We start from the raw sequence: 57671 nt of genomic DNA, 5'->3' as shown, positions 1-57671 counted from the left end.
TCTTAAGTTTTTCTTTTTTCTTAAAATTTCCAGGGCATCCTCGTCAAAATCAGGAGCCATTACGATTTCAAGGAATGTTTTGTTTAATTCTTCAGCCGTTGCAGCATCAATTTTAAAGTTGGCAGCTACGATTCCACCGAAGATTGAAACAGGATCACATTCGAACGTTTTTTTATAGGTTTCTAAGGCTGTAGTTCCGATTGCCACTCCACAAGGTGTAGAATGTTTTACGGCACAACATGCCATTTCTTCTTTAAATTCCGTCACCACTTTCCAGCAAAGATCCATATCACGAAGGTTGTTGAATGACAATTCTTTACCTCCCAACTGTTCGAAATCTTTCATCGCACCGTTTTCAAAAGTTGAAACGTAGTACGCTGCAGTCTGGTGTGGATTTTCTCCGTATCTTAAGTCTGAAACTTTCTTATATGAAGCGCTTAAATAAGTCGGGTAATCTTCTTCTAAAAGCATTCTTGAGATCGCCGCATCGTAAGCTGAAGTCAGGTTAAATACTTTTCCGGCTAATTTTTTACGGGTTTCGATGAAAGTGTCACCGTTTTGTTCCATTTCGGATTTTACTTTTTTGTAATCTTCAACGTCAGTAATAACCGTTACAGAATCGAAATTTTTTGCAGCAGAACGAAGCATTGAAGGACCTCCGATGTCGATAAATTCTACTTTTTCGTGTAATGAAATGTCTTTGTTTACATTTTCAAAAAACGGATACAAATTCACAATCACCATGTCGATTAAACCGATATTGTGCTCCTGAACGGTTTTCATGTGCTCTTCGTTTGAACGGACAGCCAATAAACCACCGTGAACTTTCGGGTGTAAAGTTTTCACTCTTCCATCTAACATTTCAGGAAAATCGGTTACCTCATCGATTTGAATCGGATTTAAACCAGCGTCTTTCAAATGTTTGAATGTACCTCCGGTAGAGATCAATTCATAATTTTGAGATTCTAAAAACTGTGCGAATTCAGTTAATCCGCTTTTGTCAGAAACACTGATCAAAACTCTCTTGCTCATAGATTTTTCATTTTTTTCGAAGTCGAAACCGCAGTTTCAATTGCGGTTTTTCCTTCATTTTACTTTTTCACCCACCAAATAACTGGATTTCACCCTATCTTTTGGTAAGCCGTCCCGTTGGGACTTTTCAACTTTACTTTTTACAGTTATTTCAAACTGTAGACCGGTTCTTTCACCTCCGGTCTTACTTTTACTTAGATTATTTTGAAATAATTTTTGTTTATCTAAGTGTGTCTTTTTTATTTAATATAACAATGTATCTGCCTGCTTACCTCATTTTCACTCCGTAAAATAGGATTGCATCCTATCCTCTATTAAGCCGTCCCGTTGGGACTTTTTGAAATTTTACTTAGATTTTCTAAATTTTAATATTTTTTCGGTCCAAGTGCGTCTTTTTATCTTATTGTGAAATGCTTCGACAAACTCAGCAAGACATCTCTAATACTAAATATTTAAATTCTGTTTGTCATGCTGAAAGCATCTCTATTATGTTTGGATTCCTACGGAATGACAAACTCGGTGGCTGTTAGTTGCCTAATACTTTATTAATTGCTGTTGGAAAAATTTCATATTCAATTTTATGAACTTTTTCTGCTAACGTTTCGGGAGTGTCGTTTTCTGTGACTTCGAATGATTTTTGGAGGATTGCTTCTCCTTCGTCAATTCCTACGGTTACGAAATGAACGGTTGCTCCGCTTTCTTTTTCTTTAGCTTCAATCACCGCATTGTGAACATGGTGCCCCCACATTCCTTTTCCACCATATTTTGGAAGTAATGCCGGGTGAATGTTGATGATTTTTCCTGCCCAGTTTTCCACGAACTCAGGTTTGAGGATGGATAAAAATCCTGCCAATACGATTAAATCTGTATTTTCCGGGATGATTTTACCCAATTCGCTGCTGAAATTTTTTCCTCTCGGGATCAGTGCGGTTTCTATGTTGTGGTTTTTTGCTCTTTCGAGTCCGTAACATTCTCTGTCGGCAACAACTAAAGATACTTCTGCATTCTGGATTTCTCCGCTGCCGATGGTATCGATAATTCTCTGAAGATTGGTTCCGGAACCTGAAACGAGGATAACTAAGTTTTTCATTAATTTAGATAATAGATTTCAGATACTAGATTTCAGACTAAAAGTCTGTCGTCTGATATATAAAATCTGATGTCTTTTTAGAATTTCAAATCAATTTTTTCAGCACCTTCCGTGATTTCTCCGATTTCGTAAGCGTCATCTAAAAGGTGAAGCACTTTTTCAGCGTGATCAGGATCTACGACAACGATCATTCCGACACCCATGTTGAAGGTTCCGAACATTTCTTCGCGGGCGATGTTTCCTCTTTTTTCAAGTTCTAACATTACCGTTGGAATCTGAATTTTTGAAGCATCGATTGTAGCGCATAATCCGTCACCGATGATTCTTGGTATGTTTTCGTATAAACCGCCTCCTGTGATGTGGGCAATTCCTGAAACTTCAACCTCTTCAATCACCTTGTGAATGTCTTTATAATATAATCTTGTAGGAACCAAAAGTGTTTCGTACAAAGGTTTTCCTTCAAATTCTTCTTCGAAATTCGGGAATATTTTTCTTACCAGAGAGAATCCGTTTGAATGGAAACCTGAACTTGGTAAAGCGATAATTTTATCTCCCGTTTTGATTTTTGAACCGTCAATGATCTGGTCTTTCTCTACGATTCCTACGCAGAAACCTGCAACATCGTAATCTCCCGGCTGATACATTCCCGGCATTTCGGCAGTTTCACCACCAATCAGTGCACAGTTGTTGTCTTTACAGGCTTTCACCATTCCTAAGACGATCTCCGCAGCAATTTCTGAATCCAGTTTTCCGCAAGCTAAATAATCAAGGAAAAATAGTGGTTTTGCACCGTGACACAGGATATCATTAGCACACATTGCGAAACAGTCTACGCCGATAGAATCGTATCTTTTTGAGTCTAAAGCAACTTTAAGTTTAGTTCCTACTCCATCAGTTCCTGAAACCAAAACAGGGTTTTTGTAACCACCGATTTCGTAGAAAGCACCGAAGCTTCCCAAATGGTTCAATACATTGGAATTGTGAGTTTCGCCCACCGCCTTTTTGATCTTATCAACGGTTTTGTAACCTTCTTCTTTGTCTACTCCTGCAGATTTGTAAGTGTTGCTCATATTTTTAATGTAACAGTGTATCAATTTAACAATCTAACAAATGAATCGTTTATGCTAAAGTGGGACGTATTAATTTTTATTATATTAATTCAAATTTCGAAAACAAAAAAGCCGACAATCTTGGTAGATTATCGGCCGTTATATTATCTCAGAATTTCAGAGTCCACAACATTCCCTTTTTTGGAGAAACATTCTTTGAAAGTGGTCTGAATTTTCATTACTTTTTCTTTTTGCAAAGATATTAATTTTAAGTTAATATTCAAATGCTATTTTTCTAAGATTGTTTCAACTGCAGAAATCTTGCTTACTTTCTCGCGTAACTCACTGTCTTTTTCTTCATTAGAAATTTTCTGAGCTTCTTTATCGAAATTATCATTAAAGAAAGGCAGCGTAAAAGTATCTACGATATTTCCGCCGTGTAAAGGAAAACGCTTTTCAGCAGCCTCCAAAACTCCCAAACCGCCTCTTCCACCCGGAGCTGTCGCCATCAGCAACATTGGTTTTTCGTTCCATACTGCTCTCTGTTTTATTCTTGACGTCCAGTCGAACACGTTTTTGAAAGCCGTTGAATAGGTTCCGTTATGCTCTGATAGAGAAACCAAAAGCAGATCTGCGCTGTCAATTTTTGAAGCAAGATCAAGCGCCTGCTGTGGAACTCCGCTTTCTACTTCTCTCTGGTGTTTGTAGATGGGCATTTCAAAATCGTTCATGTCTACGATTTCTATTTCTGCGTTTTCGAATAAAGTGGTAGCGTAGGTTACGAGTAGTCTGTTGATTGATGTGTCGGAATTGCTTCCTGCGATGGCTAGGATTTTCATTTATTTAAATTATTTTTTTATTGAGGGTTTTGCGGATATTTGTTGAACCACTTCGTGGTTCATTTTCATTGGTTGTTATGTACCCATGGGTTTCACCCACGGCTATTGATATTGAACCACTCCGTGGTTTGTTATTACTGATTGTCTGTTTTATGGTATCAATCACCAAAGTTGTTCACAATCAATCTCGTTTTGGTTTGCTTGGTTGAAAATTATATAAAAAAGATTTATTCGCCAAAATCTCTTTAGTCAGGTAAATTTTATGGTGCAAAATTAGTGTTTATTTTAAATATGCCGGTAAATCCATTGGAACTTCCATCAGAAGAATTTCGGTGTCTTCTACCGCTTCGATGTTGAAACTTTGAGTGTCCCAGATTCCCAAGCCGTCTTTTTCGTTTAAGATTCTGTCGCCTACTTTTGCGCTGCCTTTTAAAATAAATGCATAAACGCCGTTTCCTTTTTTGTTGATGGTGTAGTTTTTACCGTTCCCTTTGGTGAAATTGGCTAAATTAAACCACGCATCCTGATGAATCCAAACGCCGTCATCATTTTTGTTCGGAGATAAAATCTGCTGGAAACAATTGATTTTCTCTCCGTCTTTAATGCTTTTCTGATCGTATCTCGGTTCTACATTTTCTTCTCTTGGAAAAACCCAAATCTGTAAGAATTTCACGGCTTCATCTTTATTCTGATTATATTCGCTGTGCATTACACCTGTTCCTGCGCTCATCACCTGAATTTCTCCTTTTCTGATTACCGCAGTTGTTCCCATGGAATCTTTATGCTCCAGGTTTCCTTCCAACGGAATTGAGATGATCTCCATGTTTTTGTGAGGGTGCGTTCCGAAACCCATTCCCTGAGAAACGGTGTCGTCATTTAAAACTCTCAACACTCCGAAGTTTGATCTTTCTCTATTCTGATAGCCTGCAAAACTGAAGGTGTGGTAAGAATTTAACCAACCGTGATCTGCGTGACCTCTTGAATCTGCTTTGTGATATACTGTTTTCATAATTTATAAGTAATTAGTAAAGATTAATAAGTAATGATGATGTTTAAATTTATTAAAGCAAAATTCGTTAAAAATTTATCTAGGAATGTTGATGTAAGGTAAGAAGTGATTTTATGTGAATTGTGAATGGTCAGTTTTCTTCGAAGTGAATTTTCAGAGACGGAATTATTTTGTGAATTATAGGTTTTGGATAAAGCCAATGTCAGATTTGAAATAAAAAAGCGGACTAAAGTCCGCTCTTATTGATATTTTTATCTAAAGTTTTCATTTAAATCAAATACTTAATCCAAATTTTTCAATCTTGAATACTAAATATAAAATTTTCAATCTTGAATATTGAATTTAAATATTAAATCCTGTTCCTGAATTACGAATTTCAAATCTCAAATTCCAAATCTCAAATTCAAAAATGTACCTGCTGAATTTCCTCTTCGATTTCCTGAGGATTTGCGTCATCCGATTTGATGAAAATCATTGTTAAGACTGCGCCGAGAAGCATACAGATTCCGCCAACGACAACATAGCCCATCGCATAATTTCCAAAGGCACCTTTTACAATCGGGCCACCAAAGACACCGTTGATGATTTGAGGTATCACGATGAAAAAATTAAAAATCCCCATAAAAACACCCATTTTTCTTTGTGGAATTGCATCAATCAGCATCGCATAAGGCATTGCCAAAATACTTGCCCATGCGAAGCCAAGCCCGATCATCGAAATCCACAGAAGTGAAGTATCTTTAATAAAATACATTGAAATTAATCCCAAACCTCCACAAAGCAACGCTAATGCATGAGTTTGCTTTTTACCTATCCATTTTGCAATCGGCGTTAAAAGAAATGCAAACGGAATTGCCCAGAGATTGTACATACCAAATAATTTACCTGTAAGATCACCGGCTTTGTTGAATTCAACAGAATGCGTGTCTTCGGGAGACAATCCGAAATGATGCGTGGCTAAAGCACTTGTGGTGAAAACCCACATGGTAAACAGTGCAAACCAAGAGAAAAACTGAACAATTCCCAACTTTTTCATTAAGGTTGGAATTTTCGCAAAGTCACTGAAAATATCTGATAGTTTTGACGGCTGTTCTACCACTTCTTTTCCGCCTTCAAATTCAGCAAATTCTTTTGGTGAATATTCTTTTGTTGTAACTATCGTGTAAATGATGGTCAGTAAAAGAATTCCCGCACCGCAGTAAAATGCATAAATAACATTATCGGCAACAAAGCCTTCTTTAGCCACATTTGAAACACCTAATTTGGTCAGCCAGTCCGGTAAATAAGATCCGATTACCGCACCGATTCCAATCAAAATTGTCTGTACTGAAAATCCTAAAGTTCCCTGATGTTTTGGAAGCATATCTCCAACCAAAGCGCGGAAAGGTTCCATTGCTATATTGATTGAAGCATCCATCATTGCCAGAAAAATAACGGCTAAAAGTAAAACATTTGCAGCCATCATTTGCGTTGCTGAAGCAGCATTGGGAAGCAAAACCAAACCGATTGCACAAAGAATCGCACCGATTAAAAAATAAGGTTTTCTTCTTCCAAGTGGACTCCAAGTATTGTCGCCCATATGACCAATAATTGGTTGAACAATCAAACCAGTAATGGGTGCAACCAGCCAAAACCACGAAAGCTCATGTACATCTGCACCAAAATTTCCCAGAATTCTACTTGCATTTCCGTTTTGAAGCCCAAAAGCCATTTGAATTCCTAAAAAACCCATGCTCATATTGATGATCTGAGCCATAGAAAGATTTGGTTTTACTTTTTTAGACATTGTGTTTTTTTATTTTTTTATTTTTAATTTTTCAATGAGAGCATCTTCTATTGGAGTTTTCTCCACTACTACTTTATCTATAATTTCATTCGGAACGGTTACAGAAAGTACATATTGTTTTACTTTCCAAACTCCGTTGATTTTTTCTAAAACTCCGGAACCACGGCAGATTTTCATTTGGGTATCTAATAATTCATCAAACCAAGCCAGTTTTCCATCTTTGCTGAAGTAAATGTTTCTTTTTAATGATGTGAAATTCCAGGTTTTCTTTTTATCGAAATGTGGTTTTGCCCAGATCATGAATTCTTTTTTGTTCCAGACTTCAGTAGCATCTGTTCCAATGAAGGTTGATTCTTCAGCGAAAAAATCAAAATAAGTTTTGTAATCTGCTTTTGCAGCGGCAACATTGAAAGCATCGAGCATTTTCCCGATTTCTGTTTTTTCCTTTTCAAATTTCGACTGAGCTGAAATTGTTGTAAAGCTCAATACTAATAAGATTAAAGTGAAGAATATTGTAGTTTTTTTCATATTTAAATTTGATCTTTTAAAATTTTATTTTTAACGCAAAGAGCGCAAAGTTTTTCTTTCTACTACTAAACTTTTTTAAGTTCGCAAAGGCGTTTCACTCAGCAAAGTTCAAAAAGAGAAGTTTGAAACTTGTTCTATTTACTTTAATTCAATGATCATCGAAGTTTTTGCAGGTATCATCAAGCTGTTTTTTAAAGAAATTTCTTTATCAGAAATCGCTTCTTTTCCTTTTGAAACACCCGCCAAAGATTCTGCGAAATGTTTTAAATCTAATGTTTCCTCTTTTTCACTGTTGTTCAGAATCACCATTACGTTTTCTTTTTCGTTGTATCTAAAGTACACAAAAACATTATTCTGAGGAACGAAATTTTTAGTTTTCCCGGTATGAATGACGTCTTTTCCTTTTCTCCAGTTTAATAATTTCTGGGTAAATTGATAAAATTCTTTCTGCTCTGGTGTTTGAGTTAAAGGATTTAAAGCATTTTGCTGATCAGATTTCCAGCCACCTGGAAAATCTCTTCGTATATCTGCATCGCCTCCCTTATTTTTATCACCTCTCATTCCGACTTCGGAACCGTAATAAATTTGAGGAATTCCTCGCACGGTTGAAATTAATGTTAAACCTAATTTGTAGGCTTTAGGATCATTATTAAAAATTTCATTCCATCTTTCGGTATCGTGATTTTCAAAGAATACCATGACGTTATTGATGTCCGGATAAAGGAAATCGTTGGTAAAACTGTTGTAGATCCTGTTCATCCCATTATTCCAGCCTTCTTTTTCTTTGATGGCTTTCGGAAGTTCATCGTACAGCATAAAATCCATTACAGAGGGAAGATATGAATTGTAATTTGCCGCTTCACCAGTTTTCGAATCTTTCTGCCAAGCTGAAATGTGACCTGCAGTATTCAACCAGGTCTCTCCAACAATATTGAATTTCGGATATTCGTCGGTGATCGCTTTTGCCCATTTTGCCATAGCTTCTTTATCATTGTAGGGATAAGTATCGACACGCAAACCACCTAATTCGGCATATTCAATCCACCAAATTGCATTTTGTGTTAAATATTTTAAAACCAAAGGATTTTTTTGATTGATGTCGGGCATTGTGGTATCAAACCATCCGTCCAGAGCCACTTTTTTGTCAATTTCCGATGCATTGGTGTCAAACTGAGTGGTTGTTTTATAGTTGGATCTTTTAAAACCATTTTTTTCCTCACTAAACAGATGGATCCAGTCTTTTGTTGGTAAATCTTTGATGAGCCAATGAGAAATTCCCCAGTGATTGGTCACGTAATCCATCACCAATTTCATATTTCTTTTATTTAATTTTTGAGAAAGTTCTTTGTATTCTTCATTGGTTCCGTAGCGACCGTCGATTTTATATAAATCAGTCTGAGCATAACCGTGATAGGAATACACTTTTTCGTTGTCTTCGTTTACAGGTGTTAACCAAACTGAAGTTGCGCCGAGATTTTGAATATAATCAAGATTATTGATAATTCCTCGTAAATCTCCTCCGTGACGTCCGTTTGGAAGTGTTCTGTTTGCTTTTTCAGTTAAATCCGGTTTTGAATCGTTTTTCTCGTCGCCGTTTGCAAAACGATCAGGCATGATGAGATACATTACATCTTTTGAGGTAAAAGATTCTCTGTTTGCAGAATTCGGATCTCTTTGTTTCAGTTCGTAAGTGTAAGAACCAATATTTTTTTTACCGTTTTTAATATTGATTTTAAACTTCGGAACATTGATTTCGTTTGTGTTAATTGTCACAAAAACGTAATTCGGATTTTCGACTTTCTGAATATCTTTAATCTGAACTCCGTCTGAAAGTTCTACTTCACCTTTAGCAATATCTTTTCCATAAACTAAAATCTGAAGTTCAGGATTTTTCATTCCTTTCCACCAAAAGGCGGGTTCTACTTTCTGAATTTGAGCAAACGCTATCGAAGCGGCCGAAAAAGCAAAAATCGTGTATATTTTTTTCATTTTTTTTAAAATTAGCGTGCAATTATTATTACACATCAAAACGTTTTGTAATAATTATTTCTGAAAATAAAATTCTTAAATTTAAAGATAATCAAATATATTTTTCACACCTCAACATCCTTCATTCTTTTTGCAATTTTATTTGCGAGCCAACTTACATAGAAAAGCTGAAAACTATGATAAATCATGACAGGAAGTAGAAAAAGTACTTTCTTATCATTAGGAATTCCTAAAACCAGCAGGAAAAGACTTCCGTGAACGAGAGATTTTTTTGAACCGCAAAATGTTGTAGTAATGATATCTTTTGGTTTAAATTTTAATTTTGTTGCAATGAATTTCAAGAGATAATAAACTGTGAAAAATAAAAACACAACACTTAACGCCAATACAAGAAAAACAATTGACGGAACAGAAACAAAAATATTTTCTATAAATGCCGTTGAGAAGCTTTCATAAACAATTAAAAGAATAATCAGTCTATCGAATTCTGCGATGATGTTTGAATATTTTGTCACCCATTTTTTCAGAAAAGGATTTAATAAAACTCCCAGAACAATCGGAAGTAAAACTTTGATTAAAAGCTGCTGAATAATTTCACTCTGATTTCCGGTTTCTGAGTTTGAATTCAGGAAAAAGCTCATCAAAAGCGGAGTCATCACAATCCCGATCAGTCCAGAAATGGAAGCGTTGAAAATTGCTGAAGTTACATTCCCTTTTGCAATAGAAACCATTACCACGGAAGATGAAACCGTTGAAGGCAGACTTGCCAGAAAAAATACTGAAAGCCAAATGTTATAATACTCCGAATCTTTGATAAAAGGATAAAAAACCAAAACCAATAACGGGAAAATGATAAATGTTCCTGACTGTATCAGAAGATGCAATTTCCAATTGGAAACGTCTTTTACAACTTCTTTCAAGTTTAATTTTAATCCGTACAGAAGGAAAATCCCGGCTATTCCCCAATCGATAAAACCGGCTAGATTAAAATACTGTTTATAAGATTCGTGAAAAGGAATTAGTTTTGCCATCAAGACCATTACGATCAACAGGAGCAGAAAAATATTCTGCTTGTTGAATACCGTCGCCATCAACTTCATCGGTAAGAATTTTAAAAATTCAATTTACAAAAAAAAACTTTGTCAGAGCTTTTAAACCCTGACAAAGTTTTATAAATAGGCAGTCTTTCCTAGCCCTGATCGAAACGGCATCCTTTTTTGTTTTTGGGCTGAAAGCCCGAGAACAAAAAAGATATAGTGGAGAGCGGGAAATAGCTCCTGAAAAACAGACTCAATCTCGTATCTCAAACTTAAATTACTATTTCACAGGTTTGATCGTGATGGCAAAACCACCACTTCGTACCATTTTGAAAGGAATTTTCGACTTGCTTGTAATCTGCTTTTTGTAGATATTGTAGCTTTGAGGATTATCGATATAATCAGCATCTTTTCCATCTTCATAGATTGTTGCTTCATATTTTTTGCCTTTGTCTAAGAAAGAGAAATCTACGGTGTACTCGCGTTTGTTTTCGTCGGTAATTCCGCCAACAAACCAGTTTTCTGTACCTTTTGCTTTTCTTGCCGTAACAACGTAATCTCCCGGTTCAGCAGATAAAATTTTTGTATCGTCCCAATCTGCTGCTACATCTTTGATAAACTGGAAAGCATCCATATGCTTTTTGTAGTTTTCAGGTAAATCTGCAGCCATCTGAAGCGGCATGTACATCGTTACATAAAGAGCCAGCTGTTTTGCTAAAGTAGTTTTCACAAAACGCTTATCTCCAGGGAAATAGTAATCTAATTTTGTCTGGAAAATTCCCGGTGTGTAATCCATAGAACCTCCCATCCACCTTGTAAACGGAAGAATCGTCTGATGATCAGGATTGTTTCCTCCAAAAGCTTCGTACTCTGTTCCACGAGCTGCTTCAGCAGAAATGTAGTTTGGATAAGTACGGCTTTCACCTGTAGGACGAACCGATTCGTGGGAGTTAACCATTACTTTGTACTCATTGGCTTTTTCCACAATTCTGTAATAATGATTGATCATCCATTGTGAATAATGGTGCTCTCCTCTTGGAATCACATCACCTACATAACCTGTTTTCACAGCGTCATAACCATATTTATTCATCAACTGGAATGCTTTATCAGACCATCTTTCATAGTTCGTTGCAGAACCTGAAGTTTCGTGGTGCATAATCAACTTAATTCCTTTAGAATGAGCATATTCGTTTAACATTTTGATATCAAAATCCGGATATGGAGTAATGAAATCAAAAACATATTCTTTTGAGCGACCGAACCAATCTTCCCAACCAATATTCCAGCCTTCAATTAAGAGTGCCTGAAAACCATTCTCAGAAGCAAAGTCGATATAATCTTTCACTTTTGTATTGTTGGCCCCATGATTTCCGTTGGGTTTCAGTTTTGCAAAATCAGTTTCCCCAAGACGCACATTAGATTCGGGTTGTCCGTATGCCCACTGAGATTTTCCTATGATCATTTCCCACCAAACTCCCATGTACTTTGTAGGGTGAATGTAAGATGTGTCGGTATATTTTGTAGGCTCGTTAAGATTAAAAATCATTTTTGAAGCCATTACATCTTCAGCTTTCGGAGCTACAATAATGGTTCTCCAAGGTGTCACCATCGGAGTCTGCATATATCCTTTTGCGCCTTGTCTGTCGGCTGTAAGATGGGTTTTGAATTTAAAATTCTGAGCATCTACCTCAAGGTGAGAAGCCGGATAATCCAAAACCGCCGCTTCCGCAACATTGATATATAAAGGTTCTTTTCCTTCTACTTTCAGCATCAGTGGAGACTGAACTGCATTTTTGATTAAAGTCTGAGAAGCATTGGCATCTGCAGCTTTTGCCCATCTTCCAGGAATTTCAGAAACTTTGGTTTCCTGATATTGATATTCTTGAGAATCGTAGTCTGCAACCATCCACCATGCTTTCATGTCTGAAGGAAAATCGATTTCAGAATCTTCTTCACGGATTACGAAATAGTTCAGATTTTTCTGCTGAGGAAATTCATATCTGAATCCTAACCCGTCATTAAACAATCTGAATTTAACAATGATGCTTCTGTCAGTACTTGCCTGATTCAGCGTAACCGCCAATTCATTATAATTATTGATATAATTTTTCTTTTCACCTAAAACCGGCTGCCAGGTTTCGTTTTTTGAATCTGTTTTTTCCGCTGTTTTTGTAAATCCGCTGTTTAAATCGAATTTAGCATCTTCAGGTTTTGCAATTTCTGAAGCAAATTTAATAGAAGAATCTTTAAAAATTCTCAATCCCAATTTTGAATCTTCAACTACTGTTTTCCCGTTAAATTTTAGATTGTAATAAGGAACGCCCTGCTTCAACTGGAAATCCATTTCAAATTTTCCGTCCGGCGATTTTATAGACTGTGCATCAGCAACTCCAAACATCATTGAGAGCAAAAATGCTCCGATTGTCATTTTCTTCATGTTAGATTTATTATAAACTTTAAAAATAAAAAAACTGCTGCTGTAAAGCAACAGTTTTGCTGTTAAATTAATGTAATTTGATACATATAATTTTATAATTTGTTTTTTAATTCACTGGTATAACTGAAAAATCTCCAGTCATATCATTAAAATAAACATTATAATTGAAAGTTGTTGCAACAGGAATATTTCCACCTCCTACTGCTGCTGTTCCAAAATACTGTTGAGCCACCCCCCAGTTCGTAGTCCAAGCATGATTTGCTCTGAACTTTAATTCTCCGGAACTAAGCATAACATTTTTTTTCACCCATACATGAGGATCAAAAGTTGATTGCTGCATATCAACATCAGTATTCCAATCTCCTGAGGCTGTGCCTATCATTGATATGGACGTATATGTAGTGGTAGGTGCTGCAACAGATGTAAATGTATAAGTTAATGCCGTAGTATTTATTGTTAACTTATAATATCCTGAACCAACAACTGTAATATTTCCAGAACCACCGCTTGTACTTAATAATCCTGCAGAAGATCCCAATCCGTACTGAGGATCCCAAACTCCAGGTGTTTTAATCATTTTAAAACCTCCTTGAGCAAAGAAACCAGTGTATGTATATATACCAGGAGTAGCAGATTTAAGTAGCGGGTAAATTTTGGCATTTGAAGCGGTATTATCCCAAGCTCCTGCTGTAGCATCACCAATCAAATACAAATCAGTATAGGTGTAAACCGGACCTAAAATAAAAGGAGTAACTTTTAAAGAAATAACATTAGAATAGTGTGTTCTTGTTGATATTGCAGACTTTAATCTTATTTCAATATCTGTAGCTGTTACAGTAGTTGCACCAAGAGCAAGAACCATATTGTTCAGATCATTAACTGTCATACTGTATTTTTTTTCTCCAGCCGATAGACTTATAGTTTTTGGAGATGAAAAATTAGTCCCTTTTAATGCAAACTCTAACTGATTTGTCAACTGAATGCTTACACCATAATCTGAATTTATCCAGTTAAATAAAACAGCTTCATTTGATGCATCAGTATTTAATAAAACAACTGCTGATTTATTAGATGATAATACAGGAGTTGTACCTTCACCTAAAACAGGCATATCATCATCTTTTTCGCAAGAAGATAGCAAAAATCCTATCAACACGATACTAAATATTTTTAATAAATTTTTCATTTTAAATTACGTTTTTAAAATTAATAACCTGGATTTTGAATTAAATTAGGATTTGCAACAATATCCTTTGCTGGGATTGGATAAAGATTTCTAAAACTTTCTACTGCTTTACCTGCTTTAACTCCACCTTTCCAAGCCCAAAGATATGTTCCTGTTGTGAATTTTCCGTATCTTATAAGGTCAGTTCTTCTCGTCAATTCCCATCCCAATTCTCTACCTCTTTCGTCAAGAATATAATCTGTTGTAATTGAAGTTGCGGGCGCAGCTCCAGCTCTTGTTCTTAGAGCATTTACATACCCTAAAGCTGTGACAGGATCACCGCCCGAGCCTCCTCTGAGAACTGCTTCAGCATACATTAGGTACACATCCGCTAATCTAAACATTGGTATATCTGCATCACAGAAATTCCCTGAATTATCTGATCCTGCAGTTCCTGTACTTGTTAAATTTTTGTATTTTACGAAAGCATAACCATCATTAAAACTTCCTAGATCATTAATTTCAAGGTTTTGTCCGCTTGTATAAAAATTTCTTCTTTGATCATTATTATCATTGAACAATCCTACATAAGAAGAAGTTGTTCTAAGACCACTCCATCCACCATTGATACCAAATTGATTCGCAGGCATCGTACCACCTACTGCAGCATGAACCAAATAGGTTGTTCCTCCTGATGTTTGAGTTCTCTGACCGTCAAAATTGACCGTGAAAATTGATTCAGGATTATTTTTATCATTGTCTGCTAAAAATAAATCTCCGTATTTTCCTTTCAATCCATAACCTGCAGAAATTACTTTTTTAGAATATGTAATACAATCTGTATAATGATTGGTATTATTATAAACTTGTGAGTTCAGATATAATCTTGCCAACAATGCCCAAACTGCTGCCTGATCTGCTCTACCATACTGATTAGCTTTAGGAGCTTTTAATAATTGTTCACAAGCTAAAAGTTCAGATTCAACATAATTAAATAATTCGGCTCTCGTAGTTCTTGGAGGAGGAGTTGTGGAACCTGGAAGATAATTGTTTTCAGTTACAAAAGGAACATTTCCAAATAAATCTAAGGCATGGTAATATGCTAATGCACGTAAATATCTGGCTTCAGCGTGCATATATTTAGCTTCTGTAAGATTTGCACCAGTAATATTATTCGATGCCAATTTTTCATCAGTTGTATTCCTGATAAATTCATTACAGAATGCAATTTCAGTATAAAGTCTGTAATACATACCGCTTACAAATTCATTAGAAGAATCCCAAGTCATCTTATGTATTGTCTGTAAAGTACCATCGTTCCATGCAATTACAGCTTCATCAGTAGGAAGACATTGTAATGTGTGCAAAATTCTTGTGTATTGAGAAAAGTTTCCATCAATACCTCCAACATCAGAATTTCCACCATTACTTTCCTGACCGCCATTTGCAAAACCACCATATACTTTTGCTAAAGCTGAAGGATAATTTGCAAAGTCCTGAAATACACTAAGGGACGTAACGTCAGTGATAGGAACTTGTTCTAGATCATCAACACAAGAGATTGATGAGAAAAGAGCTGAAGCAGCAAAAACAGCAGCTATTATTTTGATTTTATATTTATTTTTCTTCATGATAATTTAAAATTGAAAGTTAAAACCTAATGAATATACCTTTGGCATTTGATAATAACCATTATCAATATTTCCAAAAATTTCCGGATCAATACCTGAATATTTTGTAATTACAAAAACATTCTGCAATAATGCATATACTCTTAAGTTGCCCTTTGAGTTAAAAATACCTTTAAAGTTGTACCCAGCATTAATGTTATCCAATCTAAAGAAAGAAGCATCTTCTATATAAATATCAGAAAACAATTGTGGGGTTGCGAATTGATATTGTCCCGCTGTAGAATATACGTTTTGTAAATATTCGTTAGTAGAAGCAGACTGTAAGGAAGAGTTTGAAGATGCATTATTGTAAACATAATTTCCTAAAACTGCTCTTGCGCTAAATCCTATATCAAAATTTTTGTGAGTAAATTTCGTATTAAAGCCTAAAATAGCATCAGGTTGTGTAGAATGGCTGTAATATTTATCTGAAGCAGAAATCTGACCGTCATTATTTCTATCTACATACACGCCTTCTAAAGGCTTTCCACTTGCATCATACACTTGTTGATAGACATAAAAAGAGTAAGGTTGGTAACCTACTGCGTGTGCCTGAATTGTATTACCGACACCTCCTGAAATAGCACCAATCTGAACATTATAAGTATCATTTGCACCATTAATTAATTTGGTAACTTCAGAATTATAATGTGTTATGTTAGCTGAAACTTCCCATCTTGTATTTTCTGTTTTTACAGGAACAACTGTTAGTGATGCTTCTATTCCTTTTACTCTCATATCACCAACATTTAAATTATTAAAGTTGCTCAAATCTCCTGCAGCAATTGGTACATTTCCAAGTAAATCTTTTACTTTTTTATCAAAAACATCTACAGAGCCAAATATTCTGTTATTCGCAAATCCGAAGTCTAATCCTAAATTTGTAGTTTCTGTAGTTTCCCATGTAAGTAACGGATTGTAGATTTGTGGACGATACATGAAATAATATTGATTGCCAAATTGATACTGCGCACCACCTTGACTTATGCCATATGCTGCAAAAGCAGGATAATTACCACCAATCTCCTGATTCCCGGTCTGTCCCCATCCTGCTCTCAATTTTAAAGTACTAATTCCTGAATCTTTTAAAAAATTCTCTTCATTAATTTTCCATGCACCTGAAACTCCTATAAAATCTCCCCATACATTATCTTTGGTTCCATTAAAGAATTTTGACGATCCATCTCTTCTTATAGATGCTGAAATGATATATTTGTTATTAAATGTAAAAATACCCCTTCCGAAAAATGATAGTAAAACTTGTTTCGAAGCAAAATCAGATCCAATAGTAGGAGCATTTTTACCAGTAAAAGTTGGAGCAAATGGAACCGAATTCTCAAAACTTTGGTAAGAATATCCAGCTGTCAAATCAACGTTAGTATTAATAGCTGTAATATTTTTCACGTAATTAAAATACGTTTCCAATAATTTATTTTTTTTCTCCTGAGAATATTCTCTGAAGCTACCTCCGTTTGCAAAACCAGATTTATACAACTCACTAACTCTAGTTGCACCATTACCTTTGGAATAATCATATCCCGCATTGATATTAAAGTGCAAATCTGGTAAAAAATGAAATTTATAATCTGCCTGAATATTTCCCAAAAATCTCCAGACTGAAGAGACATCTCTTGTACCTTCTAATTGCCCTAAAGGGTTGGCGTTAGCATTTACGTTCAAACCTCCATTCAAAAGCCATTCGTAATAACCTCCATAATTTGAATTTCCTGAATAAACAGGTTGTGTTGGGTCAAAATATGTGGCACTTCCGATCACGCCACCCGCAGGAAACTGATTGTCTGTAAAAGTACCCTTAGCATTTACATTAAAAGACAAATGATTATCAAAGTACTTTGGGCTCAAATTTAAACCTACTGAAGTTCTTCTGAAAGAGTTTGTTTTTACAATACCATTTTGCTCGTTGTAACCAACTGATAAACGGTAAGGTAGATTCTTAACCCCTCCAGATAAAGATAGATTATTATCTGTTCCCCACGCTTGTTGATAAATTAAATCTTGCCAATTGGTATCAGAATTTCCTAATTTAGCCTTATAAGGATCTGTCGCATATTGATTTACAAAGGCACGGAACTCATCAGCTCCCAAAACATCTACATTTCCCATTTTTGTAGAAACTGATGCGAGGGTAGAAAAGTTTATTTTAAATTTTCCTGTTGTACCTTTTTTTGTTGTGATCAAAATAACCCCATTAGAAGCTCTGTTTCCATAAATTGCAGTAGAAGAAGCATCCTTTAAAATATCAAACGTTTCAATATCATTCGGATTGATTAATGATAACGGATCTGATGCTCCCGAAATACCGTTAAAATCTTGTGGAACTCCATCAATAACAATCAAAGGTGCCTGAGAACCATTTAATGTACCGATTCCTCTAATTCTTATAGAGCTTCCCGCACCTGGCGCACCACTGTTTGTTGTTATTTGAACTCCGGGAGTTTTACCCTGAATTAACTGTGCAGGACTTGTAGCTCCTCCATTAAAATCTTTAGATGAAACCGAAGTAATAGAACCTGTAAGATCCTCTTTCTTCTGCTTTCCATACCCGATCAATACAACTTCCTCGATTTTTTTCTCCTTAGTTGTAGAGTCTTGTGTCTGCGCGTGCATCATGGAGCTTGCCAATAAAAATGCAGGTGCAATTTTTAATACGGTTGTAAAATTTTTCACAAATATTATTTTTATATAGTTTCTTTTGTTTGATAAAAACTGCCAAAGCAGTCTTGCAATTTAAAAAAAAATTACAATTATCATAAAATTATATAATATTAAGTTAATATTTTGTAAATTAATCCATTGTTTCATGTTAGTACATTGAAAAACAATTGTTTATATTAAATTATTCATTACATAATATAGGGTTAACATATAGTAAAAAATTAAACGTTTGTTTAACAAGATATCTGGATATTTATCTCATTTTTGTAATTTTCACATTAAGATTTTGCATGAAAGTGTTTTTGGCAAATAATCTTTATCTTTGCAGACTTAAAACTATACTATAAATGTCAAACAAAAAGATGATTACGGCGGCATTGCCATACGCAAACGGACCGGTTCATATTGGGCATTTGGCGGGGGTTTATATTCCTGCAGATGTTTATGCAAGATTTCAGAGAAGATTGGGAAAAGATGTTGCTTTTATCTGCGGATCAGATGAGCACGGAATTCCTATTACCATAAGAGCTAAAAAAGAAGGAGTTACACCACAGGATATCGTTGATAAGTATCACGAAATTATCAAAAAATCTTTCTCAGATTTAGGAATTTCATTTGATGAATATTCGAGAACGACATCTGCTAATCATCGTGAAACTAGTCAGGACTTCTTTAAAGTGCTTTACGAAAAAGGAAAATTTACCGAAGAAGTTTCTGAACAATATTTTGATGAACAGGCAAACGAATTTTTAGCCGACCGATATATCGTAGGAACCTGCCCGAATTGTGGTAATGAAAATGCTTATGGTGATCAGTGTGAGAGATGCGGGACTACCCTTTCTCCGTCTGAACTGATCAACCCAAAATCAATGTTGAGCGGAAATGTTCCTATTAAAAAAGATACAAAAAACTGGTATTTACCTTTAAATGAATATGAAGATTTCTTAAACGAATGGATTGTTGAGGGGCATAAAGACGACTGGAAACCCAATGTTTACGGACAGGTAAAATCTTGGTTAAATGACGGATTAAAACCTCGTGCAATGACTAGAGATCTGAACTGGGGCGTTCCCGTTCCGCTTCCGAATGCAGAAGGAAAAGTTTTGTATGTTTGGTTTGATGCACCGATCGGATATATTTCTTTCACCAAAGAATGGGCAGAAAAAAACGGGAAAGACTGGAAAGATTACTGGCAAAGCGAAGAATCTGATCTGGTTCACTTTATCGGAAAAGATAATATTGTATTCCATTGTATTATTTTCCCCGCAATGATGAAAGCTCACGGAGATTTTATTATGCCTAAAAATGTTCCTGCTTTTGAATTTTTAAATTTAGAGAACGATAAAATTTCAACTTCAAGAAACTGGGCAGTTTGGGCACACGAATATGTTGAAGAATTTCCGGGACAGCAGGATGTTTTGCGTTACGCACTGCTTTCTTCCGCTCCGGAAACAAAAGATAACAACTTTACATGGAAAGATTTTCAGACGAAAAACAATTCTGAATTGGTTGGGATTTTTGGAAACTTCATTAACAGAGTTGCTGTTTTAATTCATAAATATTATGCTGGAATTATTCCTGCAGGAAATGAAGATGCTGATGAACTCAACGAAATTACAAAGGCAGCAACAGAAGTTGAAACCTTTTTAGAAAACTACGAATTCAGAAATGCTTTGACTTCAATGATGAATTTAGCAAGATTCGGAAATCAATATTTACAAATTGAAGAACCTTGGAAAACCATTAAGGACAATCCTGAGAAGGCGGCAAATTCACTTTTCATCGCTGCACAAATTGCAGTTGGTTTAGCACAAATTTGTGAACCTTTTTTACCATTCAGTGCAGAAAAATTACAGAAGATGTTTAATGTTTCACAATTAAATTGGAGCGACATTAAAAATGAAAAAATCTTAATTAAAACTGGACATCAGATCAACGAATCATCTCTTCTTTTCTCAAAAATTGAAGACGATGTGATTGATTTTCAAATCCAGAAATTAGAAAACACCAAGCAAAGCAATAAAAAAACAAACCCTAAAGCCAACCCAATGAAAGACGAAATACAGTTTGATGATTTTACAAAAATCGACTTAAGAACAGCAACCATTTTAACTGCTGAAAAGGTTGAAAAAGCAGATAAATTATTAAAACTGACTGTTGACACAGGTGTTGATGTAAGAACGGTTGTTTCAGGAATAGCAGAAAGCTTTACGGCTGAAGAAGTAATCGGAAAGCAAGTGATGATTTTATTAAATCTTGCTCCGAGAAAAATCAGAGGTATTGAATCTCAGGGAATGTTGTTATTGACAACTAAAGCTGATGGGAAATTATCTTTTGTAACGCCTGATGAAGCGGTGGAAAACGGAATTGAAATCGGATAATTTCTGAATCTTAAATATATCAATGGGCATTTTCTGATGCCCATTTTTGTTGAATAATGGTTAAGAAAAGTATTTTAAAAAAGCTCTCACATAAGAAACTTTTTTTAAAACATTGAGAATAGCTTCGTTACTTTAAATATTCAAATACATTTTCAATTCTAAGGGGAACAAGTAAATTTTTCTAACTGAAAATCAATTAAATAGATAAACCGAAACAAAATATTTCGGTTTATCTATTGCAATGTCGACTTTTTTTTATACTTTTACAAAGATTTATGAGCAAAAGACTTGTCATCTCATGCTCTAGATAAATCATTATTTGTTTTTCCTTCTGCAAATGTATAACTAAATTTATAACTGACAAAACATTTTTTTAAATTTTCGTAAACTTTTTACGTTAGTCTACTGACTAACATTTTTTTTAATTTAAATATAATAAAAATTAGTTATGATTTCAAATTTACATAATTTCTCTTTTATTTTTGGTTTAGAGAATAAACAAAACCAACTAAATTTTGTAGATATAAACTTATTGAAAAAAGATAATTTATTATTTATAGACCCAAGACTTATAGCTCATAATAATGATAAAATCTCCATTACAATGGACAAATATTTGAGAAAATATTGGAGTGCACTAATTCATGAAATAAAGACAGGAACCATTAGTAATACATTTAAGCTAATGAGAGGATTAGCTGAACCGAAAGAAACACACCTTGGTTTTTCAGAAAAAAAACAAAGTGGCAATTCTATGGGAGATAAATTGAAACCGAAGTTTATTAAAGAGTTAATAACCTTAATTAATACTAAAAATGGCCATTTAACAAATCTTGAGGATATTGAATTTTTTATAGATAAGGTTGGTGAAGATAGAATTTCTGACATAACGACAAAAATCGTCAAACAAGTTTTAATTGACTTTACTATCAGTGAATGTAAAAAATACAATATTGAAACTAAATCAGTTATGCAAAAAGATATTTGGAATTACGAGACTGGCGAATGGGAAAAAAAATCAGTAGAATTACCAATTTTTGATAATAAACCAGTTATTCTAATTCCAAAAAATATTGTGAGATTAAAAGGCGGCTCTAAAAATATTGTCTCTTGCTTTTATAGATTTGCTATTAGAGAATATGTTCTTAATGATAATAGCATTCTACAAAAAATACCTCCAACAGGTAAAGATGGTAAACATTTGATTAAAGATGTTAAAAATCAATTTCCTAATTCAAAAGAAATATTAAATTCATGGAATAATCAGTTTCCAAAATTAATGGTTGATTTTAAGTCCGACTATTTACATGAGAAAATCATCTGTTTAACTGACGAACAAATAGAAATGATAGTTTATGACATAAATTATCAAAATGTAGGCTAACTATATTTTAACAAGGGTTATACAGATAGTATAACCCTTGTTTCTTTAGTCAATTTAGCCAGATAACAATCCTCATCCTTCAAAATCATTTCAATTTTAAAACCATTATTTACTGCGGCATTTTGCAAAGTATTAAAATCAAGATACAGCCATTTGATCGGGTCTTCAGACTCATCTTTATAATGTACTATATAATCTAATTCGCCATAATATCCATTTGCCGGAATCAAAACTCCGCCATCTTCATCAACATCAAACATATACAAAATATCAGTGCTGTCGATCAGGATCTGTCCGTTTTTATTTATTAATGAATGAAGTTTTTTGAGGTAAATATCAATCACATTAAGGCTCTGAAAAATTCCTGTTCCGTTCATTAACAGAAGAATTGTATCAAAAGTTTCTCCAGAAAATTCAAGCATATTCTGAGCAACTGCTTTCTTAATTCCTCTTAATTGGCAAACTTCAATTGATTTAGGAGAAATATCCAAAGCAGTAACATCCAAATTTCTTTCATTCTGAAGATATAATGAATGCGAACCTGCTCCTGCTCCTATATCGAGAACTTTCCCCTGAGCTAATTTCAAAGCTTTTTGTTCGATTTTATTCATCTCCTCAAAATCTCTGAAAAGATAGTCTACCGGAAGCTCATCAAGTTCGGAAATAGAAGTTTCAGTCTGCAGATCTTCTGTATTTCCGTTGTGAAAATAATCCCAGATTGCGCGTCCCATTAAGTCTTTCATGCTGAATTTTATTGAGGGCAAAGATAATCTTTAAGAATTAATTGAATTTTGAAAATAATTAATATGTGAATTGCAGTATTTTATTTAAATTCAATTATAAATTATCTAACGATGAAAAGTTCATTATTAATCATAATTTTTGCTTGTATACTTTATGGCTGTACAAATGAATCTCCAAATTTTGATAAATTAATATATAAGACAACGGGTTGTTTCGGAACTTTCCCTACTTACTATCTTGAAATTAATAATGATAAATCTTTTAAATTGTATGCTGAAACTGTTTATAAAAAAGAAACATCAATTTTCGATTTTGAATTAGATTCTGCAAAAATGGGATATTTTATAGGACAATTAGATGAATTAACTTTTCAGAATTTAACAAAAAAGATCCGTAGAGTTTCAAAACCAAATTACACATATTATAATAATTATTCAATTACCGACACTCCTACAATAACATTAATCATTCAACGAGGTGGTGATAAAACTTGTTATGAAACATCTAACCCTACAAATGATTTTCAAAACAATATTGTTAATTTCTTCAATAAGATTTGCTCTGGAAATTATGAAAAAGGTGAAAAATTTAAAACTGATTATAAATATGACTGTTATTAAAATAATGTTTTTCCAAATCGACACAATCCATATTTTCTATTTTTAAAAACACTCCATTCCTACAAAAATTCCCTAACTTGTATTTTCTAAAAACGAGATTCATCTCATGACAGATAAACAATTTAATTTTCAACAGGGTTTTACATTCAGCAAACACATTCCGGAAGAAATATCGCATTTCGACAGGGTTTTTGATGTGTTCAAAGATTTGCTGACCCACACTTCCGGCGATATTGAGGAAGCTTTTGAGTGGCTCGATATGCTCGATAAAGAGTATGACATTTTCACCGACGAATATACGCTTGCAGATTTTGAAGAAGACCTCAAAAAGCGAGGCTACATCAAAAAAGAAGACGATTCCGAAGATGGAAATACTGGAACAGGAAAAGGCAAAAACATCCTGACCGCCAAACTTGAAGCAGCTTTGCGTGAATATGCTTTAGACCAGATTTTTGGTAAGCTTAAAAAAAGCGGAATCGGAAATCACCGAACCAACAAATCCGGAGTCGGTGATGAACGTGATGGTGATAACAGAAATTTCCAGTACGGCGACGATTTATCAAGTGTAAACATGACTGAAAGTCTGAAAAATGCTCAGATCAACAACGGAATTGCAGATCTTCGTATGACCGAAGATGACCTGATCGTAGAAGAAACCAAGCACAAAGCTCAGATGAGCACGGTTTTGATGATAGACATCAGTCACTCGATGATCTTGTACGGTGAAGACAGAATCACTCCTGCCAAAAAAGTGGCGATGGCTTTGGTGGAATTGATTAAGCGAAAATATCCAAAAGATTCTATCGACATCATCGTTTTCGGAAACGAAGCGTGGCCGATAAAAATTAAAGACCTTCCCTATTTGCAGGTTGGTCCGTATCACACCAACACGGTTGCTGGATTGGAATTGGCGATGGATATTCTTCGTAGAAAAAGAAATACCAACAAGCAGATTTTTATGATCACCGACGGAAAACCGAGCTGTCTGAAACTGCCCAATGGTGAATATTACATGAACAGCGTAGGACTCGACCAAAGAATCGTGACCGAATGTCTCAACAAAGCGACTCAGGCAAGGAAATTGAAAATTCCAATCACTACATTTATGATTGCGCAAGATCCTTATCTTCGTCAGTTTGTGAATGCTTTCACCGCACAAAATAAAGGAAAAGCTTTTCTCACAGGACTTTCAGGTTTGGGACAGATGATTTTTGAGGATTATGAGAAAAACAGAATTAAGAGGATTTAGGAAGAGCCAAGGCAAAAGTTTAATTTAATAATAATTTGGGCAGCTTTTGACTACGTCGAATAGCAATTTATTTTTTTATGGCAGCTATTTCCGCCTTCCACTCCCGCTTTTTTGCTCGTCGTGCCTCCTCACAAAAAGAGCTCCGTTCAAGTCGGGCTGCGAGATTCGTGTTCCAAACACAATTAGAATTAAAAAATCCCTTTGCTGAGTGAAACGCCTTTGCGGACTTAGAATAAAATAGTTAGTAGTAAAAAAACCTTTGCGCACCTTGCGTTAAAATATTTTACTCAAAGCTCAAACTTTCAATTAAAAATTACATTATTAAAAGAAATGAAAAACGATACAACATTTAAAGAATTAAAACAATCAGGATATACCGATAAAACCATCAATCAGGAAATTCAGGCAAATTTAATTGCAAAAATCAAAGCAAAAGAACCTGTATTTGAGGGACTTTGGGGTTATGAAGATTCTGTAGTTCCACAGTTGAAAAAAGCAATTTTGGCAGGACATCACATCAATTTATTAGGTTTGCGTGGACAGGCAAAAACGAGAATCGCAAGAAGCATGGTCAATCTTTTGGATGAATATATGCCGATTGTAAAAGGTTCTGAAATCAATGACAGTCCGTTTCAGCCGATTTCAAAATTTGCAAGAGATCTGATCGAAGAATTAGGCGACGAAACTCCAATTTCGTGGGTTCACCGTTCAAACCGTTTCTTTGAAAAACTGGCAACTCCCGATGTAAATGTTGCCGATTTGATTGGAGACATCGATCCCATAAAAGCTGCAACATTAAAACTTCCCTACTCCGATGAAAGAGTTTTGCACTATGGAATGATTCCAAGAGCAAACCGTTCAATTTTTGTGTTGAATGAATTACCTGATTTACAGGCAAGAATTCAGGTTTCTCTGTTTAATATTTTACAGGAAGGTGATATTCAGATTCGAGGATTTCAATTAAGAATGCCTTTGGATATCCAATTTGTGTTTACCGCAAACCCTGAAGATTACACCAACCGTGGGAGCATCGTGACACCTTTGAAAGACAGAATCGGGTCACAGATCTTTACGCATTATCCAAAAACAATTGCCTTAGCAAAACAGATTACCGAGCAGGAAGCGCAGGTTTCAACGGAAGATAAAGCACAGATTCAAATTCCTGATTTAGCGAAAAACCTTTTAGAAGAAGTAGCTTTCGCAGCACGTGACAGCGAATATGTAGATGCAAAAAGTGGCGTCAGTGCGAGACTGACGATCAGTGCTATGGAAAACCTAGTTGCCGCAGCGAAATTACGTTTAATAGAAACAGATGCATCAAAAACCACCGTTCGTTTGCTGGATTTTATGTCGATCATTCCATCGATTACCGGGAAAATTGAATTGGTGTATGAAGGCGAACAGGAAGGTGCAGATTATGTTGCGAAAATATTGATCGATAAAGCCGTAATAGTACAGTTTGAAAGTATTTTCCCACGAATTTCTAAACTAGAAAAAGAAGGTATTAAAACTCCTTACACCGATTTAATTAAATGGTTCAACAAAAATCATTTGGAGCTGAACTACACCGATACCGACGAAGAATTCTACAGCAAACTCAACAGCATTACGCCTCTGACAACCGTTATTGAAGAAAATGCTTCTGAGTTGAATGAAGAAGATCAAAACTTCTGCAAAGAATTGGTTTTATGGGCATTGACCATCAGCAAAAAATTAGATAAGTCTGAAAATTCTAATGCTTATACTTTTGATTCTACGGATATTGGGCAGTATTTGAGGAATTAGAATAGGTGTCATTTTAAAATAATTAATCCCCTGAATTGCTTCAGGGGATTTTTGTTTGATATCAATCATACTCTTTTTTGGGAAGAACGGCACAGATTCTCATCGAATATTGCTTTTCATTGTACTATTTATTTTAATTTCAATCGTAGCAATAATCTTTACAAATCACTACCACTTATGATAAAAAGTGACACTACCCGATTACCAAAATCTTCCCACCTTCCGGAAAATTCGTTACTAAGGTGCGACAGACTTTCCCACCTTCCGAAAAGTTCATTACTAGGGTGCGACAGGCTTTCCCGCCTTCCGGAAAGTTCTTTGCACGGGTGCAGGCACCTTTCTGGCCGGGCATTTCTTACTTTTGAGGGTTATCATTGTTGCTTTTATCGATTCTTTACCTCTTTTTACTTTTTGTGATAAAAACCAAACCTTTTTGCTTTTGAAAGCTTAAACGATTTGAAATTATAATCCTGCCAACACTGCATAATACATCATTCAGTCCTATCGATGGGTGGCGAAAATTCTGAAAGGATTTTTGACGAATGGTTTTAAAATGCGCATCTTAAAATGAATAGACAATAGTCAATTTTCCAAAACCAATATCTATGGACAAACCATTTACTTAGCCCCGATAGAAACGGCATCCTTTTTTGGGATTGGCGGAACGAAGAGGAGACGATCCCAAAAAAGATATAGTACTTCGACAAGCTCAGCATAAATTCTTAGCGGGATTAAGCTCCCGAAAATTTGGGTAATAGGTAATGGGTGATTTTTTAAAAAGTAAAGCCCCGCTTTGAAATCAAAACGAGACTTTACGAGTGAAAAACAAGGTTTCTTTATAAAGCGGGACCAGCAGCGCCTTTGAGGTCTTCTTCTAATTTTTTTCTTTCACGGGATCGGCGTCTGGCGATGACCGATTTTCCGTTGAGGATTCTGATGACTCTTAAATATTCTGTACGTTTTCCGAAATGATGGGTAATTACATAGAGCATCACCCCGAAACCGGCAACAATAATATAGCCAAATATCTTTTTGTTGGCAGAGATGATGGCGTTGAGCTGAATGGTTTTCAGATTGGTGGCAACCGTTTGAGGCGTGATGGTCATTCCGTCCATATAGACTGCCAAATCTCCTAAACTGACGATTTGAAACTGATACTGAAACCACGAAAACAGGGCTGAGAAAAATCCCACCGCGAGGAAGGTTCGCCATACCAAAACCAATCCGATGGCAGCCAGCATTTCGTTGAGTTCCAGTTTGTCTAAGGTGTAATACCAGACCGAGATGAAGAGCGAGCACATTCCGTAGCCTTTCAGGAACATCGGTAAGTACCAGCTTTCATAATTGAATTCCAGCACCATTGAAAAGTACATAATGATGGCATAAGCCGTCATTGCTGCAAAACCTGAAAAGATGAACATTTTCAGCGGTCTTTCTTTTTTAAACCAAAATACAGCAATCACTCCGGCTAGAAATAATCCGGGCGTCATCATCACATTCAGTTTGGCATTCGTCAGTTGGTCGTAGCCCAAAACTCCGACGGAATAGATGTTTTGAAGCGATGTTGTTCCCAAAAACATTCCCAGCCACAGGAGCATAAACAGTCCGTTGAGCACATTGCTTTTGGTGAAAATATGAAATGAAATATACGGTCTCTTCAACGTCAACTGACGGATGGCCAACAAAGCAAAACTCACAAATGCGACGATGCTTGCGTTGATGATGTTTTTGGAATTAAGCCAATCCTGCTGTTTTCCAAACGAAAATACGTACGCGGAAAACATAAACGTTGATACAAACAGAATGACGCTGAGCCAATCGATGTAATGCAACGGAACTTTTAAAGCGAAATATTTATCGTGCATCAGAACCCAACACAATAATGCCAGGACGAAACACAAAACCGCTGCCAAAATAAAGAACTGCTGGAAGTTGTACAGTATTGAAACTTCCACGGCATAATACGCGGAGACCTGATTTAATATCAAAACAAATGTGTAGAAAACGCCGTAAAAAATCCCACGTCCGCCCAGCATTGCCATTAATGGTAAAAATAATTCGATGGTAATCATCATTTTCAAAAATCCAATAACCAAAGAGGTCATCACGATAACCATCGGTTCTAAAGTTGTTGCATTGATATAACTTAATGCACCGAGAAGCACCAATAACATCACAATTTTATCACGGACTTTGAACCGCATTTTCATTCTTAAAACCACAGGCATACACGCTCCCATCCCAATGGTGGTGGCATAATTTGCCCACAGAAAATATTCCTGCATCACGCCGGTTCCGCCCACCATAAAACTGATGTTTCCGGTGTAAACTCCTCCCAACGGCATCACCACGATAAGCAGTAAAACCATCATCAGAAGCTGTACGGGTTTCGGAACCCAATCGCTGAAAAGACCTTTGTTGTACATAATTTTTTGTTTTAGCTGGAAGTTGGAAGATGGGTGCTGGAAGTTTTCCAGTATTGCGTTTGTCTTTTACAAAATATTAATTCTATTACTGAAGGTCGAAATTTTAGGAATCACGTACTTCCATCATCCCGCTTCCCTCTTCCATCCGAATTTATTTCCCCAAACTCACATTCATATTCATCCCTGCGCTCAATTTCGCCACATCTTCTTTTTTATTGGAACCTGTGAACTCGATTCTTACGGGAATTCTCTGTTGTACTTTGATGAAGTTACCGGTTGAGTTATCCGTCGGAACGCTTGAATATCTTGAACCTGTCGCTGCTGAAACCGCGGTGACTTTCCCTTCAAACGTTTTTCCGCCTAATGCATCGGCAGTCATCATTAATTTTTCACCGATTTTAATATTTGGCATCTGGCTTTCAAGGAAATTCGCAGTGACCCATTTTTGATTGTTTAAAACGATGGTGGCAACTTGCTGTCCCGGCTGAATTAACTGCCCTTCAGAAATTGTTCTTCTTCCCATCACACCGTCGTACGGCGCAGTGATAACTGTATATGAAAGATTGATTTTCGCCATATCCAAAGCGGCTTTTGTTCTTTTGATTTCAGCATCGTTGATACCTAACTTACTTTTAACTTCTGTTGTAGAAAGGTTGGCCGACTGTTTCTGATTGACCAAGGTTTCGTAGGTTGCTTTTTGCGCATCGTATTCTGTTTTGGCCTGGTCAAATTGCTGTCTTGTCACCGCTTCAGCTGCCAAAAGGTTCTTGTATCGGCCTAAATTCTGTTCGGCGTTCCACAATCTTGCTTTTGCACCTGCGATGTTGGATTCCATCACGCTGACGTTGTTGGAAACGGTATTGATTGAAGAACCAGTTGCCGAACGTTGAGCCAATGCGTTTTGATATGCCGCTTCCGCCTGTCCGAGTTGCGTAATGATTTCACGGTCATCCAAAATGGCCAATGTATCGCCTTTTTTCACCTCCTGATGCTCAATGAATTTTATTTCTTTAATATAAGCCGAAACTCTGGTGTTGATTGGATTGATAAATTCTTCCACCTGAGCCGCTTCCGTATAGGTTTTGTCGCCGATGTGAAAGTACTGACGTATCAGCCAAAACAATCCGAAACCTATCACCGCAAAAACGATAACGTTTGAAATGATGGCTCTGATTTTATTTTTCCTGTTTTGTTTTTTCTTTACTTCAGCACTTGAAACTACAGGTTTTACCGTTGCTTGTGGTTGTGTATTTTGAGTATTTTGTTCCTTGTTTTCCATTGTTTTTATTTTTTTTTGAACATAAAGTTCAGAGAGTTTTTTTATTAAATGTTTTGAGCTTCGTAATGCCTTTTTTTTAAACGCAAAGATTTCATTTGAAACCGCTAAATTTTAAGAGTGTAAAGGCAAATAAATTTGCTTCGCGAAGCTTACGTAAAAGCTTAATAAAATCAACTTGTTGATTTTATTTTTATTTATTTTTTTCTATTACTGCTTTTAGTCATTTAAAAATTGTTCAAAATTATTTCCCCAGCCCTAAAGGGTGTAATTTTGAACAATTTTCAAAAGAATTTTCCTCCCTTTAGGGATGGGCAAAGAAAAATTCTTTTGAAAATTTACATTTGAAATCAAAGCGTTCCGGTCGACTTCAGTAAATTATAATATTGGTACAGTACATTGATTTCCGCATTCGCAAAGTCCAGTTCAGATTGAAGTTTCTGATTTTGCGCATCAATCATCTCTGCCTGTACCGCCAATTGATTGAGGTATTTCGCTTCGGTGATTTTATAGTTTTCTTCCGCCAGCCTTTTCGCATCATTTAAAATATCGGCCTGCTGAATCGCTTCCTGATATTTGACGTAAGACGCATTGACATTCATATCAATATTCTGTTGTGTTAAAGTCAAAGCGTCATTGGCCTGTGCTTTCTGGAATTCGCCCAGCTTTACTTTTTCTTTGGTTTTATATAGATTATCGATGTTGTAGCTCAAAGAAATTCCACCTTGCCAACCGCTCGCATACATATCCAATACAGGATTTCTATTGGTAATCGGCCTTTGCAGACTGTAACCACCGAAACCGGAAAGCGTCGGCATCCTGTCGGTTTTGATGATTTCAATATTTTTGTCGGCAACACCAATGTTGGTTTGTGCAGATTTCAACTGCGGATTGCTGTCGTGAGCGAGATTTAAATAATAATCCATCCCAATTCCCGATTCTTTATTTTCTAAATTTTCAACGGGAATAATTTCGGTATCGGCAGGCAATCCTAAACCAATATTTAAATTGTAATTAAGGATTTTTCTGTTGTTGGCTAAAGTCAGAATGCTTTGGTCAAGATTTTTAATCGCCAGTTCCCCACGGATGACTTCATTTCTCGTTACCATTCCCTGTTTGTAGAAATCGTTGATGTTCTTCAAACGTTGCTGAGCCAGTTTTTTATTATTATCAAAAACCGATTGTTGGTTGATGATTTTATAAACATCCAGATAATTTGAAATCACTAAAAATTTTACATCCTGCTGATTCTTTTCTAAATCCAGTTCAGAAAGCTGTTCACGAAGTCCTGCCAATTCAATTGATTTATTGACCAATCCGCCTTTGAAAATCAATTGAGTAGCCTGCACACCATACGTACTTCCGTAATGAGGCATCGGAATCGCGGTTGAGTTGGAAAAATCTTTGTCAATTGCCACCACATTTCCCAAATAAAATTGAGTTGTAGAAGCTGTGATGGAAGGGAGTTTCTGAAGTTTGGTAATATCCGTCTGCTGTTTGGCAATATTGATATTCTGCGCAGAAACTTTTAACTGATAGTGATTCTGAAGCGCCAGTTCGGCAACTTCATTCGCTGTCATATGTTTTATTTCTTGTGAAAAAAACAGCGCAGGAAAAATCGCTATCACGAGTGAAAGTGCTGTTTTTATGTTCTTTGTCATTTTACCTTGTTTTACGAAGCAAAGTTACGACGGACGCAATCTCAAACAAATGTTTGAGATTTGGAAAAAGATGTTCAAATGTAAGATTCTAACCTTCGAACTGATTTCGGTATTGAGAAGGACTTACCTCCAAATGTTTTTTAAAAAAGTGAGAAAACGAATACTGATCGCTGAAACCAAGAATTGTAGAAATCTCTGAAACAGGCTTTTTAGAAGAGTTTAATAAAACCTTTGCCTCATTGATTACAATTAAAGCAATAATCTGACTCGCCGACTTTCCCGTAATAGTTTTTACAACCGACGAAAGATGTCTGGTTGTAATCGACTGTCGTTCGGCGTAGAATTCTACCATTCTGTCATTATGATGATGAGAAGCCAAATCATTGAGAAAAACGAAAACTATTTCCTCCTGCCTCGACATCTGATTCATCGAATTGCTGTCCTCGCTGGATATAATCCCAGCCATCTGGTAACAGAAAACAGAGAAAAGATGTTCCACCATTTCCTTTTTATAGGTCATTTCGGTTTGAGAATCGAGAATATATTTTAAAAAATTGACACTTTTCCAGACCACATCCATATCATCCTGATGAAAAGGAACGCCCACATTCATCTGCTGACGGAAATATCGATACGTAATCAAACGGTTGAATTTCAATGACAAAGCTGAAATAAATTCCCGTTTGTAAGAAACCATCCTCGACTGAAAATCATCACTTACAGAAATGAGCTCATAAACGGTCTGTGGGTCGGTTACCATAAACATATTGGCAGACAGTTCGAGGTCACTGAAATGCTGTCGCAGTTTGATAGAACCGCTTCTGATAAAGATAAAAGCAGGATTATCAGGACGGAAAGGTTTGTCGGCGGAGATTCTTTCAAAAATATTATGTTGCGTAAAAATCTCAACCCCGAATTTTTCTAAAGCGGACATAGGGCAAATGTAAACAATCTGTTTTCCGATTGCAAAAATTTATTATTTTAGTACACCCAAATTCATAGCCATGAGAAAGATCGATTTACTTTTCGCTGAATACGCTGAAAGCCACAGAAACTCCACTAATAAGCTGATTCACTGGATCTGTGTGCCGCTGATTTTCTGGACGATATTAGGTTTTATCTCATTAATTCCTTCCCCACATTTCTGTGCTTCGTATTTTGGATGTATCAGTCTCGTAAGTTTGATTGCTGTAATATTGGTGACCTTATTTTACCTGAGACTTTCTCTTTTGATTGGTTTTATCATGATCTTTGCCATGCTTTTGATGGAACATTTGGCGTATGCTGTCAATATTCATTTGGAAAATAAATCGTGGATGATTTTTCTTGCAGTATTTATTATCACCTGGATTTTACAGTTTGTGGGACATAAAATTGAGGGCAAGAAGCCGTCATTTTTGAAAGATCTGCAGTTTCTTTTGATTGGACCGATTTGGTTGCTGAGTTTTATTTTGAAGAAATTGGGGATTAGATATTAATTTCGCGGATTGTTTGATATATTTAAATCCTTTCATTTTTTTATTTTTTACCACAAAGAGCACAAGGGTTTTTCACAAGGTTCACTAAGCGTTGTTTTCCATATGAAAACTCTAATTGAACCTTATGGTAACAATCTTATCAATAAAAAACAGCAGTTAATTAATATTTTAATTTGTTTTTAAACGCAAGGTCAGACAATGCTTTCTTTAAAACTTTGCGCTCATCTTAAGATAGACCAAGGCGTTTCACTTAGTCAAGAAATACGATTTTTATTTACTGATTGCGAATATTTTCATTGAGAATAATTGTTGTTGCTCCGTCGGAGCACTATCTGTGTGGATAGAATATATATCATCACACGGCGTTCCGTAGGAACGCTATCTTTAGCCATCAGGAACGTCCTCTAATTAGACTTTTCCCAATGATTTTGAATTTTATGATGTTAAAACTCTCTTTTAACAGGTCTGGGTGCCGTAATTTTTTATCTCCTTGAAAATTAAAATTATTTATATCACATGTAATTCGGATCGTAAATATCCCTGTAAAAAGAGATCTAATCTTCCAAAGCATACACTGCAAAACTCGCCAACCAGTGATCTCCTCCGTAGTTCCCTTGAAATAATAATGGAAGTCCGTTATTTAAAAAGATGGTTGCCGTTTTCTGAAAGTCTTTTTTCAACGGATGATTCTCAGGAAGGGATTTCGCAATTCCTTTCATGCACCAGGCTTTTGTAAATGACAAACCAACCAAATGCACGGTTTGGTAATCGCTCAAATCACTTACAACCGGAATCTTTTCAATATTCTCTAAACTTATTTTTTCGTAGAAATTATCCAGCCATTTTACAAATTCTTTCTGTGGCAGAATTCTCCGCATTAAATCTGCAATTTCAAGACTTGGCGAAAAGAAATCTGAACCGTCTGGTTCAAGATACGCCGGTGTTTTTGTATTGTTTAAATAAAAATATTTTGCTTTTTCTGTCAGTTGATTTTCAAAGTCTTTATCTTTTGCAGCTCTCGCCCAATCCAGCGCAAAGACCATTGCAAATGCGGTGTTGGGATGAACTCCTGTTCTGTTCGGATAGGTCTGTTTAGGAAGATACGTTTTCCATGAAGCAAGAATTTTATCGGTAAGCGGTTTTAAATTCTCATGCCAGATCTTAGCTTTCGGATGATTCCAGGTCATCAGTTCTTCATCTAATTTAAGAAGCCAGGCCCATCCGTAAGTTCTTTCGAAAGTTGTTGTCAGCTGGTATTTGGTAAAATAATCTGCTTCTACCTGAAGATTTTCCTTCTTAAATGAATTGTCTAAAATATTCTCAATGTCTTTGGCAACCAATAAATTAGGTTTTGTTTTTAATAATCTAACCAGCATCCAGTGTCCATGAACTGATGAATGCCAATCGAAACAGCCGTAAAAACTTGGGTGTAAATCTTTCGGACTTAATGGAACTTCATTCGCAGTGTTGATTATGTGCGCTGTTTTATTCGGATATTCCTGATTGATACAGTGAAGCGGCTTTTCAGATAATTTAACCGCCATTTCATCCGTCAGTTTCGGAGTTTGCTGAGCGAAAATTAGAAAAGGAGAAAAAATAAATGCTAAGAGACTTGTTTTCATTTCATAAAAATATTAATTATTAATTTAATCAGAATAATTCAAGACTAATTATTAAATCAATATTATTTATTTAAAATCATTTAAGACATTTTCAAAAAACAAAACTTCGAGCACGTTTTTTGATACCTCATTGGAAAATTCATTTATGAAAAAGATAATTTTACCATTATTCTGTTTGGTACTTTTTAATTGTAGCAAATCTGATAATCAACATGAAGTAAAAGCAGATTTAGTAGAGATAATCCAAGACGATAAAGCAACAATTGCGTCAATGGATATGATGGCTCCGCCGCCGCCAAAAGAAGAAGTTCCGATAAGTTCAGTTTCTGCAAAGGCCGTAAATACAACACCAGATGCCTCAGCACAACAAAATAATAGTATTGCTAAGAAAATTATCAAAAATGGTGATCTTGAAATTCAGGTTGGAGATATCAAAAAAGCGCACCAACAGGTAAATGAAATTGTAAAAAACAACAATGCATATATTCAGACTGAGCGTTTTAACAATACTGATATCGATGAAAAACAATTCTTCACAATCCGTGTTCCGCATAAGAATTTTGATGCATTAATCAATTCTTTTTCCAATGGAGTTGGCTCTGTTTTATCAAAAAATATTTCGTCTGATGATGTGACAGAAGAATACACAGATGTTTCTATAAAATTAGATAATAAAAAAATTTATCTTGAAAAATATCGTGATATGTTGCGTAATGCAAAAACCACCAAAGACATGCTGGAAATTCAGGAAAACATTCGGGAATTGGAAGATGAAATTGATGTTTCAGAAGGACGACTTAAATTTATAGACGACAGAGTGAATTACAGCACTTTAGAATTAATGTTGTATAAAGAAAAAGTAAGAAGTTCTGCAACTTCAAAAATTGGTTTTGGAAACCGGTTTGGTGACTCTCTCACGGAAGGTTGGAACAGTTTTGTAGCATTTTTCCTCGGAATAATTTCTCTTTGGCCATTTTTATTATTGATTCCAATAATCGTCTACCTTTGGAAAAAATGGAGAAAAAACAGAGTGAAAAAATAATCTCGTAAAACAAAAAACATCCGAATACTTTTAATATTCGGATGTTTCATTGCAATAAACAATTTATCTAAGCATTAAAATGTGATTTCACAGTTTCTAAAACCTGCTCGTCAGACATTTGCTGAGATGTTTCTAATGTGATTTTTAAATCTTTAAACTGTGCAGTATCGTGCAAATAGTGTTTCAATTCTTCCTGAATGGTTCCAGGACCAGTAATTAAAACTTCTTCTGAATTTGTCAAGAGATGCTCCACTTCCTTAAAAAACTTAACTTTATTGGTTTGTTCGGCATTATTCCCTGCATTTTCACTTGAATTCCCATGTTGGATTACCGCTTTTACAGGACTGCAAAGAAAAAACTTGAATGCATTCTGTGCATCATGATTTTTTACAACTACTGCTTTTTGGGTATCTATCCAAAGTCCCGCTAATTTTTTATCAGACATATTATATTTTTTAATGTTATAAGTATGTATAGACAAGAATGATGCTAAAGAGTTGTTAAGGGCTGTTAAATTAATAAAATAATATTTTATCAATACAATTTCATAAAAATATTTAACAGCATAATAAAATCTAAATTAATCTGCCCTATTGATAAAATCTGTGAAAAAATTCTTTGAAAAAATTATTTTCCTAGAACAAATACCGCAGGAATTTTATGCAATTCAGGTTTTTGTTTTTGCCAGTCTTTAATACTTAAGGTTTTGATGAACTCATTTTCTCCATCGTTAATGTTTGCAGCAATGCAAAGTTTGGTATTTGGTGAAAGAAATTTAGACAAATCTTCGAAAAGCGCATTGTTTCTATATGGAGTTTCCATGAAAATTTGGGTGTAGCCGGTTTTTTGAAGTTCACTTTCCAAATATTGGATTCTCTTTTTCTTTTCTCCTTTTTCGATAGGAAGATAACCATTAAAGGTAAATTCCTGACCGTTGAAACCGCTTGAAATCAATGCTAAAATAATTGATGAAGGACCAGAAATAGGAATAACCTTAATCTTTTTTTCGTGACACCATTTTACAATTAGATTTCCGGGATCAGCGATACATGGAAGTCCAGCTTCTGACAGCAATCCGAAATCCTGACCGTTCAGCATTCTGTCCTGCGCTTCTTTGATGTCGGAATTTTCTGTGTATTTATCTAACAAAAATAATTTTAAATCTGACTGCTTCTTTTCAGGAGCGAAAAATTTAATTACTTTTCTCGCTGTTTTTTCATTTTCAACAAAGAAATAATTAGTCTGCATGATGTATTCTTTAATTACTGGTGAAAAATGAGTGATTGGAGTATTTTCTGAAAGATAAGCCGGAAGTAAAAAAAGCATTGCGTTGAATTATATTTTTGATATTTAATAATAATGAAAGATAAATAAATTATCCTATTTTATTGGTAATTGCATGTTGTTGAAGTTGATGTGAAATTTTGTTACATGCACTATCCAATAACTGGAAAACATCTTCGAAATCCTTCATGTCTCCCCAATAAGGATCAGGAACTTCAGAATTCTGATGATTACCCGCTTCTTCTAAAAACAAATGAACTTTCTGACGTTGTTCCTCATTTTTAGTCAGTGAAATCACATCTTCAAGATTTTTCAGATCCATGCAGTAGATTCTGTCAAACTTATCAAAATCTGAAACATGAAGAGGTCTGGATTTTTGTTTTGAGATATCAATACCATGATTGGCGGCAGTTTTTACCGCTCTTTTATCTGGAGTTTCTCCTTCGTGCATGGAGATCGTTCCTACAGAATCAACTAAAAAACTATCAGGAAGTTTAGATCTTAAAATCCCTTCTGCAAGCGGACTTCTGCATATATTTCCAAGACAAACCATCAGTATTTTCATTGACTTAAATTTAAATATTGAAAAAATTGAGTATTACAATTTCAGTTGACAAAATTAAACAAAAAATGGAGAACAAAATTATTCTCCACTTTTCTATTATTTTTGTTACAGATTTAATGCTTGATCTTCTCTGTAAGTTCTTTTACGTATTTTTTGACTTCTTTATCAATTTTAGAAACATCTTTTATTGTATCACAAGCATACATTACTGTTGAGTGATCTTTACCTCCCATTTCTTCACCGATTTTGGTGAAAGTTGCGTTGGTAAATTCTTTAGCAAAATACATTGCTAACTGTCTTGGTAAAGCAATTTCTCTTTTTCTTGTTTTTGATAAAAGCTGCTCTCTCTTGATTCCGAAATATTCACATACAACTTCCTGAATATAAGGAATATTGATGATTTTTTTCTGATTGGCAGCAATCTTATTGATTGTCTCTTTTAATAACTCAAGACTTAAATCTGACTTATAAATTGTAGAATATGCAATTACCGAGTTGATAACTCCGATCAATTCTCTTACGTTGGTTTTTGCTTCTGCTGCAAGGAAGTCCAACATATCTTCCGTTAAAACAATTCCGTCTCTGCTTAGTTTGTCAACAATAATTCTTTTACGGGTATCTAAATCCGGAGATTTGATCTCTGCAGAAAGTCCCCACTTGAAACGGGAAACAATTCTGTCCTGAATATCCATAATATCAACAGGTGCTTTATCTGAAGTAAGGATAATCTGCTTTCCATTCTGATGCAAATAATCAAAAATATGGAAGAAACTGTCCTGAGTTGCCGATTTTCCTGACAAGAACTGAATATCATCGATAATCAGAACATCTACCATTTGGTAAAAGTTGGCAAATTCTGTCTGTTTATGAGCTTTCGCAGCCGAAATAAACTGCTGGATAAATTTTTCTGAAGAAAGATAAAGAACCACTTTGTCAGGAAACTGGCTTTTCACTTCAAGACCAACTGCCTGTCCAAGGTGAGTTTTACCAACACCATAACCTCCGTATAAAAACAATGGGTTGAAAGCTGTTGCTCCAGGTCTTTTTGCAATAGATCTTGCAACTGTAGAAGCAAATTTATTGCTTTCTCCTTCCACATAATTATCAAAAGAAAAATCAGCTTTAAGATTAGAGTCAATATTTACTTTTTTGATTCCCGGAACTACAAATGGATTCACAATATTGGATGAAAAACCTTGAGGCATTGTTTCCTGCATTTTTGGTGTAGGAACCGTTTTTCCTTTCATATTCATCGTAACGGGTTTTTCTAAGCCACTTGGCTTATTTTCCATTACAGAATACCAAAGTTTAACGCCTTTACCGATGTTTTTCTTCAGGGCAGCAGAAAGCAACGATAAATAATTATCTTCAATATATTCTTTGTAAAAATCACTGGGAACCATCAACGTCAAATTGTTGTCAACCAAAGAAATTGGCTGCACTTTATCAAACAATAAATCGAAAGATTTTTCCAGTTTTTTAAGATCAGAATTGTCTTCAGCCGCGTTTAAATTATCTCGCATAAACTGAAGGCACCTCTGCCAAATCATCATTAAATTTTCATCCATTTTTTATGCCCTGATTATTTTGTGGTTACTTGTTTTTATTGGGAAGACAAAGGTCACATATTTTAACTTTAAAAAAAAATATTGCAAGTATTGATTATTAAAAAATATATTTGTATGTATAATTCAAAGATTAAGATGATACACACAACTCACACAATACGAGTACGTTACGCAGAAACCGACCCTATGAAATACGTTTATTATGGCAACTATGCTGCATATTTTGAATTGGGAAGAGTAGAACTTTTCAGAAGCATAGGAATATCATATGACGAGATCGAAAAGCTTGGAATCTGGTTACCGGTTTCTGATTACAATATTAAGTATTTAAAACCAGCTTTGTACGATCAAAAATTAGAAATTCACACTTTTGTAAAAAAAATTCCGGGAGTAAGAATAGAATTTGAATATGAAATTTATAATGAGGAAAAAATAAAAATCACAGAAGCCCGCACTACCCTTTTCTTTTTGGATGCTGCAACCAATAAAGTCATTAAATGTCCCGATTTTTTAATGAAACTTATCAAAGAAAACTGGAAAGAACATTAAAATTTAAAATCTTTCTCTTAAATTATCACCATAAGTATATTTTTTAAAGTCTATTTTTCAAATTCCTATATTTGATAACAAATTTGATTTATGAGTTCTGTTTTTGCAATAATTGTCATATTGATCGTGCTACTTATATTGGTTTATCACAAACTCAATAAGCGCATTGATATTTTAGAAAAGCAGATTGCTGATTTGTCTAAAAATGAGGTTCCAACAATAGAAGACCTGAATGATAATGAAGATCTTATAGAACCTGTTTTAGTTGCTAATCAGAAAATAGACGTTCGAGATCCAAAGATAATTTCAACCACTTTTAGAAATACAGAACCTCAAAAAGATTGGCTTACTCCCGTTTTAGATTTTCTGAAACAAAATGCGCTCACCATTATTGGTATTTTCACCTTAGTTTTAGGTATAGGATATTTCGTTAAATATGCCATTGATAAAAACTGGATTGGCGAAACATCAAGAGCAGGAATCGGATTTTTAGTTGGAGTTGCCATCATAGGAATCGGACATTTTCTTAGGAAAAACTACACCGTCTTCTCATCAATTATTACAGGTGGCGGAATTGCTGTACTCTATTTTACCACAACTATTGCGTTTCGGGAATATCACATTTTCTCCCAGAACAGCGGGTTTTTAATCACTTGTTTAATAACGATTGTATCAATTGCACTTTCCTATTATTACAAAAGTGAAACTTTAATTATCTTCTCATTGTTTGGCGGATTTTTAGCACCGTTGATGATCAGTACCGGACAAAGCAATTATCTTTTCTTATTTACTTATTTGTCTGTTTTGAATGTAGGAATGCTCATCATTGCCTATCTCAAACAGTGGAAAAGTATAGGCTGGATCTCGTTTATTTTCACTGCTATATATCTGTTTTTCTGGACAATGGAGAAAGCAGAAACCACAGCCATTCTGTTTTACTTAATTACCTATCTTATTTTTTATGCGTTCGCACTGCAGAATTACTTCAAAAAAAATATTTTAGAGCAACTAAATATTTTAATGCTAGTTCTTATTAATTTTTCAGCCGTTGCAGGTTTGGTACATATTTTTAATGAATTGCATTTTCTTCCAGGATCGATATTTCCCGTTGTCTTCGCTATTATTAACGCCATTGGCTGGTACAGAGAATATCAGAAGAAAAATTTCGGGATTAATTATTCGGTATTTACAAGTATCACGATCAGTTTGATAACTTTGGCTTTCGCACTAGAACTGAAAACGCATCTCATTACAAGCATTTGGGCGATTGAGGCAAGTCTCCTTCTTTATATATGGAAGAAGACCAATCATAAGATTTTCAAAATTTTCTTTTATGTTTTGTTTCCAATGGTTATTTTGTCTCAAATGATTACATGGGCAAGATATTTTGATGCAGAATCGTTGGCTGTGATTGTAAATCCTGTATTTATCACGAGTCTAGTTGTGATAGGAAGCTGTTTTATGAATTTATATTTATTGAAAAAAGATTCTGAAGAAGAAAAATCCGAACTGGAGTTTTATGAAAATGTATTTAAGATTTTATGTATTTCGGTTATTTATTTTTCAATTTTGTTTGAAATCATTTACCATATTTCACATGAAAGATTAGTTTTTATCTTTACAATTGGCTTTCTGTTTACGATTTATTATTTATTTATTTTAATTCTTTTTGGCAAGAAACTAAGTATCACCAAAAGTTTGCGGACGGGAATGATTTACATATTTCTTTTATTGCTTTTTGTACACATAATGAGTTCACAGGTTGCGACAGAAATTATCAGCAGGAAAATTGATTCCGGTTTTTTCTTTATTCACTTGTTGTATATTATTCCTTTCATTTATTTAATCTTAAAAATACTTCCAAAATCAGATTTTATCAAAATTCACATCTCATATTGGGCAATCTCATTAATTATCGTCCTAGCTTTCAGTTTTGAATTGTATCGTTCTTATCTACTTATGAATGCAGACAATCCGGATCAGATTTATATGCTTCAGAATCATTATAATATGTTGTATTTACCCATAATTTGGGCAATTTTAGCATCTATGTTTATTTATTTTGGTTTAAAAAAAGATCTTCCCGAATTTAACAAGATTGGTTTTACTTTGCTGGGAATCATGATTTTAAAATTGTATGCTATTGATGTGTGGCAAATGGATAACGTATCCAGAATTATTGCTTTCATTATTTTAGGAATAATTTTGCTGTTAAGTTCCTTTATGTTCTAAAGACTCAAAAATTTAATCAGAAATTTAGTCGATAAAAAAGAAGAATCATCAAACGAAAATCTCTAAAACACTACCAAAATTTATTATTTATCATTATTTTTTAAATTATATCGATTTTTCATTGACAATTTGTAAAAAATAAGTATATTTATCACGTTTTTAACACTTATATTTTTGACTATGCAATCGTCATGATTTGGAAATATACTACCAATTAGGATTCAGCGATTGCATATGACCATTAAAAAGTAATAATTATCTACATATGAAAAAAATTCTATACTCTTTATTAATTTTTGCATCGGCAACCTTATTTGCTCAGAAAAATCCTAACGTAAAATTCGCAATCTGTAACGATGCTGTGGGTACTGTAGCAATGTTTGATGCGAAGAAAGAATTTGTTCAAAGCGTAAATGTTTTTAAGGCAAAAGCAAATCTTCCCCAAAATCTAAAGAAGTTTGATTATTTAGCTGATAACGGATTGGCTGAAGTGAAATTCAAAAAAGATTTCGGAACATTAGATTTTATGACTTTAGGAAACTTTAATACTCAGAATGGTCTTTCAAAAGACGCTTCCGTTTTTATTGAAGGTTATGAGTTTAAAAATCCTGACACTAAAATCTTTGCAGATATGATTGCTGACTACAAAGTTGAAACTGTAGAAGGTAAAAAAGCTTTGGTAATCACTACCATCAAAAAATAAATTTTATACTTCTAAATACTAAAAACGGATACTCAATATTGAATATCCGTTTTTTTTTAATATTTACCATTCCATTTTTTCTTGAGCTCTTCGTAAATTTTCTTTTCGGTAGCGTTATTTCCAGGCTCATAAAATTTCACGTCTCTTATTTCTTCCGGTAAAAAATCCTGACTTACGAAATTACCTTCATAAGAATGGGCATATTTATACTCTTTTCCATAATCAAGATCTTTCATCAGTTTTGTCGGGGCATTTCTCAAATGTAGAGGGACAGGAAGATTTCCGGTCTTTTTTACAAAAGCTAAAGCATCGTTAATTGCCATATATCCCGAATTACTTTTCGGGGAAACCGCTAAATAAATCGCAGTTTCGCTCAGCAAAATTCTGGCTTCAGGATTTCCGATTACGTTGATAGCCTGAAAACAACTGTTTGCAATCACCAAAGCGTTCGGATTTGCCAAACCAATATCTTCAGAGGCCAAAATAAGCATCCTTCTAGCGATAAATTTAATATCTTCTCCTCCCGCAATCATTCTTGCAAGCCAATAAACCGCTCCGTTCGGATCTCCTCCACGCATAGATTTGATGAAAGCTGAAATAATATCATAATGTTGTTCGCCATTTTTATCATACAGTGCCATAGTTTCCTGAAGAACTTCCATCACATCGTCATTCGAAATATTTTTCGTGTCCGAATTGATAAACTGACTGAGAACCAACTCCACAGAATTGATCAGTTTTCTACCGTCACCACCTGAATATTGAATGAAAGCCTGCTTTTCTTTTACATTAAAATTGGTTTTTTCATCTTTATTAAATCTTTCAAGTGTAATATCAATCAGTTCTTCCAGTTTTTCGTGGGTCAAAGCTTTTAAGACATAAACCTGACTTCTGGAAAGCAACGCCGAAACGACTTCAAAACTCGGATTTTCCGTGGTTGCTCCGATTAAAACGATCCAGCCTTTTTCTACAGCATGAAGTAATGAATCTTGTTGGGATTTATTAAAACGATGAATTTCGTCAATGAATAAAATCGGAGATTTGCCTGAAAAAAGATTCTGTTTTTTGGCTTCTTCGATCACGTCACGAACATCTTTCACACCCGATGAAACCGCTGAGAGTTTAAAAAACTTACGCCCAGATTTTTCAGAAATGATTTCTGCAAGAGTTGTTTTTCCGGTTCCCGGAGGTCCCCAAAGGATGAGAGAATTCAAAGTGTCATTCTCCAGCATTTTCCGTATGGTTCCTTTTTCAGCGGTAAGATGTTCCTGCCCCAAAACTTCATCCAGATTTTTAGGTCGCATTCTTTCGGCTAAAGGCGTATTTTGACTCAAAATTTTATGATTTTATATTTCATTTCTTCTCATATCTCTTTCTTTCAATAAAACTATTTGTTCATCCTTAGCTTCCAATAGTTTTTTTACAAAATCAAAATTATTTAAAGAATATTCTTCACTTACATATTCTGTAAATTGTGAATGCAAAGAGATTAGTTCTACAACATGTAAATTTAAAACATTTGATATTTTAAAAAGTCTATCTACTGTAAGTTTGGTTTCTCCCATTTCAATTTTCCTGTAAGCAGCTGTTGTAATACCAAGCTCATGCCCCATATTTTCAAATGTATATCCTCTTTCTCTTCTACAAGTAGCGATTTTTTTTAGAATTTTTTCCATTTAAATGATTGTGTTTAGAAACCAAAAGTATAAAATAATTCACTAAAAGTAAAATAATTTCACTAAAAGTAATTGTCTACATTTTACAAATGCAATTATTTTGTATTTATAAAACATGAGTGCACAAAATGTTTTTAAAAGCAATTATTAACTTAATATTTTAAAACAATGAAAAAAATTTTAACTGTATCAGCATTAGCAATAGGATTACTTTCGATTACTTCATTTGGACCAGAAGATTCCTCCCGAAAATTCATTGGAACAGAAACAACTTATGGAACTTGCTCACCTTATAATGGACAGGGAGGAAGAGGAGTTCAATCAAAAACGGAAACCTTTTACTTATTTGGGATACCGATAAGTACAACCACAACTTTTGTAGATTGCCAAACTTCACTACAGCAATCAACAAGTCTAGAGTAACTAACTTTGGTGACTGGTTTTTACCAGTCACTTTTAAAATTTTATTATGAAGGCATATTTAAGTTTCTTTTTTTTATTTTTAGGAATCTTTTGTTATTCGCAAAAAATAACAGTTTTAGATAGTATTGATCATCAAAAAATTTCTTACGCAGAATTTATTGTTGATGGCACATCCTATTTTTCTGATTCATTGGGCAACATTGAAATCACTAAAAAGAACACAGAAAAAATACTGATAAAAAAAATTGGGTATAATGATAAGTATATATCTAACATTGATAAGATCGTATATTTAAGCCCTATCATAAAAGATATTGAGGGAGTTGTAATCAAAAACATGAAAGATTATGAATTCACTTCTAAATATTTAAGTAAAAATACTACAAAACTTCCAAATGATTTATCGTTAGGTTTTATAATTAGAGGAAAAGAAAATATGGTTGGAAAACTAAAAGAAATTTCTATTCCTATAAAAAAAATCTACAATAACAACACACTAATAAAAATTGATTTTTACAACGCAGCGAATGAAACGATAAGTAGAGAATCACTAAATGAAAAAAGCATTTTTATAAACGTCAATGATTTGATTAAGAGAAAAAAAAATAAGATTGATTTGCAAGAATATAATATTCCCATTATAAGCGATCTCCTCATAAGTATAAGAATTATAGATGAAACAGGTAAAACAGAAAGATTACTTAATGAGCCATCAATACAGTTCTTCAACTCAAAAGATAAGGGAAAACTATTTTTTTTTAATCAATATGTAAAGGACTGGAAAATATTATCTCAAAACATCAACTTAATTAGTTTGTCTTACATTATTTCATATTAATAAGGTTTGTAGAAAACATTGATACAAAAAACTCGTTTTTATTTAACGAGTTTTTGTTTTTTACCCTATTTTTGCATTGTTTTGAAACTTACAATTAATAAAATCATTACATCGCCTTTGGTAATTTTAATCAGATTTTACCAATGGTTTATCTCGCCATTGCTTCCGAAAAACTGTAGATATGAGCCGACCTGTTCGCATTACATGGTAGAATCTCTTCAGGTTCACGGTATTTTCAAAGGATTTTGGCTGGGTGTAAAAAGAATTGCAAAGTGTCATCCGTGGGGAGGAAGCGGTTATGATCCTGTGCCACCTAAAAAATAATTACATTCAAACGAACTATAAAAAATAGAAATGAGCAATATTTTTTTCAAAATTTATCTTTTCATATTTGCGATAACGACACAATGTTTTTTTGCGCAAAACGTTCAGGACAGTTTATCTGACGGAACTTTAAAGATAAATTCAACAGAAATTCCTGTAAAAATATACACCAACTCTGAAGTGGGAAACCTGAGTAATTTTGCTGATCTCAAAACCAACAATAATACTTTGGTGATCTTAAATAAATCAAACTTAGAAACTTCGCATTTCGAATATAGCTTAAATATATTAAGCAAGTTAAAAAATGGAAGCTATCAGTTTTTTGATGAAGATTTTAAATTACTTGCCAACCTCAATATTACCAGAGAAAATATTGAAACCGTAAAATACGCTGTAAAATCTACAAGCCCTATAAAATCTACTGATAAAGTTGAGCTTAAAACTCCTTTTAAAATCTGGGATCCTTCAACGGGAATTCATTTAGGACCGATCACTTTACATTATTATAGTTTAATGTTTATTTTCGCATTCGGAATCGGATATTTCCTGATGACAAAAATGTATTCTATCGATGGTGTTGATACAAAATATGTAGAACCATTCTTCACCTGGACTTTGATCGGAACCATTTTAGGAGCCAGATTAGGTCATGTTATTTTTTACCAGCCGGAATTATTTAAAGAAGATTTCTGGAGTGTATTTTTACCGATAAGCACCAAAAACGGATTAAAATTCACAGGATTTGCAGGTCTTGCAAGTCACGGAGCAACTCTTGCTGTGATTGTAACAACCCTTTACTATTCCTATAAAATCGTGAAAAAAAATCCGCTTTGGGTTTTCGACAGATTGGGAATCGTTGTTGCAATCGGAGGAGCATTTGTAAGAATGGGGAATTTTTTCAACTCTGAAATCATTGGAAAACCGGTTGATCCAACTTCACCTTTTGCATTACTTTTCCCTCAACAAAGCAGTGAGTACGGTGTTACAGTTCCCCGTTATCCTACCCAATTGTTTGAAGCTGCAGGTTACGTAACTTTATTTGTGATTCTTTGGGTTTTATATAGAAGAACGGATAAAAAGTATCAGCAGGGATGGTTATTCGGATTGTTCTTTTTCCTTCTTTGGGCAATCAGATTCTTTGTAGAATTCCTTAAAATGCCTCAAGGCAAAGAAGTTATCTCTTTTGCAGGTTTGAATACAGGACAAATTTTATCAATACCTTTTATGATTGCAGGTTTGGTAATTATGTTCTATTCTAAAAACAATAAGGCTCTTCCAGAAACGGAAAAAACGATGTAAAAAAAAATTAAAATATTACTGAAAGTCACAACTGAGTTGTGACTTTTTTGTTGAGATAAAGGAAGACATTTCCCAATTCACCAATTACATCCGTTGGAAGCATCGATTCTTTTGAGAACTTCTTGGCAGCAAAATCTGCAGCTTTTCCGTGAAGCCATACTCCTAAAATACTGGCGTTTTCGGGAGAATATTTTTGCGCTAAAAGTGAAGTGATGATACCTGTTAATAGATCGCCGCTTCCACCTTTTGCCAAACCTGAATTTCCTGTAATGTTATAAAAAACCTTTCCTTTAGGATCAATAATCTGCGTATGATGATCTTTTAAAACAATAAAAATCTGTAATTCTTTTGCTTTAATCCTTGCCAGTTCCAATCTTTCAAATGAATCTTCAGTTGTACCAAAAAGTCTTTCAAATTCTTTAGGATGTGGCGTGATCACAGAATTTTTTGGAATTAAATTTATATGATCTTGATTTTTAGAAATAATATTTAAGGCATCCGCATCTAATAATAGAGGATTTTCAGACTGCTTTAAAAATTTCAAAAGAGATTTTTCTGTTTGAGATTCTGTACCTAAACCAGGTCCTATTCCATAAACAGAATCTTTCTGAATTTCAATTTCTTCTATATATTTTTTTCCGCCTGAAATGAACATGGCTTCGGGGCAACTTGTTTGGAGAATTTCGTATCCACAATTTGGTGCAATCGTAAAAGTGAGTCCGGTTCCGGTTTTTAAAGCTGACTTTGTTGCCAAAACTGCAGCTCCAATTTTACCACAACTTCCAGCAACAATGATTGCTTTTCCGTAAGTTCCTTTATGTGCAAAATCATTTTTAGGTTTGAAAATCTCCTTTATCATTTCATCATCAATAACAAAATAATCCGTCGGAGTTTTATTAATATATTCTTTGTTTAAATCTATATCTAAAATAACAACCTTCCCTGCAAATTTTCCGGTTTCAGGATGGAGAAAACTTCTTTTCCAGAATTGAAAACTTAATGTATAATCTGCTTGAAAAATGGTTTGATTTTCTTCTATAATCTTATCTGAAAAAAGTCCGGAAGGAACATCGACAGAAATTTTAACTTGGTTTAATTTATTCAGTTTTTCAATCAATTCAGCATAAACTCCATCTAATTTTCGAGATAATCCGGTTCCAAAAAGTGCATCGATTATGATCGTATCCTGATCAAATTGAAAAGAATCAATATCTTTAAAATCATGAACTAAAATCCCTGAAATTTCTTTTAATCTTTGGTAATTGATCTGAGCATCATCAGAAAATTTATCATTTGACAAATCAATGAGAACATCAACATCAAAACCTTTGAGATAAAGCATCCTTGCAATTGCAAAACCATCTCCTCCATTGTTTCCTTTTCCACAAAAGACTGCAAACTTAGAATAGTTTTTGCAATGTTGAAAAATCCATTCTGCACATTTAGATGCCGCTCTTTCCATTAATGAAATAGAAGTGATTGGCACATTTGCAATAGTAAATTCATCCGCTGCTTTTATTTCTTCTGCTGTAAAAATTTTCATTAAACATTGTTTTACATAAATTTAATCATTAAAATTTAAAAATATTGGGTTTCTCAACTTAAAAATCTGATAAAATTTGCACAATTACTGTTTTTAAATTATAATTTTGTTTTAAACATTTAAAAAATATAAATTATGGGATTTATTAAAGATTTTAAAGATTTTGCTTTCAAGGGCAACGTTGTTGATCTTGCAGTAGGTGTAATTATTGGTGCTGCTTTCAGTGCTATTGTAAAATCATTTGTGGATGATATCATCACCCCTCTTTTACTTAACCCTGCTTTGGAAAAAGCTAACGTAAAAAACATCGCTGAACTTTCTTGGAACGGTGTGAAATACGGAAACTTCCTTTCTTCGGTTATCAGTTTCTTAATTGTAGCATTTGTTTTATTTATGCTGATTAAAGGAATTGCAAGTTTGAGCAAAAAAGAAGATGCTCCGATTGAAGCTCCAGCAGGACCAACTGAAGATCAAAAACTATTGACGGAAATCAGAGATTTATTGAAAAGTAAAAATAATATATAAAAAACAAACTCGCCGCAAATTGATTTGCGGCGAGTTTTATTGATAAAGAAATTCTTCTTAATGAATCTGCAGTATGCTTGAGATTTGCTCAGCCAAAGAAAGTCCAATTCTGTCCTGTGCTTCCAAAGTTGAAGCTCCTGTATGTGGAGTTAAAGAAATTTTAGCATGATTTAAAATCTCCTTAGAAGGTGTTGGCTCGTTGATGAAAACATCTAGACCCGCAAATTTCACTTTCCCTGAGTCTAATGCTTCAATCAAAGCAGCTTCGTCAATCACACCACCTCTAGAGCAGTTTACGATTGCTACACCATCTTTCATAATATCAAACTCATTTTTCCCAATCATGAAGCCTTCTTTCTGAGCCGGAACGTGAAGCGTGATAAAATCTGAATGTTTCAAAACTTCTTGTAAAGGTTCAGTTTCTATATCAACATTGATGAATTGATTGTTGTAGAAAGTCACTTTAATACTCGCTTTTCCGATCATGTTATCAGCAGCAATCACTCTCATACCAAGTCCTAACGCAATTTTTGCAACTTCCTGACCGATTCTTCCCATTCCGATAATTCCGATGGTTTTGCCTTTCAGTTCAATTCCTGCAGCGTAAGCCTTTTTAAGTGAAGCAAATTCTGTATCACCAACCAAAGGCATTTTTCTATTTGAATCTTGTAAGAATCTTGCTCCCGAAAATAAATGCGCAAAAACCAATTCAGCAACAGATTCCGAAGAAGCTGAAGGTGTATTGATGACATGAATTCCTTTTCCTCTCGCGTAATCAACATCAATATTATCCATTCCTACTCCACCTCTACCGATAATTTCGATCGATGGGCAGTTGTCAATCAATTCTTTTCTCACCTGAGTTGCACTTCTTACCAGAATCGTTCTGATCTTGTGTTCGTTTATATAATCAACCAAAGCTTCCTGAGAAACTTTTTTTGTAATTACTTCAAAACCTTTTTCCGTCAATGCATCAATCCCTGACTGATCTAAGCCGTCATTTGCTAAAACTTTCATATGTAACTGAATATTATTTAAAAATTGAAAGATTTAAAAATTAAAATACACTTTATGTAAATTTTAATTTTTAAATCTTTTAATTATATTTTTTAATCTTTAAAAACTTCGATGGTCACCTGTTTCTCAACCAAATCAGTAAATTTTCCTTTATATCTTGTTGCGCGAACCAAATGATTGTCGATCCAGTGATAGTTTCCACCTCTTGGTTTTCCGCACAATACACTGTGATATTTAAATCCGTGTTTGTCTAACCAATCGATTGTAATCTGCTTCAAATTTTCAGTTCTTGAGGTGAAAAAACAGATTTGGTGACCTTCGTCGTACCATTTGTTAACTGTTTCTAAAGCATCAGGATAAGGTAAACATGTTACCATTCTTTCCGGTTCTTCATTGGGAACATCATCTGTAACTGTTCCGTCGATATCAATCAAATAATTCTTAACTCCATCCTTCAAAATCGGACTTATGTGCTCAATATAATCTAGTTCCATCTTCAATTTTTTAAAGCGCAAAGTTACACATTATCAACTAAAGAGTTGTATTAATCTTAGTTTATGTTAAAATTTTAACACAAAAAATCTATTTAAATAAGTAAAGAATACTATTCTGTTGCATTATTCACAAATTTAACCTCTTTTTTTTATTTAAAAAAAAGCCAATATTTCATAAATATTAAAAATTTTAAACAATTATTTTACGAAATCATGATTTAAACTTAAATTTGTAGGAATGGAAGAATATGTAGTTTTAGTAAATCCCAAAGATGAAGTTTTGGGTTTGATGGAAAAACAGCAGGCTCATATCAATGGTTTGCTGCATCGTGCATTTTCTGTATTTTTATTTAATGATAATGGCGAAATGCTTTTACAGAAGCGTGCTTCGGCGAAATATCACTCACCCAATCAATGGACCAATGCCGTTTGTTCGCATCCAAGAGATGGTGAAAATTATCTTGACGGTGCAAAAAGAAGAGTAAAAGAAGAATTAGGAATTGAAGCTGAACTTTCAGAAAAATTTAATTTCATCTATAAAGCAGATGTTGGAGGTGGACTTTGGGAGCACGAGCTTGATTATGTCTTCACAGGATCTTACAATTCAGAATTTAATCTTAATCAGGATGAAGTGGAAGAAGTACGATATATTTCTATGGAAAATCTGGATAAGGAAATTACAGAAAATCCTGAAAAATTTACTGAATGGTTTAAAATTATTCTCGAAGAATATAAACACCACTTTTAAATATAATGATGAAAAAAATAATATTCATAGTTTCAGTTTTCATAAGCGTTTTGTCTTTTTCACAGAAATTAGGTACAGAACTTTATGACAGTGAAAATTATTCCATCGAAATGCCCGATACATGGAAAGCAACTAACGACGCAGGAATTGTCAATATTTTCCCAACCAATCAGATTGGTGCAATCACAATTTCCGAATATGATGATCTGAATCTACCTAAAGCTGAGATCAAAAAGTTTATTCTGGCTTTGTATAAATCTTCCGATGAAGAAAAGAAAATAAAGACAGGAAGCGGTAAAAAAGGTTATACAGAATACAACTACGAATTTTTTGACGAGCATGAGAAAATATTCTGGATCACAAAAGTGCTTCAGAAGGAGAAAAAATTATATCTTCTCACCATCAATTGTCAGCAAAAATACTGGAACGGAAATTACATGAAGCTTTTCAACGAAGCTTTTGAAACTTTTAAAATAAAGAAATAAAAATAAACATGAAGAAAACAGCCTTGTACGACAAACACGTTTCTTTGGGAGCGAAAATTGTACCTTTTGCAGGATTTGATATGCCTGTACAATATTCCGGAGTGACGGAAGAACATTTTTCAGTAAGAGAAAAAGCGGGATTATTTGACGTGTCTCACATGGGACAGTTTTTCATTGAAGGTGAAGGTTCTAAAGATCTTTTACAATTCGTAACAACAAACAATGTTGATGCTCTTGAAAACGGAAAAGCTCAATATTCTTGCCTTCCAAACGAAGATGGTGGAATTGTAGATGATTTGATCGTTTATAAAATGGAGGACAATAAATATTTTGTCGTAGTAAACGCTTCAAATATTGAAAAAGACTGGGATCACATCTCAAAATACAATACGTTTGGTGCAAAAATGACAAATGCTTCAGACGAAATGTCTCTTTTGGCAGTTCAGGGTCCGAAAGCAACTGAAATTCTTCAGAAATTAACTGAAAGTAATCTTTCAGAAATTCCTTATTATCATTTTACCGTTGGTTCAGTGACAGGAGTAAGTGATGTAATTATTTCAAACACAGGTTACACAGGAAGCGGCGGTTTTGAAATTTATTTTAAAAACGAAAATGCAGAACAACTTTGGGATGCAATTATTGAAGCCGGAGAAAGTGAAGGAATTATTCCTTGCGGATTGGCTGCAAGAGATACTTTAAGACTTGAAAAAGGTTTCTGTCTTTACGGAATGGACATTGATGACACCACCTCTCCTATCGAAGCAGGATTGGGCTGGATCACAAAATTTGATAAAGATTTTGTGTCTAAAGAAATTTTCGCAAAACAAAAAGAAGAAGGTGTTACCAGAAAATTGGTTGGTTTTGAATTAACTGATAAAGGAGTTCCAAGACATGATTATCCGGTTGTTGATGCAGAAGGTAATGTAATCGGAAAAGTAACTTCAGGAACGCAGTCTCCAATGAAAAAAATAGGTTTGGGAATCGCTTATGTTGATAAACCTCATTTCAAATTGGGAACAGAAATTTTTATTCAGGTAAGAAACAAAAATATTCCGGCGAAGGTGGTGAAAATGCCTTTTGTATAATAAAATACTTTAAATTTAATCAAAATCTTTCTCTTTAAAGTGGGAAAATTAATTTTGATTAAATTTTCAAGCAATTTTTTCCCCGACCCTAAAGGGAGAAATTGCTTTGAAATAAAAAACCACAGATTTGATCTGTGGTTTTTACTTTCTAAGAAAAATAAGAGTTTTTAATTATTTCCGTTGAAATGGGCTCTTAAATTTTCAATGTTTTTCTTATCGTTACCTATAAAAATCTCTGTATCTGTAAGGAAAACCGGGCGCTTCAAGAAAGTGTAATGGTCTAATAACAATTCTTTGAAATCATCTTCTCCCATTGTTTTCAAATCAAGCTCTCTCAGTTTTATCTGAGTAGATTTTTTACTAAACAAATCCTCGTAAGAATTGGTAATTTTGTGCATTGCCTCTACTTCTTGTACTGTAATCGGCTCTTTCTTTATTTCACGCATCTCCCAATCTCTCAGATCAAATTTTGCTAAAATTTTTCTGCAAGTGTCGCAACTATTAAGATAAAATACTTTTTTCATCTATATTATAATTTTTATTATTGACGTTCAAAATTGAACATTTTGACAATATAACACTTTAATATCTTAAAAGACGAATTTAATCTGACTTTTTGAAAATAATTAAATATCTTTAGTAAAATATTAAAAAAAATGGATAACAAACCGATTACATTTCAATTTATTTCAGAGCCTTCAGATGTCAATTACGGAGGAAATGTACATGGTGGAAGCGTAATGAAATGGATTGACCAAGCGGGATATGCCTGTGCAACAACCTGGAGCGGAAATTATTCTGTCACGGTTTACGTCGGTGGAATCCGTTTTTATGACCCGATCAAAATCGGAGAAATTGTTAAAGTTGAAGCTCAGGTAATTTATACAGGATCTTCGAGTATGCATATTTCGATCAACGTCTTCTCCAGAAACCTGAAACAGCCTGTTTTCGATAAAAAAACGCATTGTATTATTGTATTTGTTGCAGTTGACGAGAATGGAAAAAAACTTCCCGTTCCGAAGTGGATTCCCGAATCTAACGAGGAGAAACAGCAGGAAATGTACGCAAAACGTCTGATGGAACTCAGAACACAGATTGAAGACGAAATGAAACCATTTCTTTAAACTTAATTATGCAAAGAATTGATTTTTTAAAATTGTCATCTTTAGGATTTTTCGGATTGTACTCATGCGGAATTTCTAACTCTTTAAAAAAAGATTGTCGATTGGCAATACAACTTTACACCGTAAGAGGAGCTGTTTCAAAAAATTTAGAGAAAGCTTTAGAAAGAATAGCGGCTTTAGGTTTTAAAGATTTGGAAATCTATGGATATGATGGAACCTTTTTCGGCAAAAACAGGACTGAATTTCAATCTATTTTAAATAATACAGGCTTAAAAGTCATCAGTTCACATCATCAAACCGGAGTTGTAAAAAACGGAAGAGGAACTTTACTTAATAGTTGGGACAAATCTGTTGAGGATTTAAATTTTATCGGATCAAAATATATGGTGTGTTCTTACCTGGTTCCTGAAGAAAGAACACTTGAAAACTACAGAAAACTACCTGAATTATTGAATAAATCTGCAGAAATTACAAAGCAATCCGGAATTCAATTTGCATATCACAATCATGACTTTGAGTTTGAGAAATTAGACGAAAAACAATTGATGTATGATTTCATTTTAGAGAATACTTCGCCTGATCTAGTCAAAATGGAACTAGATTTATACTGGATTTCAAAAGCAGGATTTGACCCTTTGGACTATTTTGAAAAGTATCCGAAAAGGTTTCCATTATGGCATGTGAAGGACATGCAGAAAGACACCAAAAAATTTGCAGAAGTTGGATCTGGAACAATTGATTTTAAAAAGATCTTCGAAGCAAGAGAAAAAGCAGGTTTGAAATATTGGTTTGTTGAGCAAGATTCAAGTGATAAAGATATTTTTGAAAGCCTTACGATGAGTAAAAAGTATATTAACGATAATTCTTTTTTCTTTAATAAGAAATAGAATTTTATTTAATTAAAAAGCAAAGTCTTCCAATTACGGAAGACTTTCTATTTTAAAAGTTTTAGTATTAGCAAGTAATCACTTGTGGACAACTAATATATTGGCTGCAATATTTAGGACCTGTTACAGCTCCTGTGCAGCTGCATTTACAAAGCGATAAATCTGGAGTGCCAATTTTGCCAACACCTCCAACGATGTCTTTCAGATCAGAACTTTTTAATTTCTTAGCGTTTTTTAAAATTTCATTTAACATAATAATTTGGTTTAAGTTGAAAAATATAAGATTATAATTTATACCGCGAAGTCATCGCAAGTATAAACTTGTGGACAGGCAATGTAAGTCGGGCAATATTTCGGCCCTGTAACTGCACCTGAACAACTACATCCACAAAGAGATAAATCGGGAGTACCAATTTTTCCGGCTCCTCCTACAATCTCTTTCAGATCAGAAGTTTTTAATTTCTTAGCATTTTTTAGAATTTCATTTAACATAATAATTTGGTTTTAAGTTGTATTCAAATTTAACAATTATAACAACTACATTGCAATTTACTTTACATTATTTATAACGTTAAATATAAATTGTTATTATTTATTCTAAAATATTATTATTTAATTAACTTTTAAAAAATAAAAATCAACCAACAATTAAACTTGATTAAATAAAAAATCCTTCCAAATTTCTCTGAAAGGATTCTTTATTTATGGTGAAACTGAATTATCTTGCGATGTTTACAGCTCTTGTTTCTCTGATTACGGTAACTCTTACTTGTCCCGGATAAGTCAGCTCGTTCTGAATTTTCTCTGAGATGTCATAAGAAAGTTGAGAAGCGATCTCGTCATTTACTTTTCCGCTTTCTACCATTACTCTCAATTCTCTTCCTGCCTGAATTGCATAGGCACTCGAAACTCCGTCAAAGCTTAATGCCGCAGCTTCAAGATCTTTCAATCTCTGGATATAAGATTCTAAAACCTGACGTCTTGCTCCCGGTCTTGCTCCTGAAATCGCATCGGCAACCTGAATGATTGGTGATAATAATGAAGTCATTTCTACTTCGTCGTGGTGAGCTCCAATTGCATTGATAACTTCAGGGTTTTCACCGTATTTCTCTGCCCATTGCATTCCTAATAAAGCGTGAGGAAGTTCAGATTCCTGTTCCGGAACTTTACCAATATCGTGTAAAAGACCTGCTCTTTTAGCCATTTTTACATTTAATCCTAATTCAGCAGCCATTGTTGCAGCAATGTTTGCTACTTCTCTTGAGTGTTGTAAAAGGTTTTGTCCGTAAGACGAACGGTATTTCATTCTACCGACAATTTTCACCAATTCCGGGTGTAAACCGTGGATTCCAAGATCGATGATGGTTCTTTTACCAACCTCAATGATCTCTTCTTCGATCATTTTTTTAGTTTTCTCAACAACTTCTTCGATTCTTGCAGGGTGAATTCTACCGTCAGTTACCAATCTGTGAAGTGATAATCTAGCGATCTCTCTTCTTACAGGATCGAAACATGAAAGAAGAATAGCTTCCGGAGTATCATCTACGATGATTTCAACACCAGTCATAGCTTCTAAAGCACGGATATTTCTACCTTCTCTACCGATAATTCTACCTTTTACTTCGTCTGATTCGATATTAAATACAGAAACCGAATTTTCAATTGCCTGTTCTGTACCAATTCTTTGAATAGTCTGAATAACTATTTTTCTTGCTTCGCTTTTTGCATTCAACTGAGCTTCTTCCATGATGCTCTGAACGTGAGCCTGAGCTCTTGTTTTTGCTTCAGCTTTCATGGTTTCCACCAATTCTGCTTTCGCTTCTTCTGCAGTATAATTTGAAATTTTCTCAAGCATTTCAACTTTCTTCGATGTAGCCGAATCCAGTTCTTGCTGTTTTTTCTCTAGAATTTCAGTTTTCTTCGCGTAATCAGCGATTTGTCTGTCAAGATCTTTTTCTAATTTTCCGGCTTTGCTAAGCTCGTCATTCAGTTTGTTTTCTTTGTCTTTAGTTCTTTTTTCAGCTTCCTGCATTTTTCTTTCACGTGACTGAATGTCTGCATCATGCTGAGATTTCAGTTCAAGAAATTTTTCTTTAGCCTGAAGGTTTTTTTCTTTTTTTATGGATTCGGCTTGTACATTAGCCTTCTCTATAAGGTTTTCGGCATTTTTGGTTGCATCGTCTATAATAAATTTGCCTTTAGCATTGAGGGAACTTTTAGAAAATACCATTCCTAAAACAGCACCTATTACTAAACAAATAACGCCGACTATTATGGCTGTTGTCATATATATATTGAGTTTTAATTGTCTAAATTTAAAAATA

The 57671-nt window shown here is 34.4% G+C and carries 52 protein-coding genes (1 of these 52 running past the window's edge); 20 read left to right on the top strand and 32 right to left on the bottom strand.

Annotated elements, in window-relative coordinates; all coding sequences use genetic code 11:
- The 13 genes from purH to NZ698_RS02650 all read right to left on the bottom strand — a co-directional run.
- Positions 1–1032, bottom strand: partial view of a bifunctional phosphoribosylaminoimidazolecarboxamide formyltransferase/IMP cyclohydrolase gene (gene purH, locus NZ698_RS02710; RefSeq protein WP_263001558.1) — the 5' portion only. It extends 483 nt beyond the left edge of the window; only the first 1032 of its 1515 coding nucleotides appear in the window; its start codon is at positions 1030–1032; the stop codon falls past the left edge of the window.
- 526 nt (positions 1033–1558) lie between these two features.
- A complete protein-coding gene (gene purN / locus NZ698_RS02705) occupies positions 1559–2122 on the bottom strand; it encodes a phosphoribosylglycinamide formyltransferase (protein WP_263001557.1) in 564 nt (187 codons plus the stop codon).
- A 77-nt stretch (positions 2123–2199) separates the two neighbouring features.
- Positions 2200–3192 (bottom strand): phosphoribosylformylglycinamidine cyclo-ligase, encoded by a 993-nt coding sequence (purM, locus tag NZ698_RS02700; RefSeq protein WP_263001556.1) that lies wholly within the window; start codon positions 3190–3192, stop codon positions 2200–2202.
- Between the two features lie 266 nt (positions 3193–3458).
- On the bottom strand, positions 3459–4010 hold the full coding sequence (locus NZ698_RS02695; RefSeq protein ID WP_263001555.1) for an NADPH-dependent FMN reductase: 552 nt from the start codon (positions 4008–4010) through the stop codon (positions 3459–3461).
- Between the two features lie 280 nt (positions 4011–4290).
- On the bottom strand, positions 4291–5019 hold the full coding sequence (locus NZ698_RS02690; RefSeq protein ID WP_263001554.1) for a pirin family protein: 729 nt from the start codon (positions 5017–5019) through the stop codon (positions 4291–4293).
- Between the two features lie 403 nt (positions 5020–5422).
- A complete protein-coding gene (locus NZ698_RS02685; RefSeq protein WP_263001553.1) occupies positions 5423–6805 on the bottom strand; it encodes an MFS transporter in 1383 nt (460 codons plus the stop codon).
- Positions 6806–6814: 9 nt separating this feature from the next.
- Positions 6815–7333 carry a nuclear transport factor 2 family protein gene (locus tag NZ698_RS02680; protein WP_263001552.1) on the bottom strand — a complete coding sequence of 173 codons (519 nt, stop codon included), beginning with the start codon at positions 7331–7333 and terminating at the stop codon, positions 6815–6817.
- Between the two features lie 138 nt (positions 7334–7471).
- Entirely contained in the window at positions 7472–9322 is a 1851-nt protein-coding gene (locus NZ698_RS02675) for a glycoside hydrolase family 13 protein (protein WP_263001551.1), read from the bottom strand.
- A gap of 104 nt (positions 9323–9426) precedes the next feature.
- On the bottom strand, positions 9427–10413 hold the full coding sequence (locus tag NZ698_RS02670) for a bile acid:sodium symporter family protein (RefSeq protein ID WP_263002590.1): 987 nt from the start codon (positions 10411–10413) through the stop codon (positions 9427–9429).
- A gap of 226 nt (positions 10414–10639) precedes the next feature.
- On the bottom strand, positions 10640–12799 hold the full coding sequence (locus NZ698_RS02665; RefSeq protein WP_263001550.1) for a glycoside hydrolase family 97 protein: 2160 nt from the start codon (positions 12797–12799) through the stop codon (positions 10640–10642).
- A gap of 106 nt (positions 12800–12905) precedes the next feature.
- On the bottom strand, positions 12906–13955 hold the full coding sequence (locus tag NZ698_RS02660; protein WP_263001549.1) for a SusE domain-containing protein: 1050 nt from the start codon (positions 13953–13955) through the stop codon (positions 12906–12908).
- Positions 13956–14005: 50 nt separating this feature from the next.
- A complete protein-coding gene (locus NZ698_RS02655; protein ID WP_263001548.1) occupies positions 14006–15595 on the bottom strand; it encodes a RagB/SusD family nutrient uptake outer membrane protein in 1590 nt (529 codons plus the stop codon).
- 6 nt (positions 15596–15601) lie between these two features.
- Positions 15602–18322, bottom strand: a complete 2721-nt coding sequence (locus NZ698_RS02650) for a SusC/RagA family TonB-linked outer membrane protein (RefSeq protein ID WP_263001547.1) — start codon at positions 18320–18322, stop codon at positions 15602–15604.
- A gap of 335 nt (positions 18323–18657) precedes the next feature.
- On the opposite strand from NZ698_RS02650, the gene metG reads away from it, so the two are divergent.
- Both metG and NZ698_RS02640 read left to right on the top strand, forming a co-directional pair.
- A complete protein-coding gene (gene metG / locus NZ698_RS02645) occupies positions 18658–20691 on the top strand; it encodes a methionine--tRNA ligase (protein WP_263001546.1) in 2034 nt (677 codons plus the stop codon).
- Positions 20692–21139: 448 nt separating this feature from the next.
- The gene (locus tag NZ698_RS02640; RefSeq protein WP_263001545.1) at positions 21140–22075 is read left to right on the top strand and encodes a DUF8370 family protein; all 936 of its coding nucleotides are present in this window, start codon (positions 21140–21142) and stop codon (positions 22073–22075) included.
- A gap of 17 nt (positions 22076–22092) precedes the next feature.
- On the opposite strand, the gene NZ698_RS02635 is transcribed toward NZ698_RS02640, so the two are convergent.
- Positions 22093–22818 carry a class I SAM-dependent methyltransferase gene (locus NZ698_RS02635; protein WP_263001544.1) on the bottom strand — a complete coding sequence of 242 codons (726 nt, stop codon included), beginning with the start codon at positions 22816–22818 and terminating at the stop codon, positions 22093–22095.
- Between the two features lie 111 nt (positions 22819–22929).
- On the opposite strand from NZ698_RS02635, the gene NZ698_RS02630 reads away from it, so the two are divergent.
- From NZ698_RS02630 to NZ698_RS02620, 3 genes are all read left to right on the top strand, one after another.
- Positions 22930–23439 carry a DUF6438 domain-containing protein gene (locus NZ698_RS02630; RefSeq protein WP_263001543.1) on the top strand — a complete coding sequence of 170 codons (510 nt, stop codon included), beginning with the start codon at positions 22930–22932 and terminating at the stop codon, positions 23437–23439.
- Positions 23440–23545: 106 nt separating this feature from the next.
- Positions 23546–24688: a vWA domain-containing protein gene (locus NZ698_RS02625; RefSeq protein WP_263001542.1), complete on the top strand. Its 1143-nt coding sequence runs from the start codon at positions 23546–23548 to the stop codon at positions 24686–24688.
- Positions 24689–25018: 330 nt separating this feature from the next.
- Positions 25019–26473, top strand: coding sequence for a sigma 54-interacting transcriptional regulator (locus NZ698_RS02620; RefSeq protein WP_263001541.1), 1455 nt, complete (start codon positions 25019–25021; stop codon positions 26471–26473).
- An 836-nt stretch (positions 26474–27309) separates the two neighbouring features.
- Here the strand turns inward: NZ698_RS02620 and NZ698_RS02615 are convergent.
- The 4 genes from NZ698_RS02615 to NZ698_RS02600 all read right to left on the bottom strand — a co-directional run bounded on the left by NZ698_RS02615 (position 27310) and on the right by NZ698_RS02600 (position 32770).
- Entirely contained in the window at positions 27310–28899 is a 1590-nt protein-coding gene (locus NZ698_RS02615) for an MFS transporter (RefSeq protein WP_263001540.1), read from the bottom strand.
- 151 nt (positions 28900–29050) lie between these two features.
- On the bottom strand, positions 29051–30178 hold the full coding sequence (locus NZ698_RS02610; protein WP_263001539.1) for an HlyD family secretion protein: 1128 nt from the start codon (positions 30176–30178) through the stop codon (positions 29051–29053).
- Positions 30179–30525: 347 nt separating this feature from the next.
- Positions 30526–31836 carry a TolC family protein gene (locus tag NZ698_RS02605; protein ID WP_263001538.1) on the bottom strand — a complete coding sequence of 437 codons (1311 nt, stop codon included), beginning with the start codon at positions 31834–31836 and terminating at the stop codon, positions 30526–30528.
- A gap of 88 nt (positions 31837–31924) precedes the next feature.
- On the bottom strand, positions 31925–32770 hold the full coding sequence (locus NZ698_RS02600; RefSeq protein ID WP_263001537.1) for a helix-turn-helix domain-containing protein: 846 nt from the start codon (positions 32768–32770) through the stop codon (positions 31925–31927).
- A gap of 70 nt (positions 32771–32840) precedes the next feature.
- Between NZ698_RS02600 and NZ698_RS02595 the strand changes: the two genes are divergently transcribed.
- On the top strand, positions 32841–33314 hold the full coding sequence (locus tag NZ698_RS02595; protein WP_263001536.1) for an Mpo1 family 2-hydroxy fatty acid dioxygenase: 474 nt from the start codon (positions 32841–32843) through the stop codon (positions 33312–33314).
- Positions 33315–33868: 554 nt separating this feature from the next.
- Here NZ698_RS02595 and NZ698_RS02590 read toward each other — a convergent pair.
- Positions 33869–34936 carry a DUF2891 domain-containing protein gene (locus NZ698_RS02590; RefSeq protein ID WP_263001535.1) on the bottom strand — a complete coding sequence of 356 codons (1068 nt, stop codon included), beginning with the start codon at positions 34934–34936 and terminating at the stop codon, positions 33869–33871.
- A gap of 145 nt (positions 34937–35081) precedes the next feature.
- On the opposite strand from NZ698_RS02590, the gene NZ698_RS02585 reads away from it, so the two are divergent.
- The gene (locus tag NZ698_RS02585) at positions 35082–35978 is read left to right on the top strand and encodes a DUF4349 domain-containing protein (RefSeq protein ID WP_263001534.1); all 897 of its coding nucleotides are present in this window, start codon (positions 35082–35084) and stop codon (positions 35976–35978) included.
- Positions 35979–36045: 67 nt separating this feature from the next.
- Here NZ698_RS02585 and NZ698_RS02580 read toward each other — a convergent pair whose 3' ends face one another.
- The 4 genes from NZ698_RS02580 to dnaA all read right to left on the bottom strand — a co-directional run bounded on the left by NZ698_RS02580 (position 36046) and on the right by dnaA (position 39395).
- Complete coding sequence (locus tag NZ698_RS02580) at positions 36046–36423, bottom strand: hypothetical protein (protein WP_263001533.1); 378 nt, start codon at positions 36421–36423, stop codon at positions 36046–36048.
- Between the two features lie 182 nt (positions 36424–36605).
- On the bottom strand, positions 36606–37304 hold the full coding sequence (locus NZ698_RS02575) for an SAM-dependent methyltransferase (RefSeq protein WP_263001532.1): 699 nt from the start codon (positions 37302–37304) through the stop codon (positions 36606–36608).
- A gap of 49 nt (positions 37305–37353) precedes the next feature.
- Positions 37354–37827 carry a low molecular weight protein-tyrosine-phosphatase gene (locus NZ698_RS02570; protein ID WP_263001531.1) on the bottom strand — a complete coding sequence of 158 codons (474 nt, stop codon included), beginning with the start codon at positions 37825–37827 and terminating at the stop codon, positions 37354–37356.
- A gap of 113 nt (positions 37828–37940) precedes the next feature.
- Positions 37941–39395 (bottom strand): chromosomal replication initiator protein DnaA, encoded by a 1455-nt coding sequence (gene dnaA / locus NZ698_RS02565; RefSeq protein WP_263001530.1) that lies wholly within the window; start codon positions 39393–39395, stop codon positions 37941–37943.
- 135 nt (positions 39396–39530) lie between these two features.
- On the opposite strand from dnaA, the gene NZ698_RS02560 reads away from it, so the two are divergent.
- From NZ698_RS02560 to NZ698_RS02550, 3 genes are all read left to right on the top strand, one after another.
- Entirely contained in the window at positions 39531–39944 is a 414-nt protein-coding gene (locus NZ698_RS02560) for an acyl-CoA thioesterase (protein ID WP_263001529.1), read from the top strand.
- Positions 39945–40034: 90 nt separating this feature from the next.
- Positions 40035–42176: a DUF2339 domain-containing protein gene (locus tag NZ698_RS02555; RefSeq protein ID WP_263001528.1), complete on the top strand. Its 2142-nt coding sequence runs from the start codon at positions 40035–40037 to the stop codon at positions 42174–42176.
- Positions 42177–42441: 265 nt separating this feature from the next.
- Positions 42442–42879: a hypothetical protein gene (locus NZ698_RS02550; protein ID WP_263001527.1), complete on the top strand. Its 438-nt coding sequence runs from the start codon at positions 42442–42444 to the stop codon at positions 42877–42879.
- Between the two features lie 56 nt (positions 42880–42935).
- Here NZ698_RS02550 and NZ698_RS02545 read toward each other — a convergent pair whose 3' ends face one another.
- Entirely contained in the window at positions 42936–44213 is a 1278-nt protein-coding gene (locus NZ698_RS02545) for a replication-associated recombination protein A (RefSeq protein WP_263001526.1), read from the bottom strand.
- Between the two features lie 12 nt (positions 44214–44225).
- Positions 44226–44555: a helix-turn-helix domain-containing protein gene (locus tag NZ698_RS02540; protein WP_263001525.1), complete on the bottom strand. Its 330-nt coding sequence runs from the start codon at positions 44553–44555 to the stop codon at positions 44226–44228.
- Between the two features lie 168 nt (positions 44556–44723).
- Between NZ698_RS02540 and NZ698_RS02535 the strand changes: the two genes are divergently transcribed.
- The 4 genes from NZ698_RS02535 to lgt all read left to right on the top strand — a co-directional run bounded on the left by NZ698_RS02535 (position 44724) and on the right by lgt (position 47439).
- Positions 44724–44978, top strand: coding sequence for a hypothetical protein (locus NZ698_RS02535; RefSeq protein ID WP_263001524.1), 255 nt, complete (start codon positions 44724–44726; stop codon positions 44976–44978).
- 46 nt (positions 44979–45024) lie between these two features.
- Positions 45025–45816, top strand: a complete 792-nt coding sequence (locus NZ698_RS02530) for a hypothetical protein (protein ID WP_263001523.1) — start codon at positions 45025–45027, stop codon at positions 45814–45816.
- An 81-nt stretch (positions 45817–45897) separates the two neighbouring features.
- The gene (yidD, locus tag NZ698_RS02525) at positions 45898–46140 is read left to right on the top strand and encodes a membrane protein insertion efficiency factor YidD (RefSeq protein ID WP_263001522.1); all 243 of its coding nucleotides are present in this window, start codon (positions 45898–45900) and stop codon (positions 46138–46140) included.
- Between the two features lie 453 nt (positions 46141–46593).
- On the top strand, positions 46594–47439 hold the full coding sequence (lgt, locus tag NZ698_RS02520; protein ID WP_263002589.1) for a prolipoprotein diacylglyceryl transferase: 846 nt from the start codon (positions 46594–46596) through the stop codon (positions 47437–47439).
- Positions 47440–47464: 25 nt separating this feature from the next.
- Here the strand turns inward: lgt and NZ698_RS02515 are convergent, their stop codons facing one another.
- Positions 47465–48982, bottom strand: coding sequence for an NAD(P)H-hydrate dehydratase (locus NZ698_RS02515; protein ID WP_263001521.1), 1518 nt, complete (start codon positions 48980–48982; stop codon positions 47465–47467).
- Positions 48983–49117: 135 nt separating this feature from the next.
- Between NZ698_RS02515 and mscL the strand changes: the two genes are divergently transcribed.
- Positions 49118–49507 carry a large conductance mechanosensitive channel protein MscL gene (mscL, locus tag NZ698_RS02510; protein WP_263001520.1) on the top strand — a complete coding sequence of 130 codons (390 nt, stop codon included), beginning with the start codon at positions 49118–49120 and terminating at the stop codon, positions 49505–49507.
- Positions 49508–49564: 57 nt separating this feature from the next.
- On the opposite strand, the gene NZ698_RS02505 is transcribed toward mscL, so the two are convergent.
- Both NZ698_RS02505 and NZ698_RS02500 read right to left on the bottom strand, forming a co-directional pair.
- A complete protein-coding gene (locus tag NZ698_RS02505) occupies positions 49565–50524 on the bottom strand; it encodes an NAD(P)-dependent oxidoreductase (RefSeq protein WP_263001519.1) in 960 nt (319 codons plus the stop codon).
- Between the two features lie 92 nt (positions 50525–50616).
- Entirely contained in the window at positions 50617–51018 is a 402-nt protein-coding gene (locus NZ698_RS02500; protein WP_129534104.1) for an LNS2 domain-containing protein, read from the bottom strand.
- Between the two features lie 238 nt (positions 51019–51256).
- Here NZ698_RS02500 and idi point away from each other — a divergent pair, with 238 nt between their 5' ends.
- From idi to gcvT, 3 genes are read left to right on the top strand one after another with little or no spacing between them, the layout of a single operon-like run.
- Entirely contained in the window at positions 51257–51766 is a 510-nt protein-coding gene (gene idi, locus NZ698_RS02495; RefSeq protein ID WP_263001518.1) for an isopentenyl-diphosphate Delta-isomerase, read from the top strand.
- An 8-nt stretch (positions 51767–51774) separates the two neighbouring features.
- Positions 51775–52251: a hypothetical protein gene (locus NZ698_RS02490; RefSeq protein ID WP_263001517.1), complete on the top strand. Its 477-nt coding sequence runs from the start codon at positions 51775–51777 to the stop codon at positions 52249–52251.
- A gap of 8 nt (positions 52252–52259) precedes the next feature.
- Positions 52260–53336, top strand: coding sequence for a glycine cleavage system aminomethyltransferase GcvT (gene gcvT, locus NZ698_RS02485; protein WP_263001516.1), 1077 nt, complete (start codon positions 52260–52262; stop codon positions 53334–53336).
- A gap of 167 nt (positions 53337–53503) precedes the next feature.
- Here gcvT and NZ698_RS02480 read toward each other — a convergent pair whose 3' ends face one another.
- The gene (locus NZ698_RS02480; RefSeq protein WP_263001515.1) at positions 53504–53860 is read right to left on the bottom strand and encodes an arsenate reductase family protein; all 357 of its coding nucleotides are present in this window, start codon (positions 53858–53860) and stop codon (positions 53504–53506) included.
- A 132-nt stretch (positions 53861–53992) separates the two neighbouring features.
- Here NZ698_RS02480 and NZ698_RS02475 point away from each other — a divergent pair, with 132 nt between their 5' ends.
- Positions 53993–54460 carry an acyl-CoA thioesterase gene (locus NZ698_RS02475; protein ID WP_263001514.1) on the top strand — a complete coding sequence of 156 codons (468 nt, stop codon included), beginning with the start codon at positions 53993–53995 and terminating at the stop codon, positions 54458–54460.
- Positions 54461–54468: 8 nt separating this feature from the next.
- Positions 54469–55347, top strand: a complete 879-nt coding sequence (locus NZ698_RS02470; protein WP_263001513.1) for a sugar phosphate isomerase/epimerase family protein — start codon at positions 54469–54471, stop codon at positions 55345–55347.
- Between the two features lie 67 nt (positions 55348–55414).
- Here NZ698_RS02470 and NZ698_RS02465 read toward each other — a convergent pair whose 3' ends face one another.
- The 3 genes from NZ698_RS02465 to rny form a co-directional block, all read right to left on the bottom strand.
- Complete coding sequence (locus tag NZ698_RS02465; protein ID WP_263001512.1) at positions 55415–55600, bottom strand: hypothetical protein; 186 nt, start codon at positions 55598–55600, stop codon at positions 55415–55417.
- Positions 55601–55638: 38 nt separating this feature from the next.
- Positions 55639–55839, bottom strand: a complete 201-nt coding sequence (locus tag NZ698_RS02460; protein ID WP_263001511.1) for a hypothetical protein — start codon at positions 55837–55839, stop codon at positions 55639–55641.
- A 226-nt stretch (positions 55840–56065) separates the two neighbouring features.
- Positions 56066–57634, bottom strand: a complete 1569-nt coding sequence (gene rny / locus NZ698_RS02455) for a ribonuclease Y (RefSeq protein ID WP_263001510.1) — start codon at positions 57632–57634, stop codon at positions 56066–56068.
- Positions 57635–57671: the final 37 nt, after the last annotated feature.

The sequence above is a fragment of the Chryseobacterium edaphi genome, assembly GCF_025628985.1.
Taxonomy (GTDB): domain Bacteria; phylum Bacteroidota; class Bacteroidia; order Flavobacteriales; family Weeksellaceae; genus Chryseobacterium; species Chryseobacterium edaphi.
The sequence above is the reverse complement of the archived record's forward strand: the minus strand, read 5'-3'. Positions and strand labels throughout refer to the sequence as shown.

Coding starts and splice junctions, on each gene's coding strand:
- NZ698_RS02690 (WP_263001554.1), bottom strand. CDS start 5,019: ATGAAAACAGTATATCACAAAGCAGATTCAAGAGGTCACGCAGATCAC.
- NZ698_RS02490 (WP_263001517.1), top strand. CDS start 51,775: ATGAAAAAAATAATATTCATAGTTTCAGTTTTCATAAGCGTTTTGTCT.
- NZ698_RS02620 (WP_263001541.1), top strand. CDS start 25,019: ATGAAAAACGATACAACATTTAAAGAATTAAAACAATCAGGATATACC.
- NZ698_RS02585 (WP_263001534.1), top strand. CDS start 35,082: ATGAAAAAGATAATTTTACCATTATTCTGTTTGGTACTTTTTAATTGT.
- NZ698_RS02540 (WP_263001525.1), bottom strand. CDS start 44,555: ATGGAAAAAATTCTAAAAAAAATCGCTACTTGTAGAAGAGAAAGAGGA.
- NZ698_RS02515 (WP_263001521.1), bottom strand. CDS start 48,982: ATGAAAATTTTTACAGCAGAAGAAATAAAAGCAGCGGATGAATTTACT.
- NZ698_RS02595 (WP_263001536.1), top strand. CDS start 32,841: ATGAGAAAGATCGATTTACTTTTCGCTGAATACGCTGAAAGCCACAGA.
- NZ698_RS02500 (WP_129534104.1), bottom strand. CDS start 51,018: ATGGAACTAGATTATATTGAGCACATAAGTCCGATTTTGAAGGATGGA.
- NZ698_RS02570 (WP_263001531.1), bottom strand. CDS start 37,827: ATGAAAATACTGATGGTTTGTCTTGGAAATATATGCAGAAGTCCGCTT.
- NZ698_RS02600 (WP_263001537.1), bottom strand. CDS start 32,770: ATGTCCGCTTTAGAAAAATTCGGGGTTGAGATTTTTACGCAACATAAT.
- NZ698_RS02475 (WP_263001514.1), top strand. CDS start 53,993: ATGGATAACAAACCGATTACATTTCAATTTATTTCAGAGCCTTCAGAT.
- purN (WP_263001557.1), bottom strand. CDS start 2,122: ATGAAAAACTTAGTTATCCTCGTTTCAGGTTCCGGAACCAATCTTCAG.
- NZ698_RS02555 (WP_263001528.1), top strand. CDS start 40,035: ATGAGTTCTGTTTTTGCAATAATTGTCATATTGATCGTGCTACTTATA.
- dnaA (WP_263001530.1), bottom strand. CDS start 39,395: ATGGATGAAAATTTAATGATGATTTGGCAGAGGTGCCTTCAGTTTATG.
- NZ698_RS02640 (WP_263001545.1), top strand. CDS start 21,140: ATGATTTCAAATTTACATAATTTCTCTTTTATTTTTGGTTTAGAGAAT.
- NZ698_RS02610 (WP_263001539.1), bottom strand. CDS start 30,178: ATGGAAAACAAGGAACAAAATACTCAAAATACACAACCACAAGCAACG.
- NZ698_RS02560 (WP_263001529.1), top strand. CDS start 39,531: ATGATACACACAACTCACACAATACGAGTACGTTACGCAGAAACCGAC.
- NZ698_RS02550 (WP_263001527.1), top strand. CDS start 42,442: ATGAAAAAAATTCTATACTCTTTATTAATTTTTGCATCGGCAACCTTA.
- NZ698_RS02470 (WP_263001513.1), top strand. CDS start 54,469: ATGCAAAGAATTGATTTTTTAAAATTGTCATCTTTAGGATTTTTCGGA.
- NZ698_RS02665 (WP_263001550.1), bottom strand. CDS start 12,799: ATGAAGAAAATGACAATCGGAGCATTTTTGCTCTCAATGATGTTTGGA.
- NZ698_RS02680 (WP_263001552.1), bottom strand. CDS start 7,333: ATGAAAAAAACTACAATATTCTTCACTTTAATCTTATTAGTATTGAGC.
- NZ698_RS02615 (WP_263001540.1), bottom strand. CDS start 28,899: ATGTACAACAAAGGTCTTTTCAGCGATTGGGTTCCGAAACCCGTACAG.
- NZ698_RS02670 (WP_263002590.1), bottom strand. CDS start 10,413: ATGGCGACGGTATTCAACAAGCAGAATATTTTTCTGCTCCTGTTGATC.
- NZ698_RS02580 (WP_263001533.1), bottom strand. CDS start 36,423: ATGTCTGATAAAAAATTAGCGGGACTTTGGATAGATACCCAAAAAGCA.
- NZ698_RS02535 (WP_263001524.1), top strand. CDS start 44,724: ATGAAAAAAATTTTAACTGTATCAGCATTAGCAATAGGATTACTTTCG.
- NZ698_RS02675 (WP_263001551.1), bottom strand. CDS start 9,322: ATGAAAAAAATATACACGATTTTTGCTTTTTCGGCCGCTTCGATAGCG.
- NZ698_RS02480 (WP_263001515.1), bottom strand. CDS start 53,860: ATGAAAAAAGTATTTTATCTTAATAGTTGCGACACTTGCAGAAAAATT.
- gcvT (WP_263001516.1), top strand. CDS start 52,260: ATGAAGAAAACAGCCTTGTACGACAAACACGTTTCTTTGGGAGCGAAA.
- mscL (WP_263001520.1), top strand. CDS start 49,118: ATGGGATTTATTAAAGATTTTAAAGATTTTGCTTTCAAGGGCAACGTT.
- NZ698_RS02685 (WP_263001553.1), bottom strand. CDS start 6,805: ATGTCTAAAAAAGTAAAACCAAATCTTTCTATGGCTCAGATCATCAAT.
- NZ698_RS02590 (WP_263001535.1), bottom strand. CDS start 34,936: ATGAAAACAAGTCTCTTAGCATTTATTTTTTCTCCTTTTCTAATTTTC.
- NZ698_RS02625 (WP_263001542.1), top strand. CDS start 23,546: ATGACAGATAAACAATTTAATTTTCAACAGGGTTTTACATTCAGCAAA.
- NZ698_RS02465 (WP_263001512.1), bottom strand. CDS start 55,600: ATGTTAAATGAAATTTTAAAAAACGCTAAGAAATTAAAAAGTTCTGAT.
- NZ698_RS02505 (WP_263001519.1), bottom strand. CDS start 50,524: ATGAAAGTTTTAGCAAATGACGGCTTAGATCAGTCAGGGATTGATGCA.
- NZ698_RS02695 (WP_263001555.1), bottom strand. CDS start 4,010: ATGAAAATCCTAGCCATCGCAGGAAGCAATTCCGACACATCAATCAAC.
- NZ698_RS02655 (WP_263001548.1), bottom strand. CDS start 15,595: ATGAAGAAAAATAAATATAAAATCAAAATAATAGCTGCTGTTTTTGCT.
- rny (WP_263001510.1), bottom strand. CDS start 57,634: ATGACAACAGCCATAATAGTCGGCGTTATTTGTTTAGTAATAGGTGCT.
- NZ698_RS02575 (WP_263001532.1), bottom strand. CDS start 37,304: ATGCTTTTTTTACTTCCGGCTTATCTTTCAGAAAATACTCCAATCACT.
- purM (WP_263001556.1), bottom strand. CDS start 3,192: ATGAGCAACACTTACAAATCTGCAGGAGTAGACAAAGAAGAAGGTTAC.
- NZ698_RS02605 (WP_263001538.1), bottom strand. CDS start 31,836: ATGACAAAGAACATAAAAACAGCACTTTCACTCGTGATAGCGATTTTT.
- NZ698_RS02530 (WP_263001523.1), top strand. CDS start 45,025: ATGAAGGCATATTTAAGTTTCTTTTTTTTATTTTTAGGAATCTTTTGT.
- idi (WP_263001518.1), top strand. CDS start 51,257: ATGGAAGAATATGTAGTTTTAGTAAATCCCAAAGATGAAGTTTTGGGT.
- NZ698_RS02630 (WP_263001543.1), top strand. CDS start 22,930: ATGAAAAGTTCATTATTAATCATAATTTTTGCTTGTATACTTTATGGC.
- NZ698_RS02460 (WP_263001511.1), bottom strand. CDS start 55,839: ATGTTAAATGAAATTCTAAAAAATGCTAAGAAATTAAAAACTTCTGAT.
- NZ698_RS02635 (WP_263001544.1), bottom strand. CDS start 22,818: ATGAAAGACTTAATGGGACGCGCAATCTGGGATTATTTTCACAACGGA.
- metG (WP_263001546.1), top strand. CDS start 18,658: ATGTCAAACAAAAAGATGATTACGGCGGCATTGCCATACGCAAACGGA.